Below are 57671 nucleotides of genomic sequence, written 5' to 3'. Positions count from 1 at the left end.
CTTGTTGGCTAGCTTGAACTTTCTGTTTTTTGACAGTTACTTAAGTGCGCCTTATTACAACGTCATTCTCACCTGTATATCTTACTTTTTGTTGATAAAAGTATCATCTCAATATACGGAGAATAAGTTCTTATCTGCAGCATTTGCGTTAGGTGTGACCTTGTTTCCTGGCTATGTCGACGAAGTATTAAGTGGCAGAAGTATTCCATTGAGTATGGTGCTGTTTTTGTCATTTATTGTGTTATTTCAAAGTCGAAAGTTTAGTTTTGCCGCTTTGTTGTTGGGACTATGCTGTCTAGTTAGGTTTGATATGTTGGCGTTAGGGCTATTTGTTTCGCTGTATTTTTCATATCAATCTAGAAGTGCTTTGCCGACATTGTGCTTTGTTTTAGGACTAACGCCCTGGATGGCATACAGCCTCACGTATTTCGATAGTATCTGGGTATCTGATAACTCATGGGTTGTAAAGTCCTCGGTGCATGCCTATGTAACTGATTTTCCTGCTAGCGCAACATACACAGTGTTTAATGACACGATGACTTGGTTGCAAAAGGTCACGCTAAATTACTTGAAAGGTAACTTGTACTTTTTACGTGCTTTTTTGGGTAACTTTGTTTTGCTGTACCTGTTGGTTTTATTTATTAAGCATAAGCAATATTCGAGGCTCAGTACCAAAGAGGGCATATTTTACTTCCTGCTAATTAACGCCTCTTTAGCGCCATTTTTTCTGTCTGGATATTTCGACAGCAGATACTTTTACCTACCAATATTAATGCTTGGGTTGTTATTTTTGCACAAGGGTATTGATCAAAAAGTGACTAAATCAACGGTTGCCTTGATGGTGGTGTTAGTGATGGTGCTACCACTTTCCAAGATCACTAAAGGGCTGGGTAATTATGCAGAAAATACCACTAAGCTGGAGCTGAGATTAAGCGATATAGCGCATGTTAGCGCGATGCATCAAGGTGAACTAGATGTCACTTATTTTATCAAAGAGCGAGACGATGGTTTGACCGTTGCACCTATGTACGGTGCACTGACCGGTAACAAGGTTGCGTTAATCCCAGGGAATCTTGAGACGGTTAATCGACAACAACTCGATAGTTATCTTGGTAAAAATAAGCATGTTAGTTTAGAGGATTTGAATCACTAAGCGCATTATTGAAGCTTTATATAGTCAATACGGTTCGATTTGAACTTAACAAAAGCAGCTCTTATTAGGAGCTGCTTTTTTGTACCAGAGTAGTTGGCCTAGGGTGTTGTGGTAGTGATTTTGCTGAATTTTTAATCTAGCTCAAAGACTTGATATGTTTATATTGTTAATTTCATCTGATAACGCTAGTTTAGCTATATCTAATTGATTTGATGGTAATTAGGCTTGCGTGACCGTCAGCTTGTTACATGAGTCTATTCTAAGAGTCATGGTCGTTGTCACTGTGTTGAAAAGGAAGTTGGTATGTACAAAACAATCTTATGTGCTGTAGAAGTTGGCGAAGAAGGCGATGCGGTGATTGCAAAAGCGAAACAGCTTGCCGAAAAATTTGATAGCGAGCTTATTTTGATCAGCGTACTGCCTTACAGTTTTTTGCCCAAGGACTACCAAAAAGAACTTGAAGATAAAGCAATCCCTGAGTTTGAAGCATTCGCGTTAAAGCATGATGTTGTGAGTAAGAAAAGCATATTGAAAGTGGGTAAGCCTTACGTGGTGATTTGCGATCAAGCTAACTACATTAATGCTGATCTAATTGTCTTAGGTACACATTCCAAGTCAGGCATTAGCTCATTATTAGGCTCAACGGCTACAGGTGTCAGCAATCAAGCCCATTGTGATGTGTCATTGGTTAGGATCTAAGGTTGTTCGCTATCTGCTTCTCACGATGATATCTCGTTGAAGCAGTCATTCGTTAAGGGAACTAATGAAGTTATTTAAATCAACCGCTAAATATCAGCAGGCGTTTACATCAAAGCATAATGATGTCACAGCGTTTCACGCCGCGCCTGGTGACATCAGCTTGATGGATTATGCTGGGATGCTTTGGTTTAAATTACCTGCGCTGGTGTTTGGCAGAACTTATTACCGCTTGCAGCGCCATTTTGATAAAGGACCGTCGAAAGATCTTGATGCTGAAAGCTTATATCAGTTGATCGCAACTACAGGGCTTGCAAGATATGTGAGAGGTGATGCGTTAGATCTCGCTTATTTTGCCAATATCAACATGCCCAGCGCACTGATAAAACTTGATCATAAGTCCCATAGGGCTATTCCTGTCGCAGCTGATGGTGAGAGTGAGGCGCAAACTATGGATAGGGCTCAGCGGGCGTGTTTTTTAGCTGTGCCAATTCACTATCATTCGTTTGTCCATTTTCACGCTCCTACAGCTATGGCGGTTTATGCTGCAACCCTGCCTAAAAGTCACTTTAAACACTTCTTGCAACGCCATAGCCGTTACACCTTGATTTACAACAATGGTGGTATTGATTTGGCTAGCTCTAGCTATATGTGTCAAACCTTGTTGCCTGATTATGCCAATCACAGGGCGAGTGATTCGATTTTGGCTCGGGTGCAGCAATATTGGAATATTACAAAACAAACCAAGCCAGAATTACCTTTGGCAAGGGAGATTGCTAACCCTGAAAACTTTGTAATGGACTGGCATGTTGAAGCGAAAGGTGGATTGCCATTTGAGCAAAAAATTCGCCGTTTTTACGGACCTATTCGAGACTATGTGCTTAAACAAAACTTCAGTGAGCAAGAGTTACAAGCTTTTTCTGATTGGTTTAGCGAGCATATTTATCCTATTCCTGAAGAGTTAAGAGCTACAGCTGTGCCGCTAACTTATCTAATTTGGAGTAATTCAGTGGTGCACTCACTCGAGCATGCTGAATATTACAAATGGAAAGCCTATGCACGTTATGGCCCGCAAACCCATGATGAGTCTTGGTATCGTTATTTTATGAATGCGTTTACTAAGCCCTATGGTTCGTATTTTCGCGATGAGAAGTTACAGCGATATGTACCTGAGATTAAGGGCATCGAAGGCGCTGGTGACTGCTACGTCTCAATTCAGTTTTGATTTGTAAGTAGCTTGCATTAACTCGCTCGTACTCAGCGAGCAACGCCATAAACACTCCTATTTATCTGCATTATCTCTACACACTCCTTGCACAATTAGTCGATAACCTAGCTCTTAGTGAATAGTCAGTTTGAGTTAAAGCGGGAGTAGGGCATGACACGAATTATCCCTTTGAGTGGTTTAGCCTTTGTTGTAGCCAGTTTAATGTTGTCAGGCTGTGGACTGGATGAGATTTATGCCAGCTCAGATGATGACGGCAGCAGTGATGACACCATTACCAGTGCAAATTATGCCATCGTCGATACTGAGCAAATCGCTTGTTACGACAACCTCGTCGATATTATCTGCCCAAGCGCTGGCAACAACTTTTACGGTCAAGATGCGCAGTTAAGCCGAAATAGCCAAAGTTATACTGACAACGGCGATAGCACTGTGACAGATGATGTGACCAATATTATGTGGACCCAAAGCACTGACACCAATGGCGATGGCAGCATTGATATTTACGATAAGTTATCATCAGATGACGCCACAAGTTACTGTAGTAATCTGACCTTAGCTGGCTATTCAGACTGGCAACTACCTAACATCAAACAGCTGTATTCGTTGATGAATTTTCAGGGCACAGACCCAACCTCGGATGATCAAACCTACCTTAAAGCCTTTATTGACCAAACCGTATTTGATTTCTCCTATGGTGACACCGCCAATTCAGAGCGCTTGATTGATGCTCAGTACGCTAGCACGACCAGCTACGTGAGTGCTGAGGCAGGGGACTTGTTATTTGGGGTTAACTTTGCCGATGGACGTATCAAAGGCTATGAGCAGCTTATGTTTGGGCAAGTGAAGACTTATTACGTGATGTGCATGCGTGCTAACACTGGCTATGGCGAAAATGATTTTATTGATAACGGTGACGGCACGGTGACTGACAATTCGACCCATTTGATGTGGATGCAAGCCGACAGTGGCAATGGCTATACCAGTGGTTTCAATTACAAAACAGGTTTGGATTTTGTGCAATCAGATAGCGGTGATTTTATTGCGCTTGCTGATGATGCTGAGCTTAAAGGTGCAATGACTTGGCAAGATGCCTTGGATTACGCTGAGCAAATGAATAATGAAGGGCACCTAGGCTATAACGACTGGCGCTTGCCTAATGTGAAAGAACTGCACAGTTTGGTTGATTACTCGCGCTCGCCTGCCACCGATTCCAGCGCAGCCATTGACCCTGTTTTTACTAGTACCATGATATTCAACGAAAATGGTGAAGCCGATTACGGCTTTTATTGGAGCAATACTACACACGCAACCAATGGCAGTTTTTATGACGACGGCTTTTACGGCAGAGCCGGGGCATATATCGCATTTGGTCGAGCGCTGGGTTATAACGCAAATCAAGCTGAATGGGTGGATGTTCATGGCGCGGGAGCGCAGCGGAGTGATTTAAAGCAATGGGATGGTGAGGATTATAGTTTAGGTTTTGGCCCGCAAAATGACGCAATTCGAATTTATCATTATGTCAGGCTAGTGAGAGATGCTAGCTAGCGGTCGGCCCAGTGGATTTTGATAGACCCTAATGGTGATAATCAATAGGGTCTATATGGCTAAGTGCAAAGCGTATTGGTTAGCTGTTCACTTGTTCCTTTAGCTTTGGCGCAGGTTTGAAGCTTGGTTGGTTAAAACCATCAATTTCGATGCTCTCGCCAGTTTGCGGGTTACGTCCTTGCTTGGCAAGGTGATATCTCAATTCAAAGGTGCCAAACTGAGGTACATATACTTTTTCGCCTTCGGTTAAGGCTTGATGAATAGTCGCTAGGATCTGTTCTAACTGAGGTTTTGTTTGGGCATGGGAGATTGCCATCTTGGCTGCCATACGCTCAATGAGCTGTTTCTTTTTCATTCGCGGCTACTTCAACATCTGTGCTTAAAACATGAGGTTGGTCTTTATAGCAGCCATTGCGAATCAAACCTAGTTAATTAGCGTTTATTAACCTGACAACTGGCGCGTGTGCTGTTTTTTGCGGCGAATCGACTATATAAAAAAATTTTTTTGGCCTCATCTCCCTAAAAGGTATGAAGTTTTTCGCGAGTAAACGAACTGTCATAATATTCGCCAAAATCTTTGCCATACTTTAAGTATGAAGAGATTTGTTGTTTCATTATTTACAGCGTTTTCGTTCGGCCTTACGTCCTTTTGTGTCAGGTTATACCCCCGCTCAAATCTTCAAAGTCAATTGGTTGCTAATAGGTTGATTGCTCAAGTGAATGCTAGGGCATCTGGGCTAAAATGCGCCTTAACGGTTTTGTTCGCGGCCTTAGCGATTGGCTTAGGTTTCGCTTCGTCAGTTAATGCGCAGTCATTAAGCGAGCGTAGTTTGACGCAACATGTGCAATTACTGCAGCTAGCATACCCAAGCGCCAGGCGCGCGCATTATCTTGATATACTTCAAGGTCAGTCCTATGCCGATAAGCTTGAGTTTCAAGATGAGATTATTAACGACATAGTGAGTTTTTGGTCTGAGCGTCAGGTGAGCCTGCCTTATCATCAGCTTAATTTTCATCATGTGCCGTCAACTCAGGTTATCGCCATGGCAGTTGAGCCGCAGGTAGAAGATTATCTCGCCGTGCAAAACGCTATTCGTAAACTATTGTGGCTACAACAACAGTCTAGTTGGGCAGCAATTGAGCCAGGTGGATTGCTTAGGCAAGGAGATAGCCATAAAACCATCAAGGCGATTACTCAAAGGCTGCAATTGTTGGGTGACTTAGTTACTGAGATAGAAGCTGAGTCTGTTTACAGCACAGAGTTGATGCTTGGCGTGCAGCAATTTCAAGCGCGCCACGGTTTGAAAACAGATGGGGTGATTGGCCCTAAAACCTTGTACTGGCTCAATCGCACGCCTTATCAAAAGGCGCAGCTTCTTGCACAAAGCTTTATAGAAAAAACTATTTACCTTGCCAGCATTGGTGATAGATATTTACTGGTCAATATTCCTGCTTATAAGCTACACCTAGTTGATAACAACCAGCTAGTGCTAACTTCAAGAGTCATTGTGGGTAAAGCCTACCGACAAACGCCTGTATTTCAGGGTGAGATTTCTAATATAGTCATTAATCCGACCTGGACAGTGCCGCGAAAACTACTGCGCCGTGATTTATTGCCAAAAATCAGAAAAGACGGCAATTATGTGGTTGATGAGCAGTTCGATGTTTACGATTACTCAGGCAACCGAGTTGCTAAAGAAGCTGAGCAGTGGCAACAGGAGGCCTCTGGGCGTTTTCCGTATCGATTAGTGCAGCGCCCCGGTAAACACAATGCGCTGGGACGTTATAAAATCCACTTTCAAAATGATCTAAACGTGTATCTACATGATACGCCAACACCTGAGTTATTTAATGAGCCTCAACGCGCGTTATCATCAGGTTGTGTGCGGGTTGAGTCGATACAAGAGCTTGCCAATTGGTTTGCTGATAACCTGGTTGAAGACCAACGCACCTGGCAGCGGTTACAGTCAGATTATGAGACTACTCAATGGTTCTCGCTCAAACAAAAACTACCAGTTCATTTTGTTTATTGGCCAGCCTGGGTTAATGATCAGCATGTGGTGCAATATCGTGACGACATCTACCGTAAGCTGGTGACGCCTGTACCCACAAAAATTGCTCAAAATAGCCTTGCGCGCTAATACTGGCGTCAATTTTAACCTCAGCACTGCGATTACCCCCATCTAACACCTCACATCTAGCATCTAGTTTTGGGAATGTGTACTTAGATGTGCAACCACAGTTTTCTTGTTTCTTTCAAAAATTGTGTTTTACCTAACAGCGTTCACACATGGCTGTAATTAAAAGGTTGCAGGTTTGTGATCTTGATTGTGATTTAGTTCCTAAAGTGAAAATGAGCTAAAAATTAACCAAATTAGCTATTGGTGATAAATGGCTAATTCTTATGATGATAATGGTAAAACCTGCATTTTTACTGGTTTTAAAAGCTTAATGAGCACTTGCAATAGTTTTCACTTCCGTATAATTTGCCCGTGATTCGAATAAAAAAACAGCAATTATATGGTGCGTTAATGTCTTTAGAGTGTGTTGCCCGCAGGCAAGTTTTGTTTGGGTTAGGTGGGGCTGCCCTGGTAAGTATGTTACCTAAAACCGCTAACGCGAGTCGTTCGACTCAAGGTGTTAAACAGTTAAGCTTTTATAATCGTCACACTGGTGAGCGTATCCAAGGTGATTTTTGGGTAGACGGCCAGTATCAAGCCAATATTATTACCGAGTTCAATCATCTATTGCGCGACCACCGTCAAAACGTGGCAGCGCCAATGGATAAGCGGTTGTTTGAGTATCTGTATAAGCTTCAATCAACGCTAGATACCGATGGTGAGATCCATGTGATTTCTGGCTACCGTTCACCAAAAACCAATAACATGCTGGCAGCTAAGAGCAATGGCGTGGCTAAAAAGAGTTATCACATGAAAGGCATGGCAATGGATATTGCTATTCCTGGCGTGAGCACTAAGAATTTGCGTGATGCAGCTATGTCGTTAAAGCTCGGTGGGGTTGGCTATTACCCTAAATCTGGTTTTGTGCATGTAGATTGTGGGCCTGTTCGCGCCTGGGGTTAACTGTTCGATTGCTGGCTCGCGATACTGATGATAATTAACTCATATAATTGCTTGTGAGGGCTCTGGGGCTATGTTAGTATTCGCGCCTCAATTTGTCTGAAGCAGATTGGTTTAGAGTCATACACATATGCGTTATTGGTCGAAAATGACGTTTATCCCTGATGACATCTCAAATTTTTTATATAAGTGAGTTAATCATGTCTTACACTATCAATGCTGAAATCCGCACTGAAATCGGGAAAGGTTCGAGCCGCCGCCTACGTCACGAAGGTAAAGTACCAGCAGTTATCTATGGCCCAGGTAAAGAGCCTGTAGCTATTACTCTTCTTCACAAAGATATCATCAACATCCAAGTGAACGAAGACTTCTACACTACTGACCTAACTATCGTTTTAGATGGTAAAGAAGTGAAAGTTCGCGCTCAAGCTATGCAACGTCACGCGTTCAAGCCAATGGTTGAACACATTGACTTCAAATACGCTTAATAGCTGTTTGCGAAAAAAAGCGCCTTAATGGCGCTTTTTTTGTGCCTGAAATTTACCTCAGGGGCTAGGTTTGTTTATTAAAAGTATGTTTATAAAAACTGTTCGACATCAACGCTATTTAATGTCAAAGCTACTCAATGTCGAAACTATAGTAGATATCCAGCGACTGACTTAGAGTACTCGACACACTTTCGAGGTAAAGCTGAGACAATAAATAGTAACGCACTGTCATTTCGTAGCCTGGGTTAAATACACCTATACCGTACTTAACCATTAGGCTGTCACCAATATAACCGCTTACCGCGACGCGGCCGTCATCATTCGCATCCAGTTGTACGTTAGAGAAACCAAATTTTTCGATGAGGTTGGTGGCTGTGCTACCAATATTGTCAATCGCGCCGCCACCTAGTTGAGTCCCTAAACTAAGTGCAGTATTAAGCATGAGTGCATTGTTGGCATCTGAGTTAGAGGTACTAAAGCCTTTGCCAGTGAGAATGTATGACAACACTTCTGCTTGCTCTTTCGCTGGATTTGAGAAAATGTCTACCACTGGCTTCATGGTGGTACCTGTTACGCGCACACCCGCCACCAAATCTTCATCTTTAATTTCTTTGGTGGCTTCAATGTTCAAGTTTGCCACACTCGGCGGGCCGGAGAATTGTACTTCACCAGTGTCGATGGTCAGTGTTTGCCCCATAAACTTGTAGCTGCCCTGGTTAATTTTTACATCACCAAATAGTTGTGCTGGTTTAGTCGTTTCTTGTTTTAGTAACAAGGTGCCCGATAGCTTCCCCTGTAGCCCCATGCCATCTACTGAGACTTGATCGCCAACATTAATATTGAGATTGCTACTGAGCAAGTAAGGTTGTGACTTTTTCTCCAATTCGGAAATTGAGTCTTGGTAAACCACGTCATCTGAAACCGCAATACCGTCATCTGACAGCTGTACTATGGTGATTTGTCCGCTTGGTATGGAAATATCACCTTTTACATCGAGCTGTTTGGTGTCAAATACAATTTGGACATCAGGTGACACATCTAAAATCGCTAGCGGTGGCTGAATGATAGCCAGTTTGTCGCCTTTGATATGAATATCGCCTTTAATATCACCATCACCCCAGGCTAAATCGCCTTTGCTGGTCACTTTACCTTCACCCATCTGCCAAGCTGCTTGAAGTTGGCCTTGCTGACCACTTAGTTGCAACGTGGCGTCGAGATGATTAATCAGTGTGGGGTTGGCGGTTAAGGCGAGGGCACCGTCATTAATTCTCACTTCCCCTTGGCTAACAGGTGACTCCAGCGTGCCGCTGATATCAAGGTCTGCTGAGACTGTACCTTCAAGGGTGGCAAAGTGCGGGAATAACGTTACAAGTGGCAGCAGATTCAATTGATTGATCGTGAAACTGCCGCTTAGTGCCTTGTTATTAGCGATATCAATGCTGAGATTACTTTGGGCGCTGGCGAAGTCTTGCGATAGCAAGTTAAGCGAGCTATTCAGTAGGTCGTTGGCAAGACTCGCGTCGACTTTTAACTGTTGATAGTCAAAGTCAAGGCTACGGCTTTCATTACCTTCAAGCTGAATGCTACCTGGAGTAAGTATCAGCGTCAGGTCAGCATTTGGCTTTTGCTCGGCAAACCAATTGGCGCTTAGGTTTATTGCCGCATGACCTTGCCAGTTAAGGTTGCGCGGTAAATAAGGCTGTAGCAATTTGCCCGGCTCGCCTGCAAACTGTAAATTTGCCGAGCCTGTAGGCGCAATATCAATATCAGTTGACGAGCAGATTAAATGCTCTGATTGGCCTAGACAGAATTTAGTGACTGAGCCTTGCTGGGCAAGGTTGTCCCAATTGATAACAATGTCGTTCTGTAATCGCCAAAAGCCAATTGGACTGTCGATATCCAGGTTATCTAAATGTCCTTCAAACTGTTGCTTTTCAAGGTCTGAGTGGCTAATGAGCTTGACGTTGAGGCCAAGGTCACCGTCGCTGGTGAGCTGAGTATCTTGATTGTGCTGATCGCCTTTTGTAGTGAGCTGCGCTTTCGCTAGGTGCACGCCAGCAAGCATCGCATGCTCGATATCAAGTTGTGCATTAAATAGATGACTTGCCAATGGTTGATACTGACCTTTAACGAGTAAGCTTTGTAGGCGATACCCCATTAGATCAGCATTATCTATTGAGGCATTGATATCAACCACAGGATTATCTTGTGCGCCATTAACATCAATACTGGCTTGAATGGTACCTTGCGTATCGGCAACCCAAAGGCTTAAATCTGGCACAGTTAGCTCGGCGTTTATATCCCAAACTTCATCAGCCTGACCATTGACTCTAAGGTTGCTTCCGAGCATTTGCGCTTCAAGGTGATTGGCGTTGATAGCCAGTTTATGATTGATGTCGATATCGCCTTTCAAGGTGAAAGGGTTAGCATTTAGCTCGCCATCAAGGTCGGCATTAAATAGTGATACTTGCCAAGTGTTCTGTTCTTTTCCCGCTTCGGTTATGGAGCCGACATTGCCGCTAGTGGTAAGTTGCCCATTCAGATTACCCGACAAAATATCGTAGTCGACGAGCTGTTCAATGTGCTCAATAATCAAGTGATCTGCAATAACATCAGCGCGCCAGCTAAAGGCCGTCAAGTCAGTGCTTAACTGCTCGTCGCTACTGTGTCCTTCTTTGGATTGCTTATCAGTTCCTGCGTGCTCGTTACTGACTGACTGACCAAAACTCAATTCACCATCCAGCAATAAATGGCCTGCTTTAGAGCGTAAATCAACATCTGTTAATTTTAGCTGTTTGGCTTGATGTGAAACTGTTCCTTCAATTTGCGTTGCGCTGTGAAATGGGCTTTGAAATAACGTCTTAATGGTCGCGTTTTGTTTGGTCAAATTGCCATCGGTCACCAGTGTATCAATATCAGCTTGATACTCTCGCTCTCCAGCAAGCGGCCAATAAACTCGGCTATCGCTTAATTTAGCTGCATAGGGTAGCTCTGGCGTTGTGAGATCGATTTTCCCTTCAAGGTTGACTTGAGTTTCGCCAGTAACCACAGTATTGGCTTGTAGTTGGCTAAAGTCGCCTGAAAGTTGTAGCTCAACTTGTTGGTCGGTGAACCCGGGCAGCTCATCAACTTGATTAAAGTTGAAGTTACCTATTACATCCATAGGGTAGTGGCGGGTAAAGTGCATTTCGCCTTTAATTTCGGCGTCGCCATAATCATGGGTAAATGCTAACTCGTCAACGGTTAGGTGGTAGGCGATAAAGCTACCGCGTAAAGCGATATGTGCAAAGTTATCTGTGCGCGAGCCAAGGGTTAGTTGATTTTGTTGTATATCGAGTTGCTTAACGAAAATCGCAAACGGCATGCGAACTAAAGGTAAATCGGCCATTGCCCAAGTGTCTGAATCGTTAGTTTGCTCATCAGCTTGTGTCTTTACAACTGAGTTAGCTTTGACACTTGCATTAGCGTCCGCTTCATCACTGCCAAGTGGAATATTGACGTTAAGCCCTTGACTTGTAAGCCAATCAACCTGAAGTCCTGGCTCATTCCAAATCGCTTGCCCGCGCAATTGATCTGAAGAATAGGTCATGTCGTTGACGCGAACATGAACATCATTGAGCTCAAGTAAACTAAGACTAATATCAATAGGGAGTCTTAAATCTTGCTCAGTGACTTGAGCGAGCTCTTGCTCATTTTCGCTGTCGCTTGAGTATTGGTTTTGGCCGTTGGTTGGCTGCTGGCTCGAGTCGGTTTCTGGTATAGTTAAACTTTGCTCTGAGGTCTGTTTTAAAATTTCAGTATCGACATTTTCCGTATCAGCGCCGATTCGGTCGGTGTCAATGTTGACCACAACGCCGCTAGCGGTGAGGCTTTTTGCACAAATTTGTTTGTAGAATAAACAGGCTGGATTCCACTGTAAGCTAAGTGCATCTACCTCTACTTCAATTCCTGACATACGCCAGCTAGCATTGGTGACGCTCAATTCACGATTGATCACGCCGCCTTGGTATTCAAGACTTAACCCTGGAACAAACTTGTCGGCTAAAAACACCGTTAAATGACTGCCAAATGGCGTGCTTAAAAGTACTGCAAGCGCAATGATTAAGAATAGTGGCACATAAAACACTGTGCGCATACACAGTTTAAAGGTGCCAAATAGGCGCTTTAAGCTTTTACTTAAGCCACTTTGAGGTTGTGTTGCTTGTTTTTTACCTGGCTGTTGGCCTGCTTGTTTATGGGAGGTGTCGGACATTAAAGGTCTGCCCCCATGGTTAAGTGCAGGCGCCATGAGCGAGCAACGGTTTCAGTTTCTTTTAGGCCGACACCTAAATCGAGTTTGATCGGGCCAATCGGGGAAATCCAGTGTATGCCTCCACCCACTGACACCACGGGTTCAAATTGACCTCTATCAAAGGCATTACCTGCATCGACAAAGGTGCCCACACGCCAGGTAGGAGTAACATAATATTGATACTCGGCACTGGCAACAGCTAAATAGCGGCCACCGACTACCTGACGCGCAGGAATGCCATCATTATTGATGTAGTCAATATAGGGACCAAGCTCTTGATAGCTATAACCACGAATAGACTGATCGCCCCCGGCAAAATATCTTAGTGATGGCGGTACAAAATCAAAGTCTTGCTCGCTGACGATATTCGCACCTAAATCCAGGCGGGTAACAAATCGGTGTTTGTCAAAAAAGGTGTCTATCCACTTCCATTTGGCTTGCAAGCGAGTTAATTCAATGGTTGAACCAAGATTAGGATTAGCATATTCAATACTGTAGGTTTGGCGAAAGCCTGATTTTGGATCCAGCGAGTTGTCACCGCGCTGGGTTCGCGAAATACCCCAACCAAATAGATATAGTACGGGGTCGTAATCGACGTCTGATTGATTATAGAACTCGCGCACAGCCTCTACTGAGTAGCCAATCAGCCAATTGCCACCAGTACGGGTCTGGCGGATAACAGCTAGCTGATACTTGGTTGCTTCTAGCTGCCCTGTATTGCTGTATGTGAGGTTATCTTCATCATAAACCTGAGTGACACCGTATTTGTCACGCAGTAAACCAACACGGATTTTTAATTGGTCGTCCAGCGGATGTGACAATGGAATTGTGTAGGTGGTTAACAGCTTGGGGCGATCTGGTGACCATTCTGCCGTGGTGTCTTGAAAGTGGCCATAACGGTTAATTTGTGGGGTACGCCAGGTGACCTTAACTCTAGGGTCAACGCCAGACTCTGAACTATTACCAATATCAACACCCAAACCTACTTCGATTGAGTGGCTTGGTTTTGATGCTAGTGCAACGCGAATTGGCACTTGCTGATTTTGTAGGTTATCTACCTGAGGTAGTACCCTGATACTAGCGAAATAACCTGTGTCGAGTAGGTTACGATTGAGTGCACTTAACGGCGTAGTTGCGTAGTGTGCACCATCATCAAAAGGTACCAGCGCTTCAAGTATATTGTCGTTTAGCTCGTGCCCCTCAAAGGTCACATCGCCAAATAAGTAGCGCTCACCAGAGTCAAAGTGCAGGTTGAGTTTTGCGGTTTTGTCGTCACGATTGATATTGATTTCAGACAAGGTAAATTTGCCATCAAAATAGCCTCGCGCCAAGGCAAGGGTGATCAGTTGTGTTTTGATGGTGTTATAAATACCGTGATTCAGCCTATCGCCAGGCTTGACGGTTAAAGTATCTAGCCAGCTATCAAATGCCTCATCTTCAAGCATTTCACCTGAGAACAAAATATCGACCCATTTGATAGTAACAGGGTCGCCAGGATTGATGTCTAACGTTAGCTGCCAAGGCTGCTGACTATTATCAATTTGTGTATTCACCTCGGCATGGTAATACCCCATGCTTTGCAGGGCATTGGTGACGTTATCTTCAACATTGAATAAAAACGCACGGCGTTGTACATCGTTTTCTGGTGTTTTACCAAGGTGAGCCTGAATGTTACTTGCTAGCGCTTCACTTGTGCCTTTAACTGTCACTTTAAGCACTGACTCCGCGTGCGCAAGCGGGGCACTCAAGGCACATAATGCGATGACTAGAAAACAAAATAATTTGGCGCAGTGAGTCAGCAAGGTGAACAGAGCTCAATATTTGAGGGATACATGTGTCTATTGTCGCTAGAAAGCGGTAAAGTCGCAAGGACACCTTCGTTTAAAAATAATTAAACAAACAATTTAATCAAGGACTTGCAAAGAATGAAGAAATTAATTTTTACACTTGCACTGACAGGGATGGTTTTTTCGCCACAATTGCTTGCAACAGATGCTAAACCGTACGCGATTGCTATTCATGGCGGTGCAGGCACTATCAAGCCAAGCAGTATGACCGATGAACAGCAAAAGGCTTATCGTGCCAAGTTAAAGCAAGCCGTAGATGCCGGGTATGACATTCTTGAGCAAGGAGGCACTAGCCTTGATGCAGTAAAAACAGCTATCAATGTGCTTGAAAACACGCCTTATTTTAATGCCGGTGTTGGCAGCGTTTATACCTTTGACGGTGGCCATGAACTTGATGCATCAATCATGGACGGTAAATCCATGAATGCAGGCGCAGTATCTGGTGTAAAACATATTAAAAATCCAATTGATTTAGCAATCTCTGTGATGCACAAATCGCCACATGTGATGCTTTATGGTCAAGGCGCTGAAGAGTTTGCCTTAACTCAGGGCTACCAACTTGTGCCAAATACTCACTTTGATACGCCGCATCGCTACGCCCAGTTACTTGATGCCAAACAAAAAATCATTCAGCGTGAGCAGAAAAATGGCGATTATCAAGCTTCGGTTAACAGCTTAAAGGATGAGTATAAATTCGGCACAGTAGGCGCTGTAGCGCTTGATAAATCGGGCAACCTTGTTGCTGGTACTTCAACTGGTGGAATGACAGCTAAGCGATTTAATCGCATTGGCGACTCGCCTGTGATTGGCGCAGGTACTTATGCAGAGAATGGCGTGTGTGCAGTGTCAGCAACGGGTCATGGTGAGTACTTTATTCGTTATCAAGTAGCAGGGGATATCTGCGCAAAAGTGAAGTATCAACAAAAGTCGATTGCTAAAGCGGCTGATGAAGTGATTAATCAAACCTTGGTCGAAGCAGGTGGTACAGGCGGGGTGATCACTGTTGACCATAAGGGTAACATCGCTATGCCATTTAACACCGGTGGTATGTACCGTGCTTCTCGTGCTCATGGTGAGCAAGCTAAAGTGATGATTTGGAAAGATAAGTAATCTAAAAATGCTCTGCTGCTAAATTACAAGCAGCAGAGCATCGTTTTAATCAGTATACGCGCTAATACATGAATGAATACATACGCTTATACAAGAGCTAAGCATCACCCGCGCGTTTATTGCCCTCGGCAACCGTTATCTTATTAAACAGTACGTCCATTAAGATATTGAGTCGATCTTCTGCATCGCCAAACTTACCAAACGCGCCATACTCAGTTGCATCAAACTTAAGTGAGCCAACAGCCACGCCATCTTTTAGCACCTTCATTTCCGCTTTTTTCATGTAAGATGCGACATCCCAACCCCACCATACACGGTAGGTTAGCGTGTATTCATTGCGCTCCGCCATGACATAGTTGTCGATAGTTTTTACGTCGTAACCATTTTCGAAAGCCCACTTTTCCAAAATTGGCAGCACCGACTTACGGGTTTTGCTGTCTTTGGCAATCGTGAGTTGGCTAGGATTTGAGGTGACTTGAGTGACCTCGTAAATCCCTAGGTTGGAACAACCAGCCATCAATACAGTAAATAGAACAATCAGTTTGCTTTTAATTGCATTGCGCATATTGGTCTCTCATCTCTTTGTGCTAATCGCCTAGTCGTTAATGTTTATCAAGCTAGTCGCGTGGTTTTTGTGAGGCTAATTTAGATTCTGTGTATACATGTGTAAATGCGCATGATGTTAGTTATTCATATAACGTACAAAATTGAGAGCCTAATCACAGGGCAAGTTAAGTGGCTTGCTCACTTGTTAGCTTGATGTGAGCGATAGATTGATTATTTGTATTGGCGTTATCGATTAAATCTATGGTTGCTTTATTGTTTTTTTGACTAAACTGAATATGAGACACAATGAATATTAATAAAGCTGTTGCCGTTTCATGTCGTTAGAGGATAGTTATTTAATGCTAGTGGTTTAACGGTCTGCCGTTTAACTGTTAGTTTTTACAGTAGCTGCTTAAGGCATGACGCTTAAGGGGAATATATGGATTCAATTAAAATTCAAGATCATATGGACAGACAACCTGTATTGCTAAAGCCTGATATGTCATTAGCGGTGGCGGTAGAACTACTGCTAGACAGTAAGAAGAATGGCGCACCTGTTATTGGTGAAAATGGCGAGTTGGTTGGCTTTTTATCACAGCAGGATTGTTTAGCCGTGATGCTTAAAAGTAGCTACCACTGTGATTTAACCAGCACGGTTGAAGATTGCATGAAAACCGAGGTGTTGTCAGTGTCACCTGAAGGCAGCATGTTACAACTTGCAGAGCAAATGCTGGGGGCAAAACCCAAAATCTACCCAGTGGTAAATAATGGCAAAGTGGTCGGTACTATCAATCGAACTAATGTGCTGAGCGCCATGAACACTTATATGCAGCAATGTTATCTCACCCCAGCCTAATGGGCGTTTTTAAGGGGCTGTTTATCTTTCAAGATTACTTTTGCAGCTAGGTGTTGGAAATTTATACAAGGCAACGACTTTGACGTGTGGTGGCTCCACATGATAAGTCGTTAGCGCAGTAGAAATGACAACAAGTGCTGCCGGAACGGTTCGTTTAAAAGCACCATGCCCTTAACAAAAAGTTCTGTTTCGCGAGCCACTTGAATAGTCGATTAGGCTGTATAGGTCGCGGTTTGACTAAAGTGCTTTTAACTCGAACAAATTTTTATCGGTAAAGATAAACAGGCCCTAGGCATATCAATGTTTGATGTTCCTTGCTAGGATCGCTGTTTTTGATTATCGGCAAGGGACACAGCTTTGACTTCTGGTCTTCATCCTCTTTCTAAAACTTTCCTCAACCAATGTTTCCAGCTTGATGCCGCTAACATCAGGCGTCGTTTGTTTCGTCTGAAAAAGCAGCAAGAAAAACAACCAGACGAGCAAAAAAAGGTACAAGAAACAGCTAAGTTAGAAGAGCTAGCGCAAAAGGCATTTGAAAAGGCTAAGCTGCGTTTAGAAAACCGTCCGCAAATTAGTTACCCAGACGCGCTGCCTGTCTCGCAAAAGCGTGATGAAATTGCCGAGGCCATTGCCAATAATCAGGTCACCATTGTCGCGGGTGAAACTGGCTCGGGTAAAACTACTCAACTACCTAAAATCTGTTTAGAGCTAGGTTTAGGCTCGCGCGGTATGATTGGTCATACTCAGCCGCGTCGCCTTGCCGCGAGAAGCGTAGCTAACCGCGTTGCTGAAGAGCTAAACAGTCCGCTTGGTGAAGTGGTTGGCTTTAAAGTTCGTTTTGCCGACGCACTTAATGAAGACAGCTACATCAAGTTGATGACTGATGGTATTTTGCTGGCCGAGCTAACCTCAGATAAATACCTGAACCAATACGACACTATTATCATCGATGAGGCCCACGAGCGTAGCCTTAACATCGACTTTATTCTTGGTTATTTAAAACAGGTACTGAAAAAACGCCCAGATTTAAAGGTTATCATTACCTCGGCGACCATTGATGTTGAAAGGTTCTCAAAGCACTTTAACAATGCGCCAGTGATTGAAGTATCAGGCCGTACCTTCCCCGTTGAAACCCGTTATCGCCCATTGGTAAAAGATAACGAAGCCGACCTTGATGTAACCGACGGCATTTTTGCTGCGGTTGATGAACTAATGGCTGAAGGTCCTGGTGATATTCTTATCTTTATGAATGGTGAGCGCGAAATTCGCGACACCGCCGATATGCTGCGTAAACAGCAGTATCGTGATACTGAAATTCTGCCACTTTATGCACGTTTATCTTATGGCGAGCAGTCCAAGGTGTTTAAGTCTCATGTTGGTCGGCGCATTGTACTTGCGACCAACGTCGCTGAAACCTCGTTAACTGTGCCGGGTATTCGCTACGTAATTGACCCAGGTACCGCGCGCATTAGTCGTTATAGCTACCGGACTAAAGTGCAGCGCCTGCCAATTGAGCCAGTTTCACAAGCCAGTGCTAATCAGCGTCAAGGTCGTTGTGGTCGTGTTGGCCCAGGTATTTGTATTCGCCTATATGACGAGCAAGATTTTCTAAGCCGCCCTCAATTTACCGACCCAGAAATTCTGCGTACCAATCTCGCGTCCGTTATCTTGCAGATGTTGGCGATTGGGCTGGGCGATATTGGCGCATTCCCATTTATTCAGCCGCCAGAACAAAAGCATATTCGTGACGGTTTTTTGTTGCTTGAAGAACTGCAAGCGGTGAAAAAGCGTAAAGCCGATTTAGTGCTCACGCCACTTGGCCGTAATTTATCTAAAATCCCGCTTGACCCACGCCTTGCGCGCATGGTGATTGAGGCGAATGAGCTTGGCTGTTTGCACGAAGCCTTAGTTGTGACCTCGGGTTTGTCGATTCAAGATCCACGTGAGCGACCCATTGATAAAAAACAAGCTGCTGACGAATGCCATCGCCGCTTCAATGACAAAGACTCTGATTTTAGCAGTTGGTTATTGCTGTGGGATCATATTAAAGACTCTAAGCGTGAGTTATCAGCAAGCCAATTTAGAAAGCGTTGCCGCGATGAATACTTAGCCTATTTGCGCGTACGTGAATGGCAAGACTTATATACTCAAACGCGCCAAGCAGTGCATGACTTAAAGTGGAAGTTAAACGACAACGCCGCAGATTATGAGTCGCTGCATAAAGCGATTTTGTCTGGCCTGCTCAGCCACATCGGTTTTAAAGACAATAACAACGAATACCTTGGGGCGCGTAATCGCCGCTTCTTTGTGTTCCCAGGCTCGCCGCTAGCCAAAAAAGGCCCTAAGTGGATTATGGCCGCCGAGCTTACCGAAACCTCGCGCTTATTTGCTCGCTGCTGCGCCAAAATTCAGCCAGAGTGGCTTGAAGAGCTTGCGCCGCATCTAGTGAAAAAGAGTTACGCAGAGCCGCATTATGAGGCAAAACCTGCCAGTGTGGTCGCCTTTGAGTCTCAAGTGCTTTATGGTCTGAGAATAGTGAATCGTCGTAAGGTGCAATATGGCCCAATTGAGCCAGTTGAAGCCCGTGAAATCTTTATTCGCTGTGCGCTAGCTGAGGGTGAACTACAAACCAAAGAAGCATTTTTCGTTAAAAACCAAAAGCTGCGCAGCGATATTGAAGACTTAGAGCACAAGTCGCGCCGCCGTGATATTTTGGTCGACGAGCAAGTGCTGGTGGACTTTTATGAGCCGCTAGTTCCCCAAGGTATTTACAATGCGCCACTGTTCTTTAAGTGGTGGAAACAAGCCAAGCGTAAAACCCCAGAGTTGCTTGATTTTAATATCGAGCTGCTGATGAAGCGCGATGCCGACCATATCTCAGCGCTGGACTTCCCAGACGTGTGGCACAAGGGCAACCTTGGGCTTAAAGTGAGCTATAACTTTGAGCCAGGCCACGAAGATGATGGCGTGTCGGTGCACATTCCCGTTGGTTTGCTCAATCAGGTTGATACCGATGATTTTGATTGGTTGGTGCCGGGACTGCGGGAAGAGAAACTCACCGCATTAATTAAGTCGCTGCCAAAGAATCTACGCCGTAATTTTGTGCCTGCACCAGACTACGCTAAAGCGTGTTTTCAGGCGATGAAACCATTTGAACTGCCCATGCTTGAGTCTATGTGTAAGCAACTTTTACGCATGTCGGGCACCCGCATCAATGTGGAAGATTTTGATTTAACTCAGCTGCCAACCCACTTAACCATTAACTTTAAGGTTGAAGATGACCGCGGCCGCTTGGTTAAACAAAGTCGTGACTTAGACACCTTAAAAGATACGCTGCAAGGCGTGGTGGCAAAGGCTATTCGTAAGGTGGCAGATAGCGGTATTGAGCAGCAAAATATCAAAGAATGGAGCTTTGGCAACCTGCCTAGCCAGTACCAAAAGCGCAAAGGCAACTATGAAGTGAAGGCCTTCCCAGCGCTGGTAGATAATAAAGAAGATGTCAGCATTAAACTGTTTGACGATGAGCACGAAGCTATGCGCCATCACCGCGTGGGTTTGCGCCGCCTACTGCTGATTAATATTCCATCTCCAGTGAAGCACCTGCAGCAAGCACTGCCGAATAAAGCCAAGCTGGCGATGTACTTTAACCCGTTTGGTCAGGTGCAGTTTTTAATTGAAGACATTATTAACGCCGCAGTACAGCAATTGCTGGATGAAAAACAGCTTGATGTGCGTGATGCTGAGCAGTTCGATAAAGCCAAAGATTGGGTGAGGGCAGAGCTTAACCCAACCGCAGAGAAAATTGCCTTGAATGTTGAGCAAGTGCTCACGGTATACAACCGCATTAAAAAGCGCTTAAAGGGCAAAATCAGCTTTGAAATCGCCTTTGCCATGAGCGACATTCAAACCCAACTAGATAAGTTGGTGTACAAAGGTTTTGTGGCTGATTGTGGCTGGCAGCGAGTGGCAGATATTCATCGCTACCTCCAAGCGATTGAAAACCGCCTTGATAAGCTACCGGTTGATCCAACTCGCGATCGCCTGCACGCTCAAAGTGTTGCCAAAGTGCAAGATGCTCTGGAGGCTACACTGGCAAAAGTACCCAAGTCGCAACCTGTGCCGCAGGCATTAGTTGAAGCACGCTGGATGATTGAAGAATACCGTGTATCTTGCTTTGCCCAAGTTTTAGGTACGGCTTATCCAATATCAGAAAAGCGGGTGATGAATCATATTAATTCTATTTAAAACATAGAATTAATGATTTAAAGCATTTGAAAGCAAAAAGGGAGTCGCTATCAGCGACTCCCTTTTGTGTATTTGATTAGCCTGATTTATCTATATAAGTGCAGTTCGCGGCGGCGCTTTTGAAAGCCTGAGCAGCAGTAAGCGGCAAATAACGTAAAGATAATAACAGTTGCCATAATAAGTGCGAGGCGCTGCCATGGGGTGTCCATCGCCATGCGCATATTAATGAACTCAAAGGTTGATACCCCCCAAACCAATACGCTGCTGGCAATAAGACCAAGTTGCATGATCAGGTTACTTAACCTGTGCCTAAAGGCGATAAATAGTGGCATTGCAGCAGACAAAGCGGCAATTTCAACTTCGCCGTAACGCAAAAAATGTGCGCCAATGAGTAAGTAGGCTAATGTAACTATGATGACTCGCCACCACATAATGAGTTCCTCGCAGTAATTATTGTCGTTGTTATCCTGCGCTCCCGAAGTACCTCAGCAGCTGAGATTAGTTTTGGTTAATCGCAGCGCTACAATCAGAGCTAGAACAAAACAGCCAACACCATAAAAGGTTTGAGGTGGCTATTCTGTATATCTGTTCACACTTTGATACACCTTGTGTAAATAAGTTCCATAAAATGTGCAAATTTTGAACTTGATCGCCAGAGGATCGCAATTCAGTTGTTATTGAGGAACATGCCCAGATGCAAATCTACTTTCAATGACACGCGCACATGGTTATCATCGCAACCATTAAAGTTTAAGAGTCACAAGAGTGTTATGAAATTCAGTCCATTAGTTGATGAGCTAATCCATGCGTTAAAAATGCTACCGGGCGTAGGCCCTAAATCTGCGCAGCGTATGGCTTTTCAACTACTAGAGCGTGAGCGCAAAGGTGGGTTACAACTGGCTGAGGCGCTGCAACGAGCCATGTCAGATGTGGGGCATTGCAGTAGTTGCCGCACCTTTACCGAAGAAGACCAATGCAGCATTTGCACTAGTGCTAAGCGTGGTATGTCAGGGCAAATTTGTGTGGTAGAAACACCCGCTGACGTACTTGCCATTGAAACTGGCGGCCACTTCACCGGGCGTTATTTTGTATTGCATGGCCATTTGTCACCACTTGATGGTATTGGCCCAGACGAGCTTGGACTGTCGTTACTTGAGCAGCAATTGGCAAGTGAAGATGTTAGCGAGCTTATTCTGGCTACCAACCCTACAGTTGAAGGGGATGCTACGGCGAACTTTATTGCCGATATCGCCCGCAAGCATGAGGTGAAAGTCAGCCGTATTGCTCACGGCGTGCCTGTTGGCGGCGAGCTTGAGTATGTTGATAGCACCACACTTGCGTTATCGTTCAATGGGCGCTTACCGCTGTAGCTTTCGCCTTTGTTGTAAGTCCTTGTTCATCACATCAACAAACATCATTAGCTCAAGCTTCAACCTAATTGCAGGTTAATGATGTTTTTTTATGCAAAAGAAAAATTTTCCCTTGAAAAGTGATTTTGCGCACCCATCTCTGGTTTAACTTAAAAATTTTGTCGCGTTGTCTGTTCTCTGAATATGTCTCTGAGCATATCGCTGAACTTTTCAATGAATAAGGCTGCGCAAGTACAACCTAACATGTAAACCAAGGGATAATTTCATGTCACAGCAAGAAACTCATGGCTTTCAAACCGAAGTAAAGCAACTCCTACATTTGATGATCCACTCTTTATATTCAAATAAAGAGATTTTCTTACGTGAGCTTGTGTCTAACGCGGCCGATGCTGCAGACAAATTACGTTACCTTGCACTTAGCAATGACAGCTTATATGAAGGTGATGGTGAACTGCGCGTTCGCATCAGTGCGGACAAAGAAAAAGGCACAGTGACCATTAGCGATAATGGTATTGGTATGACTCGTGACGGCGTGATTGAGCACCTAGGTACCATTGCCAAATCTGGCACTAAAGAGTTCTTTAACAACCTATCTGGCGAAGCGTCAAAAGACTCTCAGCTAATTGGTCAGTTCGGTGTGGGCTTCTACTCAGCATTCATCGTTGCTAAAAAGGTGACTGTACGTACTCGTGCGGCAGGTACTGATGTTGCACACGGCGTATTGTGGGAGTCAGAAGGTGAAGGTTCATTCAATGTTGAAACCATCACTAAGAACGAGCGCGGTACTGAAATTACTCTTCACCTACGTGATGAAGAAACCGAATTTGCTGACGACTTCCGTCTGCGCTCTATCATTACTAAGTATTCAGATCATATCTCAGTACCGGTAGAAATGTTCGAAGAGGGTACACCTGAGTCTGAAGGTCCTGACGGCGAGAAAATCGAAGCGACTGAAGGCGCTTGGAAAGCGATGAACAAAGCTACCGCGCTTTGGACTCGTAGCAAGTCAGACATTAGCGATGAAGAATACCAAGAATTCTACAAACACATTTCACACGACTACAGCGATGCGCTGAAGTGGAGCCACAACCGCGTTGAAGGTAAGCAAGAGTACACAAGCTTGCTATATATTCCGAAAAAAGCGCCATTTGATATGTGGAACCGCGACAGCAAGCATGGTCTAAAACTGTTTGTTCAACGCGTGTTCATCATGGATGACGCCGAGCAGTTTATGCCAACTTACCTGCGTTTTGTGAAAGGTCTTATCGACTCAAACGACTTACCACTAAACGTGTCGCGTGAAATTTTACAAGACAACCAAATTACTAAAGCATTGCGTCAAGGTATGACTAAGCGCGTACTTGGCATGCTTGAGAAAATGGCTAAAAATGAACCAGAGCAATATCAAGAGTTCTGGGCTGAGTTTGGTCAAGTGTTAAAAGAAGGTCCAGCGGAAGACTTTGCTAACAAAGAAAAGATTGCTGGCCTACTGCGTTTTGCATCTACTAACGACAACAGCGCAGCAACGACTGTATCGCTAGATGACTACATTGAGCGCATGAAAGAAGGTCAAGATAAGATCTACTACATTGTTGCCGACAGTCACGATGCTGCTGTAAACAGTCCGCACCTTGAGCTTCTACGCAAGAAGGGCATTGAAGTGCTACTAATGTCAGAGCGTATCGATGAGTGGTTAATCAACCACTTAACTGAATACAAAGACAAGAAGATGCACTCTGTGACTCGCGGCGACCTAGAACTTGGTGAGCTAGAGGACGAAGCAGACAAGCAAGAGCAAGAAAAGGTTGCTGAAGAAGCTAAGCCACTGGTTGAACGTGTTAAAGAAGCGCTGAAAGACAAGGTAACTGAGGTTAAAGTTACTACTCGCCTAACCGACACGCCTGCGTGTGTGGTTGCTGGTGAAGGTGAAATGTCGACTCAGATGATCAAGCTAATGCAAGCTGCTGGTCAGCCTGTACCTGAGTCTAAGCCAACGTTTGAGATCAACCCAACTCACCCATTGGTTGAGCGCTTAAACAACGAGCCAGACGAAGAGCTATTTGCAGATTGGGCGAACTTGCTACTGCAACAAGCGCTACTGTCTGAAAAAGGTAGCCTGGCTGATCCATCAGCATTCATTAAGCTAATGAACCAAATGCTAATGGCTGGCCTAAAATAAACTAGCGTTGAAAGATAAAAGCGGACTATGTTCCGCTTTTGTTTTTTTAGAATTAGTGCTTTTGTTTATTTAGAATAAGCGCTTTTTTTATCTAGCATTAGTGCTTTTGTTTATCTGAACATCAGATTCTCTATAATTAACCTATGTGAACAACAATCATAAGGATTGAAATGGAACACATACTGCACCTGACTAAAGAAAACATTCAGCAAGTTGTTGATGCCTCAATGGAAAAAATGGTCGTAATGACCTTTTGGGCGCAGCAGCATGATGAAAGTGTGCAACTACAAAGTCTGCTAGAGCAAATTGCGCTAGAGCAGCAAGGTCGCTTTATTCTGGCAAAAGTCAATTGCGAGAGCGAACCTGAAATCGCCCAATACTTCCAAATTCAAAGCCTGCCAACTACGCTGCTACTTGATAAAGGTCGCCCTGTTGATGGTTTTGCTGGTAGCCAAAGCAGCGATGAAATTAAAACGCTACTTGATAAACACTTGCCTGCTGTTTGGGAAGGCCCATTTAATGACATTAAAACTAAACTTGCTGATGGTAATCTGCCACCAGAAGAGCTAAGCGATGCCATTACAGCGCTTAAGCAAGTCCATGTGGAGTCAGGTGAGCGAGCAGATGTAGCACTGGTGCTAGCAGATGTTTACCTAATGAATGGCTCACTTGAAGAGGCTAAGGCACTGCTAGATGCGATTGGTTTAGCCGATCAAGACAGCTACTACCAAAACCTTATGGCAAAGCTTGCTCTGGCTGAAGAGGCGGCAGACACGCCTGAAATTCGTAATTTAGCTGCGCAATACCAACAAAGTGGTGATGCACAAGTCGCGATCGCCTTAGGTAAAGCGCTACACGCCGCGCAGCGAAATGACGAAGCACTAGAAGTATTATTCGCTATCTTGAAAAAAGATCTCAGCGCAGAAGATGGTCAAGTTAAACAAGCCTTTATGGAAATTTTAACCGCCATAGGTCAGGGCAACGCCTTGGCTAATCAATATCGCCGCCAGTTATATACCTTGCTGTATTAAACACTCGCTTAATTGATTCAGATCATCAGCCATTAGATATAGGTCTAATGGCTTTATGAAACTGCTATGATCGCTGCGAGAAATGTGCGAAAATCGCCGCCCTAAAAACGTGGGAAGAGTAACAACAGAGAATCAATAAAGAGGACTTTGAAGATGCGCATTATTTTATTAGGTGCTCCAGGAGCAGGTAAGGGTACCCAGGCCCAATTTATTATGGAGCAGTACGGTATTCCACAAATCTCTACTGGTGATATGTTACGCGCTGCAATCAAAGCTGGTACACCACTAGGTTTAGAAGCTAAAAAAGTGATGGATGCGGGTCAGTTAGTATCTGACGACCTAATCATCGGTCTAGTTAAAGAGCGTATTGCTCAAGACGACTGTGCTAAAGGTTTCCTATTAGACGGTTTCCCACGCACTATTCCACAAGCTGACGCTATGGTAGAAAACGGTATCGACATCGACCACGTAATCGAAATCGACGTACCAGACGAAGAAATCGTTAAGCGTATGAGCGGTCGTCGCGTACACCCAGGTTCAGGCCGTGTTTACCACATCGTTTACAATCCACCAAAAGAGGAAGGTAAAGACGATGTAACCGGTGAAGAGCTTCAAATCCGTGCTGACGATGAAGAGGCAACGGTACGTAAGCGTCTTGGTATTTACCACGAGCAAACTAAGCCGCTAGTAGACTACTACGGTAAGTTCGCTGCTGAAGGTAAAACCAAATACAGCAAGTTCGACGGTACGCAAACTGTTTCTGCAGTGAGCGAGCAACTATCAGCTGCACTTAAGTAATTAGCGTAAACGCTTAAATTACTGACTAAAAAGCCTGCATCATGCAGGCTTTTTTGCGTTTGGTGGTTTTAGTTTAATTAGGTTTGGTTGATTTACTTGTTTGAACAGCAACAGCAACAGCAACAGCAACAGCAACAGCAACAGCAACAGCAACAGCAACAGCAACAGCAACAGCAACAAGCTTAAGTTGGTTATTGTTGATCTATTAGCACTCCTTTTGAAAGATGCGGTGAATACTTCCCCTCTTAGTTTCACAAGAGTGCTTTACGCTGGCATCCATGTCAGCAAAGATTTCGCCAGGATAAGCGATAGCTCGTAGTAGCTGTTGTTTAAACAATCCATCAATCGATGACAGTGTTGTTGCTGTTTTTTTATACAGGTTTAATTTTAAAGCAGGAAACAGCGCTAATCGCTTCTCGTTATGTAAGTGACAAAATTCTCGGTTTACAAAATGAAATACTGTTAAATTACTGATTCTTATAGTGTTACTCAGTTGTCATTATTTGCATAACGAGACCTGATAATTCTCGGTTAAGTAAATTCTCGGTTTCTCCTGTAGCTAGCTGCTATTGCTGTTAGTTGATGATGCTGGTAAGTTATTGGAATTATTAATTAAAAAGTTTGTATCGGTTTGAGTTTCGGCTAAATGTTAATGGATTAAATCGGAATTCCCGTTAATACGCTGTTATATTTCAAGGAGAGTAAATTGCGTCATAATACGTCAATGGATGCATGGTTGTTCATTACACTTTTAATCGCGAGCATTGTTGGTGTTTTTATTGTTGGGCTATTAGCGGTAAAGCTTTATCGAAAATTTAGACCATTTGAAGAATTACCAACAGACAATACTAGTATATCTGTTTCCCATGAAGTCCAATCAGACGGCTTCTTCAAAATATTATTTGTTGGCATAATCTTAAGCTCACCTATTTTGTATTTCTTTTACTCTACTTTGTAGATTTGAAATATAACAAGCTGTTCAAGCGGGACTGCTAAAGTTTGGCTCGATTCCGCTTCGCTACACATTTTAGCCAAACATTATCAGCCCCTTAACAGGGCGTTAGGTGTACTAAGTTGAGCTACGAGAAAGCACATACACTATCCCTAGTGTTTTTCATCGTGATAATTGCTATTTCTGCAATTGTAACTCCGCAGTTGGAAGGTTATGGCGATACTGTCGCAAGAACTGCGATACTAGCTATTTCAGGCCATTGGCTAATGCATAATGTTATTGCGTTAAAATATGGCCAAATCGATATTAAAGGGTTTCTTATCAATCGAGAAAGCAAACCAAATACTTTTGCCGCGACTATCGTTTTAAAGAGTTTATGCGCACTTGTTTTTATATTTTTGATATTGAAGTAACGTACACCTAACAAGTTAATTAAGCGAGGGACTGCTAATACTTGGCTCAGTTCCGCTTCGCTACACGATTTTAGCCAAGTATTATCCGCCCCTTATTTTGGGCGTTAGCAATTTAATTTAGCATGTGGAAAATCTTTTAACCCGTTTTGCTCTGGTTGAGCGTTATAGGAAGCAACAATTAAAATTTCAGGAAGAATATGAAGAATAAAGTTTTTAAATCCCTCATCGTTAGCTCACTCGTTCTATGCAATTATGTCAGCGCTGCAGAGTGTCGTGATGTGTCACAAATTATTTCCAAACAACTTGAAGATAACTATGTCATTGAATGTACAGCAACAACGTTAGCTCAGTTAATGCGTTCGCAAGCATTTTTATCTGGCTGTGAACGTCAAAAGTCATCTGAAGATATCGCTGAATTTATGACTTTGGAATTAAACAAGATTGCAAATGATAAACACCTCTCTGTGGTCTATGACCCACAATGGGTTAGTGAATTGAAAGTATATCGTTCTTCAGAACAATCGGTGGCCTTTGCAGATAGTCGTGAAATGGAGACTCCGACAGATAACTATGGTTTTAAAAAGGTTGAAATGCTTGATGGTAACATTGGTTATCTTGACATTAGAGTGTTCTCTGATAGTCATTTGGGGGGTGAAATACTTGAAAATTCGATGAAATTTTTACAACATGCTGATGGTATTATTATTGATTTAAGAAACAACTTTGGTGGTAGTCCATTTATGGTAACTTCATTAGCAAGTTACTTTTTTGACCTAGATACTGTTCACTTATTAACTTTTGAAAGTCGTACAAATGGCGTGTTAACCCGAACACAAGATTGGACTTCGCCATATGTTCCGGGTCCCAGATTTAAAGATACGCCCCTCTACATTCTTACCAGCAGTAATTCTGCATCGGCAGCAGAAAGCTTTAGTTATGCCATGAAAAATCTAGCAAGAGCTACAATTGTTGGAGAGGTTACCGCTGGCGCAGCTCATGCAAGAAGTGCTGAAATAGTTAATGAAAATTATATCCTCACATTGCCATCTTCACGACCTGTAGATCCGAGAACAAATGACAACTGGGAAAGAAAAGGTGTAAAGCCGAATATTGAAACAAGCAGTGACAATGCTTTTTATGTTGCTTATGCAGAGGTTCTGAACACTTTAATAAAAAGTAAACATAGTAACCTAGGTATACATCAATGGGTCTATCCGCTAGTAAAAGCTAAATCCAACCAATACCAGACAAGTCAGAATGACATCGACCAAATTATAGGTACGTATGGTAAGCACAAAGTTTTTCAAGAAAATGGCAAACTTTTTTATCAATATTTAGATGACCCAGCTTTTGAAATAGAGCTACTTGATAAAGAAACTATTGTTTTTAAAGCGTTTACTGAAGCACGGTTGCAAGCAATATATAAAGATAAACAAGCAATAGCATTGAAAATGCTCTCTTTTGGCGAGGATGCAAGAGAGTTTCAGAGAACGTTGTAAAAAATTGCTAACAAGCGCTTCAACAAGGACAAATACTGGTTGGCACCTACGCTGCGCTTCGGATTATAGCTAATCAGTATTTGCCTGTAAAGCGGGCGTTATATTTTTAGAGGACTCAAATGTATTTGGAACCGTGGTCAGATATTAATGAATATCCCGAATCTCATAAAAATAAATTGTCATTCGAAGCTAAAACAGAAATCGATATTGGTCATATTCTATTTGGCAAAGAGTTATCTGTAATTACTAAGCGTGAAGATTGCGATGAAATCCTTATTTTATCTGGTAGCAATAAATATATAGTTCATCTTACTTGGTCTAGTAATAAAGAGTCACCTCCTTATCCAAATACAGTAAAGTTTGATTCTGAAGAAGAATTAGAAAGAAGGCTTCAACAAGATTTTAAATTTTATTCATAGTACCAAAATATAACAAAGTTTGTTAAAACCGACGCAACATACTCCGCCAACTTGATATTGCACTTCGCGAATTTTATACCAAGCTAGCTCCGCATGTTGTGCGGTTTGTAAAGGCGTTGAAAACCAATAATAGTAGGTGCAACAATCTCAGATTATGGAAGACAAGATTATTTCAGCAGTGAGAACATTTGCTAGCTCGATAAGCTCAGGCAGCAAAGTAGTCGTTGATATGTCTGAACTAATTGAAGTTACGTCTCAGTTGCCTCTTTCGAGTTTTGACTACTGGGAGCGAATCATTCGTTCGGAATTTTCTTCAGCTATACGGGAATCTAATCCCCCAAGGTGGAAGGTATGGTCAAAGCCCAAGGAATTAGTAACTTGGCTTGATCTTATTAGTTGGGATGGCTACAAACGTGAAAAAGCAGTTCGGGCCTTATCTGGGGCTGCACCGAACACTTTCTTTTTTTCTCTTGCAGTTCGTAGACTCAATGATTGGGTGCCCCAGGTTCGTAAAGCCGCGAGGGAAAAGCTCCTTGAAATAGCAAGGTCGACTGATCCTGAATATGTAGTTGAGGCATTATGCGTCGCGCTTTCCAATTGGAACTCGTGGGGTAGGATAGAAGAAGCAGATAAAGAGGTTCTACAGGAAATTATCTGTGAAAAAGAGATAGCAAAGTCCCTTCGGTCCAAGTTAATTATGTCTGCTTCAGGGCCTATGCCATCACTCTATTCTCAGCTAGGTCGCACTACGATACTTGATGGGCAAATTGAAGAAATAGCTAAATCCGCTATTCAGCCTTCGGTTCGAGCAAAGGCATACCGCAGCTTATTTGAAGGGCGAGTTGTATGGATGGAAGGACGAAAATGGGTGTGGACTGATATAAGGTACTGCGAAGGCAGGCTAAAGCCTATCGTTGGCGAGCGAAAGTTAGAAATTGATACCCCACTAATATACTTACTAAAAAGATCATCTGAAGATTGTTCATCCATCGTTAGGCGTGTTTCAGCAGAAATTCTAATACGAGAATTGGGCAATCTAGGTATAAAGGCCAGAGGTTTTGCCGAACGCTTTGCTTCAGACTGCTCACACGCTGTATCTGAAAGGGGGAAGTTTGCCTTAAGGAAATTAGATGAGGCAGAGCGTGCCAATGCCTCTTAACAAGCGCTTGTTGTCGCACTCGTTCTCTGTTGTTCTCCAAATTGGCTGCAAACGGGGGCGTTAGAGCTTAAACAATCATGCATAAATATCTGCTACTGCTAGCTCTTCTTTACTTTAACGTTCATGCTGCAGATGAAGTTATAGCTTCATTTGATGAAAAGCGGACTTGTGTTCCTGAAACAGATGATTGCCAATCCACTTTAACGATTTCGACTAACCGAAACGTTTATGTGTTTGAAAACCTATTAGGCAGCTTTCATCACTCTACTACCAACAACCAGATTTTTGATTGTGGTGGCGACACATTAAGTTATGCGCCTAATGCCAATTTGATAAATGCAAACGGGTCAATGCTCAGAATCGCGCATAACAATGGTATTGCTGAGTGTGGCTTAACTCCAGACCAAAGGTACTATTTCATCATTGATGAAACACCGGTTTTGAGTGTCTATGATAATACCGCACGATTGCTTCTATCTAAGCCCGTTTCATTTCAATCTACGGTTAAGTATAAAATCAATAACTTAGTCTATGAGGTTTGGGTTCCGGGTATTCCGTAGTCATAACAAACTCAATCATAGGAAAGTGCTCATGGGCATGAATAAAACGTTTTTGTTGTGTTCTCTGATTAAAGCACTGCGCCTCTAATGACAATTGTCACATACGACTGATGACTTTTGTCTGCAGTCCTATTTGGGTTTTGTATCAATAATATATTCATACATCACCCAATGGACGAACACACTATGCCCCTACAGACCAAATCTCTTGAACAATATCGTGAAGAATATAAGCAGAAAAAACTAATCACTATGCCGATTGCTGGTGCCATTGTTTGGTTGGCATTAGGAATTACCGCATTATTTGTACCGGCCAAGAATATGGTGTTGCCAGTTTACATAGGTACGGGCTGTATCTTTTACCTAGCACTTTTCATCTCACGCTTTACGGGTGAAAAACTGCTTGTGAAAAAGGAAGAACGCAACCCTTTTGATACATTGTTTCTGTATACCTTAGGTATGTCTTGGTGCGCGTTTGCAGTCGCTATTCCGTTTGGATTAGAAAACTATACCGCAGTGCCAATGGCTATTGGCATTGTATCAGGGCTAATGTGGTTACCTATATCATGGTCGTTAGAGCATAACGTTGGCATTATTCATACTTTGCTGCGAACCGCACTTATCGTTATCGCTTGGTATGTGTTTCCTGAGCAACGTTTTGTTGTGATCCCATTTGTTATCGTGCTGGTTTATGCCATTAGCTTGTATCAATTGCTAAGCCGTTATCAGCAAGTAAAGGCTCACTATGTTGCAGTGACTCTTTAAGGCTGAGGCTATTGATTTCCCAAAATAGTGAATGGGCTGTAACAATAAGAAAATAAAGACGTTTCTGTAAATTTCTAGGCCGTTGCTCGTAGGGCTGATGATGTAGTATGTTTGTAGGCTCTCACGTGGTGTAGGATTTAGTTTCCTTGGCGAGATTTATTAGGCCAGAACGCACCATGTATGTCTAAATATTGATTCCAAGTGAGTTGAGCTTGGGACTCCCGATACGCGGGCGTTAGCTATATACTGATATGGGGCGAAAATTGGTCAGGAAGTTAAAGAATAAAGCGTTCTCAAAGTTAAGGAAGAAAAGGCTTGGCTATCGATTTATAGGTTGGTGGTTCGTAGTCCTTGGTGGGTTTATGTCTTATTCATTTGGACGGATAATGTTAGACCCAAATGGTGTACTAAATTACAACGGAGTTGATACTACAGACTTCGGCATTAAATTGAGTGCTTTTTTATTTACATTAATATTTCCTGTGATCGGTTTTATATTTATTATTATTCCAAAGCGTTGGGTTACAAAACTATTACTGCTGCAAGCAAGGATGAATCCTTTTTCGCCCAGGTAAAATAAAATATACCTAAAGGATAGGACTCCTGCGAACACTATTGGTGGTTCAAGCTCTAGCGTTATAGCTCAGAATACCTATCTCAAATACGCAATCAATCGGCTAAACCTGTTTTTGGTTTAGCCGTTTTTGTTGTTAGCTTAAGTTCTTTCATGAAGCCGGTATCTAGTTCCGACTCTTCAATTTACCTTTGGGTCAATCTAGGCTCACAGTTTTGTGTCGTTATTTTTTCACTTCAAATTATCAATGGCTAATGTTATTTGCGTTACAACCGCAACCCCAATTATTGGAGATAATGACCCAGTAAACACAGTTGTATTCGGTGTGGTGTAGTGCGCAGTTAACTCAAGCTAGCAACACCTGCTCAATCAGGCTGGCATTTTTAGGGTTCAGTTGAGGGTTTAGATTTGATAGAAGCGACAACAGTAAAATTTATTAAGCTCGGGCGTTCTGGCGACTGGGAGGCGCGTTGTATCGAAGGTGATAAGCCAATGATCAGACTTGGCTTTGATAATCCTCATCATCAGAAATGCTTAGAAGGTGATTGGGACTTTATCAATCGCTATTGGCAAGAGTGGAAAAAGAAAGGCAAAGCCACAGAAACCACCAACCAGATTAAGGATTTTTACACGCAACCTGCAACTACCATGTGGATTACGGTTTATAAGCGCAAACTGTATTGGTGTTTTGCCAGCGAAGAAGTCATTGAGCTTGAAGATGGCAGCAGGGTTAGGAATGTCATCGGCCAGTGGCAGTCTTGTAACGTTAATTCTGAGCCTTTATATGTTGAGAACCTAAGCGGGAAATTAACTAAAGTGCAGATGTTTAGAGGCACGATTTGCTCGGTAAAAGAGTCGGATTACCTGCTTAAACGAATTAATGCCATTGAACTTGCTGAAGTTAAAGCTGCCAAGGATTCGCTTATGCAACTTGAGTCCAGCATAAAGCCACTAATTAGTAACTTAGGCTGGCAAGACTTTGAGTTACTGGTCGATCTGGTGTTTGCCAATGCTGGCTGGCAACGCGTCGCCACTTTAGGCAAAGTTGAAAAATCGATTGACCTTGATGTTATGTCGCCTGTTACTGGTCGTAGAGCGTTTATCCAAGTGAAGTCTCAGTCATCGAAGGAAGAACTCAAAAGCTACATTGAGCAATTTGAAGGGATGCCACAATACGATGAAATGTATTATATCTGCCATACAGGTACTGTAGCGTTGGCTGATATTAAACTTCCGCATAATGTGCAACTTATTGGTTTAGATCATATGGCCGAGCTGACAATTAATGCCGGACTTGTTACCTGGCTGATCACTAAGGCGTCTTGATTGAAAATAGTTAAGTGGTTGGAGTAAGCGGTTGTCATGTTCACCGTAGTTTAATTTTGCTCACAAAGTGGTAATTTTAGGTCGCTCTTGTCTTGTTGAAATGGCTGAGACAGGTTAAAAACGAGTTTTGCAGTATAGGCTAATGAGTTTTTCGAGGGGCTGTTTTGACGGGCTTTTTTAATGGACTTTGTTGGCGAGCGTTTTTGGTGTAGCAAGATGATGAAAACTGAATTAGAGAAGATGATAGCAGGGGAAATGTATGACCCTGCAGACGCTGAATTGGCCTCAATGCGGATCAACGCCCGAGAGCAAAGTGCCAAATACAATAACACTGCAGCGACAGATAACGCTAAGCGTACGCAGTTATTAAAAGCGCTATTTGGCGCGGTAAAAGGTGCCATCACCATAGAGCCACATTTTAACTGCGACTATGGCAGTAACATATTTGTCGGCGACAACTTTTACGCCAATTTTGGTTGTGTAATTCTTGATTGCGCAAAGGTCGTCATTGGCGATAACTGTATGATAGGCCCGCAGGTTGGTATTTACACCGCAAGCCATCCGTTAGATGCAACTGAGCGCAATAGCGGTTTAGAGTTCGCGAAAGCCATAACTATCGGCGACAACTGCTGGATTGGTGGTAATGCAACGATTAACCCTGGTGTGACTTTGGGTGATAACGTGGTTGTGGCATCTGGCGCAGTTGTCACCAAAAGCTTTGGCGACAACGTGGTGATTGGCGGTAACCCTGCCAAAGTGATAAAACAGATTTAAGTGATTGCGCATAACAGCTAACGCTTAACAATAATGACCAACGCTGGGTTAACTATTATGCTCGGCAGTGGTTTGTACAAACTCAATAAACTTTTTAACAGCTGGTTTGATTGGCTTGCCTTTCATCGTTACGATCCCATAAGCCACATCTATTTGAGGCATATTGTTAATATTCAGCAATACCAGTCGGCCAGCTTCTAGCTCTTGCTTGACGATGACATCGGGTAATAAACAAATCATGTCACTGTTGTACAAAGAGTGCTTGATGGTGTGGATTTCTTCAAAACGAACTAAGCCGCTGAAATATTCTCGTTCGGTGTCAAACAAGTCATCAAATGCACTGGTTATTTCTACTGGTGTGCCTCGAGGTAAGGCTATTTGGTAGTCTTTTAGTCTTGGGGTAAATAGGTATTTCTCTTTTAATAGTGGATGTCCAGGGCGACAGCAAAAGACGCCTTTTGATTCACAATAAGGGATGATGTCAATGTCTGGCATCTTGTCTAATTGAGTGATTCTGGTTTCTGCGAGAAAAACATCCAATTCTCCCTTGAGCATTAAGCCATACAACTCTTCGACATAGCGATAGCAAAGCTCGACATTAAAGTTAGGGTACTTTCTTGTGAATTCAACCAAAATACTGTCATAGACATGGGATGCTACTAAGTTACCTCCACCTAGCACGATATCATTGAATGAATCGTCTCTTGGCAGTTTAACTTCTGCTTCGAGGTCACTGACTGACGATAAGATTTTCTCACTGTGTTTTAGCACGATATTGCCAAAGTAGGTGAGTTTTACAAATCGAGAGTTGCGCTCCATTAGTTTGGCTTCAAGTAAGCTCTCTAAACGCTGGATACTTCTTGTTAATGATGGCTGGGAGATATTGAGCTCACTAGCAGCAAGGCTATAGCTTTTATATTCAGCCAAAGTAACAAAGTGCTTTAGATGCCTTAGCTCCATTATCACCTCTTAAATTTAACTAGGTAACAAGCATAAATAACCCGAGTTAAATCCAGCTTAATCTATGCAGTTTTAGTGACTATTCTTGCGAGTTGGCCCGCACTATGGTTATCGCAATCAATAATTTTTGCACAAGCTACCGAATAAAAAATTAGTGAGCAAGCTAAGGGGTGTTAGGTTGTTACAATTTGTATCAAGCTGTCGCGAATTTGATGAAGCTGATGCTTGTGAATAATCAGCAATATTAGCTGAACCTAGATTGTGCGACTGTTTTCGCGTTAAAAACCTGCCGATGTAAAAACTCTTTATTTCGAATATACCTTCCGCGCATCAAGCTATAGGTGCTTTCTATTGGATTGAAATTAAACAAAAAGATAACAATTTGATAGCGAGCTGATTACCAGTTTGCGGATTTTTCAACACTACCACTGGTGGCTTTTTTCGCGTGGTAGAAAAACAGGAAGGTTTTAATGAAAATAAAAAAGATAAGCCTAATGACCATTGCGGCTATGTATGCAGCAGGTGCAGGAGCTGCTGCCAGTCAGCAGCCTGTATCACTTTCTTTGGCTAGCATGGACGTTCAGGGCGTCGACATTTCAAATGAAGAATATCAACGTATGCATGAGTTTAAAAATGCTAGGTTGAATCGTCCCACTCAAACTGTCGCGCCTAATCAACATATTCGAAAGGTGGGGTTAGATAAGGTTCCATTTCAAATGGAAACCGATTTAGCTCCGGGTGAGCATACTTACATTGTGCAGCTTTCAGATGCGCCAATTGCAACTTATCAAGGTGGCATTTCTGGACTACAGGCAACTGCTGCAAGTGTTGCTCAAGGGCCTTTGCAATTTGGCAAGCAGCCTAGGGTTAAACTTAACCTGCAGTCGGCGGCCAGTGTTAGTTATCTTGGCTACCTTGAAAATCAACAAGCTAAAGTGCTTTCTGATATTAGTGCCAAAGCGGGAGCTAATAACAACGTTCGCCAATCCTACAAATATGCTTTCAATGGTATGAGTTTAATGATGACTCAAGCGCAAGCTGCCCGTGTGGCCAAGCTTGATGGGGTTCGCGCTGTTACCCGCTCTATAGTGCAAGAACTGCATACCGATGTGGGGCCTGAGCATATTGGCGCTGATAAAGTATGGTCGGGTGCTGCAACTGGCACCGAATTTACCGGAGCCGGTATTACCGTAGGTATTCTCGATACGGGGATTAATAGTCAGCACCCGTCTTTTGCTCCAATGGGTGATGATGGCGTAGCTATTATAAACCCTCTTGGTACGGGCAATTACCTAGGTGACTGCGAGCAAGTCGATTTTTCCCATATGTGTAACGACAAATTAATCGGTATTCGCTCGTATACGGAAATTACCGATAGCTATGGTGATCCGGTATTTAGAGGGTTAGGTTGGAACGCTCCATGGGAACATGTTCGCCCAGCAAATGGCGAAGACTATAACGGTCATGGCTCGCATACTGCTTCGACCGTTGCTGGTAACGTGTTGCTTGATGTTGCCTACCAGGTTGCTGAGAGTGGCTATGGTGAACAAATTACAGGGCGAGATACTGACTTAGTCTTCCCGCGAGTGTCTGGTGTGGCACCTCATGCGAACATTGTTTCATACCAAGTTTGTTGGGCGGGTGGTCAAGGGGCACCTTATGCAGGCTGCCCACAAGAAACGACTCTAAAAGCTATCGACGATGCTATTGCTGATGGTGTAGATGTAATTAACTACTCCATTGGTGGTGCAGAGCAATATCCGTGGCAAGCCCCTACAGAACTTGCTTTTCTAGCCGCACGTGAGGCAGGAATATCTGTTGCTGCATCTGCGGGTAACGCCGGTTCCTTTTGGATGGACCATGTCTCCCCTTGGGTAACGACAGTTGCTGCTAGTACTCATGGGCGCGTAATTACCTCTAAAGAAAAAACCATTGATGGTTTTACGGGTGGTGAAGAAAGCCCTAGTCCTTGGGGGCCAATGCGCGCGGCATCAATAACAGGTGGCTACACAGGCCCTGTGGTTTTAGCTGCAGATTATGACAGCGCTAACGCGAGTTGTGATGCCCCTTTTACAGAGGGGACATTCAGTTTCTACCCCGATGGTTCTACGCTAGCCACTTCGCCAATTGTTGTGTGCCAGCGTAGCGACCAAGCTAGGGTTGCCAAAGCTGACAATATTCGCTCTGGTGGTGCAGGGGCGATGATCCTATATAACCTTCAACAAGACTGGGAATATGAGTCGCCAGATGCTGTGAAAGTTGCAGATTATTATTCATTGCCGACGGCACACATCGGCGCATACGACGGTAGTAAAGTGGTCGAATGGCTAGCAGCTGGTATTGGCCATACTGCTACCATCAGTGACGGCTCACTATATACAGAAATGGGCGAGGCTGATGAGCTGGCTGATTTCTCCTCTCGCGGTCCGAGTAAGACCAATCCACATATCATGACGCCGACGTTGGCAGCTCCTGGTGTAGATGTATTTGCTGCTTACGCTAATGACAGAATTTTTACCATGACAGGCTATGGTATGAATTGGGCTGCAATTAGCGGTACCTCGATGGCTTCACCGCACGTAGCAGGTGCGATGGCGTTGATTAAAAATGCCCGCCCAGATTGGAGTCCTGCGGAAATTCAATCTGCTTTAACGACTACTGCGACTCAAGCTTCATTTGCGTTTGACGACGGTGGTGCTGGTGTTGTCAATGTCGCGAATGCAATCAATGCGACATTAACTTTGGATGAAACCATTGAGAATTATCAAAATGCAGATCCATTAGTGGGCGGTGACATTAAAATGCTCAACATGCCGTATTTGGTTAACCGTGAATGCGAAGGGAGTTGTAGTTGGTTTAGAGTGGTTACAGCAACAGAAGACGGTAGTTGGAATGTTAGTGCTGAAGAAATCGGTTATACGGGCGCGTCGCTTATGAATATTAGCGTTACGCCAACAAACTTTTCGCTAAGTGCCGGCGAAAGCCAGCGTATTATGGTGACGGCGAAGTTGCCTGATATCGATTTTCAATCTGACTCGCCTTTAGGGCAAGGTAATACTAACGGCTACACCTTCCAGGGGCAGCTGCAGCTAACCCCAATGGACTCTGGCAAGCCTCAGCAAGTATTACCAATTATCACCACTTATAAGAAGGCTGATCTTCCAGTGATCATTGAGGCTAATATAGGTCGTGAGCAAGGTGAATTTTTGTCTCCAGAGCTTGTTGCTTCAGCTACTGATAATTTGTCAGCTGTGGTTTATGGAATGGCGAAAGGCGAACAGCAAGAGTATCACCTTAAAATGAATACTGAGTGGCCATTTGATATGGAAGATTCAGTGCCGAGTGAGGACTCGCAAATTGGTTATCGATTCTTCGAGGTTCCAGAGGGAACTAAGCGACTCATAGTTGAGATCGCTGAGGAAGATAACTTTGCTAAATTTGTAAGCCATTTGAGTATTGGTCGTGATGTAAATAATGATGGCAAGATCCACTGGGATAACGAAGCGATTTGTGTCTCAGATTGGCGAATGCGTGATTACTGCGCCATCAATAACCCTGAGCCAGGGCAATATTGGTACATGCTAACCAATATGAAGTGGGGACTATATTGGGAAGATCCTTATGACATGGCTAATCGCTTTGTGACCAATGTAGTTCTAGTTAGTGATCAGGCTTCTGGTGAAGTGAGTGTGTCACCGACTTCTAGCGATGGGTTTACACCACAGTCTTTGAATATCAACTGGGATTTACCTAGCGCTGTAGAAGGTGACGTATATCATGGTGCAATTGCCCTTGGAACTGATACGAGTAACACAGAAGATATCGGTTTAATACCGCTGCGTTTAACCCGTACGAGTGATGACGTTCAGCTCACAAGTTCTCATACTGGCGCAAACGTAGGCGATATTGTCGATTTTGAACTGGTTCATCAAGCTAACTTAAATGGCTTAGAGCGTGAGCTAAACCTGACAGTTGAGCTACCAGCGGGGATGACGCTAATTGAAGATAGCGTGCGTGGTAACGAGTTCTTCAATTCAATGACAACTGAGACACAGGCACAGCAACTGATGATAAATGGTACTCAACCTTCATCTAAAGATGATGAGCCACGTTATGAGTTCACTACAAGTCTTGAGGATGAAATGTGTCGCTTACCGTTTAGCGATCAGACTCACTTCTTAGATCTTGAAGCGCTTGGCGTTCCTCAGCTTCCTGGGTTTGACAGCACTTGGAATCAAATGTTTGAAATTCCGGATTTCGTCGGTGCTGACAAGTATTTCCCACATATTCCTTTGTACGGTGTCTCTCGTGATGACACAACCAATATCATCACCATTATGGGTAATGGACTGCTTAAGTTTGATGCCCATGTGATTGAGTCTCTACCTGGCTATACCCTGGAATTTGACGGGATTAAAGATCTAGTGGTTGCTCCTTACTGGCGCAAAGATGGGGTGACAATTAATGAGTCTGGTATCGACTTTGATACATTTACACCGTATAGCAACGGGCTGTTTGCTGCCGCACTAAACGACAGTAAATATCTTGGCGTGCAATGGAAGAAAATGTATGGCTCTATTCCTGGTTGGTTTGGCGCAGAGATAGACTATGAAACTCACTATAACTTCTCAATACTGGCTTCTACCGAAATCGACTTTACCCCTAACGTTTATGAGTTGATCTTCACTTATGAAGAAATGAATGACGATAAAGGTGAACATACGATTGGTTTGAAGGGGTACCAAGGTGTGCGTGGATTCTACTACCCAGTTAACGGTTTCCATGTAGATGACTATGCAGTGAACGAGCCAGAGAAGTTTGGCAGTAATATGGTGATTTGTGCTAACTACCAAGGGCCTGAAAGTACACGATTAGTGACTCGTTTCTCAGCAAAAGTAACTAGTGCAGCAGTTGCAAGTGACAATGACGTAATGGTTAGTGCAACATTGAGCACCGGAAACACGGTCAATAAGTCTGTTGCTGTTCCTGTTGCCGGCAATATAACTGTGTTTGATATGGCTGATCATCAAATAGATGAGAACACAGTACTTGAAGGTATTGCTGTTGAGTACATGCATAGTCAAAACCGTGCGGTCTCTGTTAGTGCATCTGGTGATAATGTTACCGTAACCGCTGACGGCGCTATGTTAACCATTACGCCTGCTGCTGACTGGCATGGTGAAACCGAAGTGACGGTGACAGTGATGGATAGCACTAACCAACAAGATCAGGCATCAACAAGCTTTATGCTTACAGTAATGTCAGATGGCGTTGAGCCTTCTACACCAGTGACACCTGAACCAGAGCCTGAAACTGATTCATCAGGCAGTAGTTTAGGTTGGTTGGCATTAATGATGTTAGCTTTGGTTGGATTTGGCCGCCGTAAACACTAATTGAATGGTTAAAATAACAAAGGGCTCTCTGTTGAGAGCCCTTATCACACTTATAAAGTGAGAGGGATGTCTACTGAGCCTTAGCCGTTAAGTGCGATACAGCACCTTAACCACATGCCAGCCAAACTTAGTTTTTACTAGGTGTGGTTTAATCAATTCGCCAGTAAAGCAAATTTTGTCAAATGCTGGCACCATTTGTCCTTTTTTGAACTCACCTAAACTGCCGCCTTTTTTACCTGATGGACAAGTAGAGTGCTTTTTTGCAAGCACATCGAATTTGGCGCCTTTATTGAGTTTATCCATGATCTCTTCAGCGAGTACTTTGTGTTTAACTAGAATGTGAAGTGCAGATGCCGTTTTTGCCATGGTAAAGCCCGTTTGAAGGATGAAAAATAAGTGGCGGCTATTATACGAGACTCGGCATTGATCAGCGAGTGATAGTTACAATATGGCTTTGCTAAACAATCAAAGGTATGTGTGTTGGTAAAGCGCTATAAACAAGCGCAAAAAAGTTAACTAACAAGCAATTGACGAAATGTGATCCCTGATTAATATATAACCATAGGTTCAGATAGTTATAGCCGTTACAGTGTTAATTATTTCAGTGTTCAGGTAAGATCTGCCGCCATTATGCCTATATGGCGGTTTATAGATTAAATTGCACGGATGCTAATCAACGAGAGTACAATATGAAGTTTCCCGGACAGCGTAAATCTAAACATTACTTTCCAGTAAATCATCGCGATCCCCTGTTAGCTCAACTCACTCATCAACCTCAAGCACAAGCAAGTTATGTCTGTGGTATTGACCAAACTTTGGTCGACATTGAGGCGAAAGTTGAAGCGGAATTGTTAGAGCGTTACGGCCTACCAAAAGGAAACTCTACTCTTATTAACGACGAGCAAGCGCACGCTTTATATACCGAGCTTAAGTCGAACAATATGATCAGCGACGAGTTTGCTGGTGGCACCATTGGTAACACGGTACATAACTACTCGATTTTGGCCGATGACCGCTCGGTGCTGTTTGGCGTAATGAGCCAAAATATTATGGTTGGCAGCTACGCATACCGTTATTTATGCAACACCTCATCTAAAGTTGACCTTAACTACCTACAACCTGTTGATGGCCCGATTGGTCGTTGTTTCACGCTGATTTCTGACGATGGTGAGCGTACGTTCGCCATTAGCAAAGGTTCGATGGACAAGCTAACGCCTGAGTTCATCAATAAAGATGTGGTACAAAACAGTGCGGCGTTAGTACTTACTGCGTACCTAATGCGCGCCGCTGAAGGCGATGGCATGACTAGCGCGGCAATGAAGGCAATTGAATACGCCAAAGAAGCCGATGTACCAGTGGTACTAACCCTAGGAACACGCTTCTTAATTCAGGAAGACCCTAAGTGGTGGCAAAAGTTCATTAAAGAACATGTGACTATTCTTGCGATGAATGAAGATGAAGGTGAGGCATTAACAGGTCAAGTTGACCCACTGCTTGCGAGTGAAGCAGCGCTTGAGTGGTGCGACATGGTATTAACCACAGCTGGCCCAATTGGTCTTTACACTGCAGGTTATGTTGATGACAGCGCTAAGCGCCAAACGAGTCATCCACTGCTGCCTGGCGCTATTCCTGAGTTTAACCGTTATGAGTTCTCGCGCCCGATGTTAAAAGCTGATTGTGATGAGCCAATTAAGGTTTATGCGCATATTTCACCTTATATGGGCGGTCCAGAGCTTATCCGTAACACCAATGGCGCGGGCGATGGAGCTTTATCAGCATTGTTACACGACTTATCTGCTAACGTGTTCCACAAGGTAAACGTGCCTGGTTCGAGCAAGCATAAGCGTGAGGGATTATGCTATTCGTCATTCTCGCAAATTTGTAAGTATGCTAACCGCGTTGCTTACGAAGTGTTAGCTCAGCATAGCCCGCGTTTGTCTCGCGCCTTACCCGAGCGAGAAGACAGCCTAGAAGAGTCATACTGGGAGCGATAGTAAACGCTTACATCGACTTTGGTTTCAATCAGTTGGCTAGAAATACCTATTTTTAGATAAAAAAACGCTAGTGAATTCCACATTAGCGTTTTTTTTATGGCTGAATTTTATAGAATGGTTCTAGTTTAACCTGAACTCGGGATAATAAATCGGTTTCTAACGGCTATTTTTGTCTATTTCTGTGTTGAAGCTACTTGCAATAGGCTAGCTATTGACGCGTAGCTTCGCCTTGAACTAAACAAAACTATCTCGCTAGAAACTTAGTGCTAGATCTAGCTCTGAACAAGAGAGTCATTGGCACTTCCTTATCCCAAGTTCAGGCTAGTTTAATTTGATGTAATGGAGCCTGACGTGAAAGGACAAATCTTAAGGGAAATGAAAGTGCTCAAAGCAATTGAGCCTGAGTTTGAAGTGCAGCGCCGCGTTGCCTTTATTAAAGCCAAGCTAAAGGAGTCACATACCACTAGCCTGGTACTTGGGATCAGTGGTGGTGTGGACTCTTCAGTCACTGGGCGTTTATGCCAGTTAGCGGTGAACGAGTTAAATGCCGAGCAAAGCGACAAGGCTTATCAATTTATTGCGGTGCGTTTGCCGTATCACGTGCAAAAAGATGAAGACGAAGCCCAGCTAGCTTGTCAGTTCATTGAGCCAAGTAAACAAGTCACAGTAAACATTGCTGATGGCGTTGAAGGCGTGCATGCATCTACATTAGCAGGTCTTGCAGGCGCGGGTATTGAGCTGCCTGAGGCGAGTAAAGTTGATTTTGTTAAAGGTAACGTTAAAGCGCGTATGCGGATGATTGCCCAGTATGAAATCGCTGGTATGGTTGGCGGTTTAGTAGTGGGCACTGATCATAGCGCTGAGAACATTACTGGCTTTTACACCAAATACGGTGATGGTGCGTGTGATTTAGCACCAATTTTTGGTTTGAACAAACGTCAAGTTCGCCAGCTAGCAAGCTACCTTGGTGCGCCAGATGTATTAGTCACTAAAGCGCCAACGGCTGATTTGGAAGAAGATCAACCGCAGCTTGAAGATGAAGTGGCATTAGGCATGACTTACGATCAAATCGATGATTTCCTAGAAGGCAAAGATGTGGATGACAGCGTTGAAGCCAAGCTAATTGGCATTTACAAGCGTACTCAACACAAGCGCGAGCCAATTCCAACGATTTACGATTAGTCGTTAGATAACATTGTAAAAGCTGCCAATTAAAATCGCCGCCAATGAGTAAATCTTGGGCGGCGTTTTTGTACCGTTAATTTCTCAATTGGTGGATTCTTTGTTAATCAATGCCCTAGCTGCGTCTTCTTGCTAATGATGCAGCTTGGGATGACTCAGTCATAGTCGTGAATAACCTTGCGAATTTCAGTAATCAGTTTATTGGGAAATTGTCGGTAATCCAGGTAGGGCGTTAATAGTTGCCTGTTAACTGTTTTGCTTGGCAGTTTATCTGGTGAGTCAGCATCGGATTTTTCAATTTGTTTAGCTAAATCGAGATTAAAATGTTGCTGAACTTGTTGCCCTGCAAAAATATGCCACACGGTTTGATTGTTGATGAGTGAATCAACTTTCACTTGTGGCTCTTGCTGTCGGTGAAGAGTTTTCTCTGGCTGCAATTCTTTGTCACAGCAGATAATCAAGGCACAGCTTTTACACTTAGTAATAGTTCCACTGCTAGAGAACAGGCTATCTTTGATATCTCGCCACTGGCTTTCATCATGGGCGCATAGCTTCGCCGCTATGGTGAGGATTTTACGCCAATGGTTACCATTTAAAGCAATTAACTGTTGGCAAAATTTTGGGTTATCAGGCGCTATGGGTTTATTCTCAGCGCTTGATACTCCATCTTCATAGCTCGGCATGATAGGCACATTGGGCAGGTAAATGAGTATTTCAGCATTGATATCACCAATTATCTGGTAATGGGGCACAAGTAGCTATCCTTATAATATTAGTGATAAATAAGCGTTAACGGCGTGGTTATATTTCATCGCTACAATCGGTAAACTGAAACAAAATCAGGTTACTTCACTCGCTATAGAAAGGAAACCCATGCGCGCGATTGTTATTGGTTCAACTAAACATATTCTATTTGCTTTGTGCTATGCCCTTATTGGCATTATTGTCGCAGGGTTGTTTGGGCTGGTGTGGGTGTTAAATAATCGTGCGGATTTGGACTTATGGCACAAGACTGAGCTCACCCATCAATATCGCGGTCAAAAGGGCATTGAAACGCTTGATGATTATTTAGCGCTTGAAGATAAGCTGTTTGCAGAGGTCGACACCAAGATTTACCAACGCTACTCGCCAACCGTCGCTTCCGCAATCAATCGTTTTGAAACTGACTCGCTTGCTGATCCAAGGCAATGGCAAGTTAATTGGAATCGCACTTTTGTGTCGCGCAGTGAATCGGCACAATTTGGCGTGTTGTTTATTCACGGTATGTCTGACTCGCCATATTCGATGCGTCATCTGGCTGAAAATTTTATAGACCGTGCAGATGTGGTATCGCTGCGTTTACCTGGGCATGGCACCATTCCTAGCGCGTTAACCGACTTGCACTGGCAAGATATGGCTAAAGCGGTTGCTCTGGTGACCAAGGATCTAAAACAGCAGCTCAACGGTAAGCCGTTATATGTGGTGGGGTTTTCAACTGGCGCCGCGCTTGCGCTTAACCATGAGCTTGAAAAAATAGCTAAAGGTAAGCAGGGAAGTTATGAGCGTATGGTGTTTGTGTCACCCGCTATTGGCCTGCCTACCATTGCTGCAGGTGCTTATTGGCAGGCAAGGTTAGGTGAACTGCTAGGGCTAGAAAAGCTTGCCTGGAATAGCATCAAAATTGAGTACGATCCGTTTAAGTATTTGTCGTTTGCGGTTAATGCGGCCGATGTGGTTTATGGTGTGGCGCAGCGCAATCTTGAGTTAATTAGTCAGTTTAATCCTGAGCAACAACAAAAAATAGCGCCGATTTTAACCTTTCAATCAGCTGTCGATGCTACGGTTTCAACCAGCGCGATTCTTAATAATTTATACCGTTATTTACCAGTGGGTGAGCATCAAATCGTGATGTTTGATGTGAATCGAAACCTGGTGAATCGTAATTTAATGACCAATGAGCCGCTTGCTGAGCTAGCGACATTAGGTTTGGATATAAACAAGAATTTTGATGTAACGCTAGTGGAAAATATCTCAGTAAACTCAGCACAAGTGCAAGCGAGAACCGTTAGTCATGAGTTAAAGGGCGATCAGTTCAAAACACTTAACTACATTTGGCCACAAGATGTGTTTTCACTCTCTCATGTAGCGCTGCCGTTTCCTGCAAATGACCCACTGTATGGCGTTGATGTTGCTGATGACTACCCGTTTATCCGCATTGGGCAGGCGATTTACAGTGGTGAGCGCGGATTATTCAGTGTGCCGCCATCGGATATGCTGAGACAAAAATGGAACCCGTTTTATCCGTATGTGGTAGAGCGGATGCAAGGCTTTATTGAGCATTAACCTTTGCTGCTGAGCAATAGTTTGTATTAGTGTAATAGCGTAAAAGTGGACTATTCGGGTTGTTCTAGTTTCTGTTTTACTTCTTTTTCTTCAATTGGCGAATTCTCATCGAATAGGGTGGTGTCATCAATGATGTTAATAATCACCTTATTGCGACCTACATCTTTAGCCTGATAAAGGTTGTTATCCGCAATGCGGATCCAGTCGTCTAAGTCTTTCGAGTAGCTGGCATTGGCGGTAATCGCGCCAATACTGGCAGTCACGTTAAAGCGCTTACCGGTTTCATGCATAACGATTTCATTGGCTTCAATGGCTTTGCGGAAGGTGTTGAGGTGTTGCTCAATTTTAAGCGCATTCGAGATAGGTAAGATAAGAATAAACTCTTCACCGCCATAGCGAGCAATAATGTCAGTATCACGTTTAAAGTGCGTTTTTAGCAGTTTAGCGACTTGTCTTAAGCACTCATCACCGGCCAGATGACCGTATGAGTCGTTAATGGTTTTAAAGAAATCTAAATCTAGCACTGCGACAGTAATGGCCTGTTCACTGCGCAAACAGAAATCCAATACATCATTAAATCGATTTTCGGCATAACGGCGGTTGTACAATCCAGTTAATGTGTCTTTATCAACTAGGTCTTTTAGTTTTTTGTTGGCGCTTTCTAGCTCTTTAGTGCGCTTACTGACAATGCCTTCTAACGCCATTTGGTGTGACAGCAATTGCTGCTTACTGGCAGATAGTCTTTGGTACAGGTTGTAGACCTCGCGAGGAAATGACTCGTCAAGTTGTAAACTTTGCAACTGTTTAGCGTCCATTTTACTAAAGTGGTTGGCGACTAAATCAAGCGGACCATTAAGCAAGCGGCTAATCTTGGTTGATATCAGATAAGAGAAGAGCAGTGACACCAATAACATGATAAAACTGTTGAGCATTTGGCTTTCTGCTAACTTTAGTAGTGGCGAGAACTCCTCAACAACATATAGCGTCCAGCCGTTATTAAGTTGCTTTTTAGCGTAGAAATACTCAGGAGTAATGGATTCTATGTCATGAATATTGAGTAGGTCTAAACTGGTACGGTAAAACTTATTTCCTTGGTTGTATTGAAATTGAGTGATGGGTTTAAGGCCTAATTCATCGCTGGCATAGACTATTTGGTTTTGCTCATCAAGTAGGATGATTGATTGCTCGCGCGCTTCTTTAGCAATATCTTCTACTTTACTGATATGGTTCAAATCTAGCGAACCTTCAATGATACCAGTAGGTATCCCTTTATCGAATAGCGGGGCGCTGATGGCGATAATGGCCTCATTACCTAAGCCTCTGCCTAAGAAAACTGAAGAGATAAACAACTTACGGTTGTAAAAAGCCTCAATAAAATAGTCGCGATCTTTAATCGATATCTGCTGAATATCTCCCTTTATATTTAAAAACCGAGAACTAGGTGACGCGTTAATAACATGAGCATCTTGGTTAGCTATTAACATGGTAATGAAGCCTGGATAAGATTGATGCAGGGTATTTAAATACTGCTGGCGCTGCTCTGTTGAGGATTGCATTAAGTTAAATTGCTTAGCAGCGTTGTCGATGACTTGTTTATGGTTGTTCAAGTAGTTTTCAGTCGCAGAGCCAATGTAAGACGCATTACTTTCCAACTTGCTCTGCAGCAAATCTTGCTGGCGGCTTAAATAAAAGTAATTGAACACGATTGCCGAAATCAATAGTGAAACTGTCACCATCAGCGTCATAAAGTAGGTTAGCTGGGCGCTGAATTGGCGGCGTTTTTTGTCCTGAACTTTACCTTCGAAGTTCCATAATCTTGGGACAAACAGTATAAGCAGTGAAGCAATGCTGACGTAGATTAATCCATTAATACCTTGTTTCAGCACCGTGAAGGGGACGTGTTCACTTGGTATATCAAAAAACACTCGAGAGTATAGGTAAAAAATTGGTGAGCCGATGAACACCCAATAAATTGCGCTGCCATATAACGAGTAAATGTCTCGCTTACGGCAATAACCTAAAAAAAGTGCTTCAAGACAAAAGATAACGTAGACGTGCGGGCTGTCCCAGGCTAAAAGCAACCCTGTAGCTGCAATCGTAGCGGTAATTAGTGCATACCAGGGGCCAAATAACACCGCTGAAATGACGTAAAAGGTATTGCCTAATACTAATTGTACGTTAGCAAAAAATGGGATCGGGTAGCTGTTGATGGCGAATCCAAGTAAGCCAAAAACAATTGCAAACGTTAAATGTTGTTGGTTTATCTTCTTGCTTGTCAGCAATTCACAGTCCTATTAAGCCGCTACAACTTTTGTGTCATCCTTTGTTAAAAAATTGTAACTGCTAGAGGCGCTTATCTCAAGTTAACTGCAAAATAAAGCTCAGATTACAGTTATTAACATGCACAATGCTTTCCTTTACTTAGATTCCCCATCAACCAGAAGGCTTACTCCGTTTTCGCCCTGCGTACTGTTAGACCATAGTCTAGCATGCTCGATCTGGACGAAATCGTTTTAGATTGGCTTAAGTTGTTGATTTAGCTGTTATTAATTGAGGGTTTTAATGGCGATTATAAGTTGAGCTTAGACTAAGGTCTTGATTGTCCCTCCCTTTAGACTTGCTAGATTTGCTAAGACTTTACAATAAATAGCACAAGGGAGTCGCTATGGCTTTTGAAAATAACGATAAGGCAGCAGGCTACTGGAAAGAGAACCTACGTCTCGTTCTTAGTTTGTTGGCAATATGGGCAGCAGTGTCTTTTGGATGCGGTATTTTATTGGTGGATGTGCTCAATGAAATTACCTTCATGGGATTCAAATTAGGCTTCTGGTTCGCGCAGCAAGGCGCAATGTATGTGTTCGTGGCATTGATTTTTGTCTATGTGGCAAAAGCTAATGCATTGGACAAAAAATACAACGTGCAAGAAGACTAAGGAGATAGGGCAATGGACGTTCAAACACTGACCTACCTAATTGTTGGCGCAACGTTTGCGCTGTACATAGGTATCGCGATTTGGTCTCGCGCAGGTTCTACTAAAGAGTTCTACGTTGCTGGTGGTGGGGTGCCTCCAGTGATGAACGGTATGGCAACTGCCGCTGACTGGATGTCGGCCGCATCGTTTATTTCATTAGCAGGTATTGTGTCGTTTGTGGGTTATGACGGCTCGGTTTACCTTATGGGCTGGACTGGTGGCTATGTATTACTAGCACTGTGTATGGCGCCGTACTTACGTAAGTTTGGTAAGTTTACTGTGCCAGACTTTATTGGCGACCGTTACTACTCACAAGCGGCGCGTACGGTAGCGGTTGTGTGTGCCATCTTCATTTGTTTTACCTATATTGCAGGCCAAATGCGTGGTGTTGGCGTGGTATTCTCGCGCTTCCTAGAGGTTGAAGTTGAAACTGGCGTGTACATTGGTATGGCTGTGGTGTTCTTCTATGCGGTGCTCGGCGGCATGAAAGGTATTACCTATACTCAGGTTGCTCAATACTGTGTGCTTATCTTTGCATTCATGGTGCCAGCGATTTTCATCTCAGTGATGATGACAGGTCACGTATTACCACAAATTGGCTTTGGTGCTGAATTGATTGATGCAGCCGGTAATGGTACTGGCACATACTTGCTCGATAAGCTCGATGGATTATCCTCCGAGCTAGGCTTCTCCCAATATACCGAAGGCTCTAAGGGCATGATTGACGTGTTCTTTATTACTGGTGCTCTGATGTTTGGTACTGCGGGTCTGCCACATGTAATTGTACGTTTCTTCACTGTACCTAAAGTTAAAGATGCACGTGTATCGGCTGGTTGGGCACTTGTGTTCATCGCGATTATGTACACTACGGTTCCTGCATTAGCGGCATTCTCTCGTGTAAACATGATTGAAACCATCAATGGCCCTGAATCAACAGGTGTTGCTTATGAAACTGCACCAGATTGGATTAAAAACTGGGAGAAAACAGGCCTAATTAAGTGGGACGATAAAAACAACGACGGCAACATCTACTATTCGAACGGTGATGCCAATGAGATGAAGATTGACCGAGACATCATGGTACTGGCGACGCCTGAAATTGCAGATTTACCAGCATGGGTTATCGCGCTAGTTGCAGCTGGTGGTTTAGCTGCGGCGCTATCAACATCTGCCGGTCTGCTGTTAGTTATCTCTACCTCGGTGTCCCATGATTTACTTAAGAAGAGCTTTATGCCAGATATCTCCGATAAGCAAGAGTTGTTGTATGCTCGGATTGCGGCGGCGGCAGGTATTGTAATGGCCGGTTACTTCGGTATTAATCCGCCAGGCTTTGTTGCCGCAGTGGTTGCAATTGCATTTGGTTTAGCTGCTGCGTCACTATTCCCAGCGATTGTAATGGGCATCTTCTCTCGCACTATCAATAAAGAGGGCGCGATTGCAGGTATGGTTGTGGGTCTAACCTTTACCGCAGCGTACATTATCTACTTCAAGTTTGTGAATGTAGGTGCTAACAATGCAGATAACTGGTTCTTAGGTATTTCGCCTGAGGGTATCGGTATGTTGGGTATGTTCATCAACTTCGCTGTCGCATTTGCGGTGAGCAAAGTAACCGCAGCGGTACCTGATCATGTTGTTGAAATGGTTGAGTCTATTCGTTTCCCTAAAGGTGCAGGCGAAGCACACGACCACTAAAATTTGATGAAATTAGTTTGATTTTAAAAAGAGCTCTTCGGAGCTCTTTTTTGTTATTGCGTATAGGGTGCACCTCAAAGTTTCGTGAGTGCTAAAGCTTATAGGCTTTAGTCGAATAGCCTAGCCATGCTGCGCCCTTATATAGTTGAATGATGGCAATTCATGACAATTCAACTTGGATATGGTCGTAAACGATGGATGAAAGCGAAATCCTACCGATTGTTCAGTTCTTACAATCTCTAGTTCCCTTTGACGCTTTGACCGAGGCAGATTTGCGTCAGGCGAGCTTGTCACTCACTGTTGGCTATTATGGCAAAGCAAGTCGTTATGTGCCGTTAAAGCCTGATAATAAGCAGCTTTTTATTGTGAGAAGCGGCGCGTTTGAGGTAAGGGACGGCCAAGGCGAACTGATTGATAGGCTAGGCGAGGGCGACTATTTTGGTTTCCCTTCACTGCTTACGGGTGAAGAAGTCACTAACAAAGTAGCGATTTTAGAAGACAGTTTGGTGTATCACCTTTCTGAACAAACCTTTGATTTTTTGCGCGCAAATTACCGCAGTTTTGATCAGTTTTTCAATCGAGCATACGCCAGGCGCATGCGCCATCAAGGCAGGTTTACCGCAAAAGACCTCACTACAACAAGTAAAGTTAACGTACTGATGGCCAAATCACCTATAACGATTTCGGGCAATGAATCAGTGCAATCTGCGGCAAAGTTAATGCAGAGTCAAAGGGTAAGCTCGCTGTTAGTGGTCGATAATCAAAAGCTGGTGGGAATTTTAACCGATCGCGATCTACGAAATAGGGTATTGGCGCAGGGATTCGATGGCAGTTTAAAGGTATTCCAGGCTATGACGCGAGAGCCAGTATCCCTTGGCCCCAATAGCTTAACTTTCGAGGCGATGCTTGCGCTGAGTGAGCACAATATTCATCACTTACCTATAGTTGATGCGGGTGTGCCGGTCGGCATGATCACCAGTAGTGATATATTACGCGCGCAGAGCTCACAGCCACTGCTGTTAATCAAAGAAATAGATAAGCAAGATAGCGTTGAATCATTGGTTCAGGTGAGTAAACAAATCCCGGTATTGCTGCAAAACTTAGTGAGCGCAGATGCACGAGCGGAAGAAATCGGCCGCGTGCTCACTTCTGTAACGGATGCGCTCACAAGGCGTTTAATTGACATCAATCAAACGCTTTTAGGCAAAGCGCCAATGCCATTTTGTTGGTTAGCCTTTGGCTCACAGGGCAGGCAAGATCAAGTGGCTTGCTCAGATCAAGATAACGGTTTATTGCTGGCTCATGAACCTGATGAATTTGCAGCATCTTACTTTGAGCAATTATCTAAAGCCGTGTGCAAAGGGCTCAATGACTGTGGTTATGTGTTTTGCCCCGGCGACATTATGGCGCAGAACCCTAAGTGGCGTATGGGTTTAAGCCAGTGGCAGCAGTGTTTTAGTAAGTGGGTGAACAACCCTGATCCCAAAGCGCTAATGCATGCCAGTATTTTCTTTGATATGCGCGCAGTTTATGGGCCGCAATCTTTGTTTGATGAGCTGCAAATCAGTGTGCTAAATGCCACCAAAGACAATGACATCTTTTTGGCAGGCATGACCAATAATGCCCTTAACGAAAACCCGCCGCTCGGATTCTTTAGAAAGTTTGTTTTAGAGCGTGATGGCAGCGAGCTTAAGGGGATGGATTTAAAGCACAAAGGCAGCGCAATTATCAATGATATTGCCAGAGTCTATGCGCTGAGTGCGGGGATTACGGAGGTGAATACCGCTAAGCGGATACGTTTGCTGATGGAGCAGAAAATCATTAACCGTAAAGATGCGCTCAATCTTGCCGATGCTCATGAGTTTATCGCTCACATGCGCCTTTCGAACCAAGGTTACCAAGCGACTCACCAATTGCCGCTGAGTAATTATCTTAAGCCGCAACATTTATCTTCGTTAATGCGTCACCAATTGCGTGATGCTTTTAAAGTGGTCCATGATGCTCAGGCCGGGTTGAAGCTTAAATTCACTCGGAGCTTTTAGTGAGTATTACTAAGTGTGTCTGGTATCGCTTTTGGTTGAGCCGCTATGCAACCAAGATAGATATGAACGAGTTGAGTCAATATCAACTGGCAATGGCAGGTGGTTTTGGCGATACAGCTGCGCAGGCTGAGTTAGTTGCCATTGACCTTGAAATGACAGGGCTAGATCCGATAAATGATCAAATCGTTAGCATTGGTTTAGTGCCGATTAAACAAGCTCAAATCCCTTTAGTTGGGGCGCGGCAAAAGTTTATTGAAATCAAAGGCAGTGTTGGCGACAGCGCTGCAGTGCATGGTGTAGTCGATGACACGCTAGCCTCTGCGCTTTCGTTAAATGAAGCTTTACTTTGGTTTATTGAGCAAACTCGCGGCAAAGTATTGGTAGCCCATCATGCTCAGTTAGATGTTCAGTTTCTACAGGCAAAAATATCGCAGCAGTTTGGGGTAAACCTTGCTTTTGTGGCTATTGATACCTTACAAATTGAGAAGCAACGCTGGCTTAAACAGCATGAAGTAATAAAAGAGGGTTGTTTACGTTTGGGTGCGAGTCGTGAGCGATATCAGCTCCCCGTTTACAGTGCTCACGATGCTTTGGTTGATGCTTTGGCATGCGCCGAGCTGTTAATTGCTCAATTAAATGCAATGGGAGATAGCGAGACGACCAAGCTAGTGGAGCTGGCTCAGCTATATCGATAGTTTGCTGTTACATTCTTCGCTGCATCGGTAGTTGGCACATATAAAAACGCCCATAGTGTTGCTATGGGCGTTTTAGGCTTAAATTCAATTTTTGCTATCGTTACTTAGCGTTATTTTGTTCACGGCCTAAGAAGTAGTCAACAGCTGGCTTGATGATTTCTAGCGCTCCTTGAGTGCATTCAGGCAGCTCAGCATCTGACTGTTTAATCGGCGTTGTACGCTCGCCCCATTTGAGTAAAACGGCCGCAGAAGTTAAACCAGCACCAAATGCGCAAGATAGTATCGTTTGTCCTGGCTGAATACGGCCTTGATCTAGTGCATCACAAATCGCAATCGGGATAGTTGCCGCAGATGTGTTACCGTATTCTGCAATATTGACGAAGGCTTTTTCTTTATCGATTTTCATGCGGCTGATTAAGGTATCGATAATGCGCTCGTTTGCTTGGTGCGGGATAACTAAATCCACGTCTTCTTTAGTTAGCTCACACTTTTCTAGCACCTTCTTACTCAGTGTGCCCATGCCGTGAATCGCGCGCTTAAACACTTCCTGGCCGTTTAAGTTGATGTAAAAGTCCAGCGAGTCAGCTTCAAATCGATCCATTTGTGTACCAAAGCCCGATGCTAAAATGTCGCGACCAGCAGGGTCGTTATTTAGCTCGTAACCCATGATGCCACCTTGCTGCTCAGATGCTTCCAGTACAACTGCGCCCGCACCATCACCAAATAACACTGCGGTTTCACGGCGAGACCAGTCTAGGTAGAAAGACAGTCGCTCAGCACCGACTACAAGTACGCGCTTGTATTGACCACTTTGGATCATTGAGTTGCCCAAACCAAGGCCATAAAGGAAGCCACTACATGCTGCGTTGATATCAAATGCACCACATGTTGCACCCACTTCAGCTTGAACGGTTGATGCAATATTTGGAATTAGCGTGTCAGGGCTGGCCGTTGCCAAAATGATAAGATCTAAGTCTTTACCTTCAATACCCGCGCAGTCTAGCGCTCGTTTAGCTGCAACTGTGGCTAGCTCTGATGTGTTCACATGGCTAATATGGCGCTTACTAATACCGGTACGCGGCTTAATCCATTCATCAGACGTGTCCATGAAGGTAGATAGATCATGGTTCGTTAAGGTTGCTGGTGGTACACATTTTCCCCAGCCTGTAATATGTGCGTACTGCATAGTGGTTCTCACAAATCTAAAATTAAATTCTAATTGCGGCTAATAGCGATGGAGTTAGTTATCTAACTGTTGTTTTACCAAGGCTTTAATGGCGGTGGCCGCACCTAATATATGTTCGCGTAATAACTGGGTTGCTGCTTCCACATCCATTTGCTGGCATAGCGTTAGTAGCGTTCGATGCTCGCGCTCAGCAGTGGGAATTCCACCAGTTAATAACAGTTGTAAGCGTATGTAGCGGTCGCAGTTTGTGTTTAAGCCATGAACAACCTCTAGCGTGTGCGGTCTATTTGCCGCCTGATAAAGTTGCGTGTGAAATTGAGTATTTAGCTCACTCCAGCTGGCAACGGCATTGGGTTGTTTAAATGCTGATTCTAATTGGTTTAACACACCCTCTGCATGGGCGATATCTTTAGCCGTTAGGTTAGGTATCGCTCTAGCGAGTAAATCTGCTTCGATTAATGCGCGCAGTTCAAAGAGTTCAGTCACTTGCTCAACAGAAAGTGATGTTGCGGTTGCTCCCTTGTGAGGCTCAAAGTTAACTAAGCCCTCCGCTTCGAGCTGCACTAAGGCTTCTCTAACTGGGATGCGGCTAACGTTAAGCTGGGTTGCAATCGCTGACTGTCGTAGAGGCTCGCCACCTTTAATTTCCCCCGACAAAATTCGCTCTCTGAGCGCCTCAACAACGAGTTGGGTGCGGGTTTTGTGCATAATAGGGGCTATTGTACTCATCGACTCTTATATTTATCTGGCACTACATATCCGAGCAAGATTAACTTTTTGTGATCTTTTTATAAAGCGAAACATCAAATAAAAATGCAGACCTAGTAACGGAAAACCGCAAAATTTGGCAAATCTGGTTAATCTTGGCATGTTTGACTAGCCCAAATAGCTTGACGGTGTGATAATAGCGCGCAGTTTATATCCTAGGAGCAGTTTAGTGGCTAAAGCAGTATTTCTTGATCGTGATGGTGTGATTAATGTTGATCATGGTTATGTCCATAAAGTCGATGACTTTGAATACATTGAAGGCGTATTCGAGGCTTGCTTAGCTTTTAAAAAACTAGGGTACAAGATTGTCGTTGTAACTAACCAGTCAGGCATTGCGCGCGGCAAGTACACAGAAGATGATTTCCATACCTTAACTGAATGGATGGATTGGAACTTTGCTGATAAAGGTGTTGACCTTGATGGTATCTATTATTGTCCGCATCATCCTGAAAAAGGAATTGGTGAGTACAAACAAGATTGTGACTGCCGTAAACCTAAACCAGGTATGCTTAATACCGCAGCGAGATTTTTAAAGATTGATATGAGTCAATCGGTCATGGTTGGCGATAAAGCTGATGATATGCGTGCGGGTAAAGCTGCTGGTGTGCCAACGAACATTCTGGTTCGCACAGGTAAAGAAGTAAAACAAGATGGTATTGATGAAGCGAGTGTAGTAGTCGATTCAATTGCTGATGTACCGAAAGTACTTGAAGCACTGTAAGTAATGGTTAGTGGTTGAAGCTAGTGAGTCACTTGTAATAAATAGTAAGTGATAAACGTTAACCGCATAGTAATTACAAAAGAGGGTAACCCAATTGGTTTACCCTCTTTTGTTTTGTATACCACTGCCATCTGCCTCTTTATTACCTCACAGCTTATCAAATCCGTTACCTTACTGTTGTTTCTGCTACTTCAATGGCTTTGAAAGTACGTCTATCCAGCCATATCGATACGCGTGATGAACATTTTGTTGAAAATATGCGCGCTTGGTTTTGGTTTTATCAAAAACTACAATTTAGGGGTTGCGCAATTAAATCTGCTCCCTATAATGCGCACCCACTGACCTACAGGACGTAGGGAATGCCAAAGCTTGTCTGGAACAAGCTTGGTAGAGACGGCGCAGCAGCAAACATTAAGCGATAAGCTTAGTAAGTCCAGCTAGCCTGACAGCTTGGTTTGAGCGGTAACTAACCACTTAAATCAAGAGCGAAAAGAAAGTTTGAAAAAACGCTTGACGCTCACATGGGAATGCGTAAAATACGCAGCCCTGACCACTTAAACGGTCAACGCTCTTTAACAATTTATCAAGTAATCTGTGTGGACATTCACAGAGCGTTAAATTCGACAGATTCATCTTTTGATGAGTCACAAAATTTAAAACTCAAAGATGTTCATACGACACAAGTTAATTTGAATTGATGATTCGATTTAAATTGACGCATGACAGTAGAATTCATTGAGTCAGTTCTTTCTATTTTATAGAGAGTGACTGTAAAAACTTTTAATTGAAGAGTTTGATCATGGCTCAGATTGAACGCTGGCGGCAGGCCTAACACATGCAA

At 43.6% G+C, this 57671-nt stretch carries 42 protein-coding genes (1 of these 42 running past the window's edge); 31 read left to right on the top strand and 11 right to left on the bottom strand.

The features are described from left to right. The 4 genes from G3R49_RS19115 to G3R49_RS19100 all read left to right on the top strand — a co-directional run. Positions 1–1153, top strand: the 3' portion of a protein-coding gene (locus G3R49_RS19115; protein ID WP_130602249.1) for a hypothetical protein. The gene continues 257 nt to the left of window position 1, outside the view; only the last 1153 of its 1410 coding nucleotides appear in the window; its start codon lies beyond the left edge, outside the window; its stop codon occupies positions 1151–1153. Between the two features lie 303 nt (positions 1154–1456). Next, positions 1457–1852 carry a universal stress protein gene (locus tag G3R49_RS19110; RefSeq protein ID WP_130602251.1) on the top strand — a complete coding sequence of 132 codons (396 nt, stop codon included), beginning with the start codon at positions 1457–1459 and terminating at the stop codon, positions 1850–1852. 64 nt (positions 1853–1916) lie between these two features. Then, positions 1917–3074, top strand: a complete 1158-nt coding sequence (locus G3R49_RS19105; RefSeq protein WP_167870716.1) for a hypothetical protein — start codon at positions 1917–1919, stop codon at positions 3072–3074. Between the two features lie 153 nt (positions 3075–3227). Next, positions 3228–4622 carry a DUF1566 domain-containing protein gene (locus G3R49_RS19100; RefSeq protein WP_210147290.1) on the top strand — a complete coding sequence of 465 codons (1395 nt, stop codon included), beginning with the start codon at positions 3228–3230 and terminating at the stop codon, positions 4620–4622. Between the two features lie 79 nt (positions 4623–4701). Here the strand turns inward: G3R49_RS19100 and G3R49_RS19095 are convergent, their stop codons facing one another. Next, positions 4702–4977 carry an HU family DNA-binding protein gene (locus G3R49_RS19095; RefSeq protein ID WP_167870715.1) on the bottom strand — a complete coding sequence of 92 codons (276 nt, stop codon included), beginning with the start codon at positions 4975–4977 and terminating at the stop codon, positions 4702–4704. Between the two features lie 475 nt (positions 4978–5452). Between G3R49_RS19095 and G3R49_RS19090 the strand changes: the two genes are divergently transcribed. The 3 genes from G3R49_RS19090 to rplY all read left to right on the top strand — a co-directional run bounded on the left by G3R49_RS19090 (position 5453) and on the right by rplY (position 8190). Continuing rightward, a complete protein-coding gene (locus G3R49_RS19090; RefSeq protein ID WP_167870714.1) occupies positions 5453–6763 on the top strand; it encodes a murein L,D-transpeptidase in 1311 nt (436 codons plus the stop codon). Between the two features lie 390 nt (positions 6764–7153). Then, entirely contained in the window at positions 7154–7705 is a 552-nt protein-coding gene (locus G3R49_RS19085; protein ID WP_130602259.1) for a DUF882 domain-containing protein, read from the top strand. A gap of 197 nt (positions 7706–7902) precedes the next feature. Beyond that, positions 7903–8190, top strand: a complete 288-nt coding sequence (gene rplY / locus G3R49_RS19080; RefSeq protein ID WP_130602261.1) for a 50S ribosomal protein L25 — start codon at positions 7903–7905, stop codon at positions 8188–8190. A 130-nt stretch (positions 8191–8320) separates the two neighbouring features. Here the strand turns inward: rplY and G3R49_RS19075 are convergent, their stop codons facing one another. Continuing rightward, complete coding sequence (locus G3R49_RS19075; protein WP_167870713.1) at positions 8321–12442, bottom strand: translocation/assembly module TamB domain-containing protein; 4122 nt, start codon at positions 12440–12442, stop codon at positions 8321–8323. Continuing rightward, a complete protein-coding gene (locus tag G3R49_RS19070) occupies positions 12442–14244 on the bottom strand; it encodes an autotransporter assembly complex family protein (RefSeq protein ID WP_242620425.1) in 1803 nt (600 codons plus the stop codon). Before G3R49_RS19070 ends, G3R49_RS19075 begins: the two co-directional genes overlap by 1 nt. Before the next feature lie 198 nt (positions 14245–14442). Between G3R49_RS19070 and G3R49_RS19065 the strand changes: the two genes are divergently transcribed. Further along, on the top strand, positions 14443–15438 hold the full coding sequence (locus G3R49_RS19065) for an isoaspartyl peptidase/L-asparaginase family protein (protein ID WP_245335415.1): 996 nt from the start codon (positions 14443–14445) through the stop codon (positions 15436–15438). Between the two features lie 97 nt (positions 15439–15535). Here G3R49_RS19065 and G3R49_RS19060 read toward each other — a convergent pair whose 3' ends face one another. Next, complete coding sequence (locus G3R49_RS19060; protein WP_130602271.1) at positions 15536–16003, bottom strand: Sbal_3080 family lipoprotein; 468 nt, start codon at positions 16001–16003, stop codon at positions 15536–15538. Between the two features lie 420 nt (positions 16004–16423). Between G3R49_RS19060 and G3R49_RS19055 the strand changes: the two genes are divergently transcribed. Both G3R49_RS19055 and hrpA read left to right on the top strand, forming a co-directional pair. Further along, a complete protein-coding gene (locus G3R49_RS19055; RefSeq protein WP_130602273.1) occupies positions 16424–16840 on the top strand; it encodes a CBS domain-containing protein in 417 nt (138 codons plus the stop codon). Between the two features lie 357 nt (positions 16841–17197). Continuing rightward, complete coding sequence (gene hrpA / locus G3R49_RS19050; protein WP_167870711.1) at positions 17198–21085, top strand: ATP-dependent RNA helicase HrpA; 3888 nt, start codon at positions 17198–17200, stop codon at positions 21083–21085. Positions 21086–21171: 86 nt separating this feature from the next. On the opposite strand, the gene G3R49_RS19045 is transcribed toward hrpA, so the two are convergent. After that, on the bottom strand, positions 21172–21516 hold the full coding sequence (locus G3R49_RS19045; protein WP_167870710.1) for a hypothetical protein: 345 nt from the start codon (positions 21514–21516) through the stop codon (positions 21172–21174). Between the two features lie 339 nt (positions 21517–21855). Here G3R49_RS19045 and recR point away from each other — a divergent pair, with 339 nt between their 5' ends. From recR to G3R49_RS18985, 12 genes are all read left to right on the top strand, one after another. After that, a complete protein-coding gene (recR, locus tag G3R49_RS19040) occupies positions 21856–22455 on the top strand; it encodes a recombination mediator RecR (RefSeq protein ID WP_130602277.1) in 600 nt (199 codons plus the stop codon). Positions 22456–22720: 265 nt separating this feature from the next. After that, entirely contained in the window at positions 22721–24634 is a 1914-nt protein-coding gene (htpG, locus tag G3R49_RS19035) for a molecular chaperone HtpG (RefSeq protein WP_167870709.1), read from the top strand. 170 nt (positions 24635–24804) lie between these two features. Beyond that, on the top strand, positions 24805–25665 hold the full coding sequence (locus tag G3R49_RS19030; RefSeq protein ID WP_130602281.1) for a tetratricopeptide repeat protein: 861 nt from the start codon (positions 24805–24807) through the stop codon (positions 25663–25665). 153 nt (positions 25666–25818) lie between these two features. Then, positions 25819–26463, top strand: coding sequence for an adenylate kinase (gene adk / locus G3R49_RS19025; protein WP_130602283.1), 645 nt, complete (start codon positions 25819–25821; stop codon positions 26461–26463). Positions 26464–27537: 1074 nt separating this feature from the next. Then, the gene (locus G3R49_RS19020) at positions 27538–27828 is read left to right on the top strand and encodes a hypothetical protein (protein WP_210147289.1); all 291 of its coding nucleotides are present in this window, start codon (positions 27538–27540) and stop codon (positions 27826–27828) included. Positions 27829–28025: 197 nt separating this feature from the next. Continuing rightward, a complete protein-coding gene (locus G3R49_RS19015) occupies positions 28026–29327 on the top strand; it encodes a S41 family peptidase (RefSeq protein ID WP_167870708.1) in 1302 nt (433 codons plus the stop codon). Positions 29328–29446: 119 nt separating this feature from the next. Continuing rightward, positions 29447–29746, top strand: coding sequence for a hypothetical protein (locus G3R49_RS19010; RefSeq protein WP_167870707.1), 300 nt, complete (start codon positions 29447–29449; stop codon positions 29744–29746). A gap of 154 nt (positions 29747–29900) precedes the next feature. After that, a complete protein-coding gene (locus G3R49_RS19005; protein WP_210147288.1) occupies positions 29901–30905 on the top strand; it encodes a hypothetical protein in 1005 nt (334 codons plus the stop codon). A 77-nt stretch (positions 30906–30982) separates the two neighbouring features. Next, positions 30983–31465 carry a hypothetical protein gene (locus tag G3R49_RS19000; protein WP_167870705.1) on the top strand — a complete coding sequence of 161 codons (483 nt, stop codon included), beginning with the start codon at positions 30983–30985 and terminating at the stop codon, positions 31463–31465. 186 nt (positions 31466–31651) lie between these two features. After that, positions 31652–32230, top strand: coding sequence for a hypothetical protein (locus G3R49_RS18995; RefSeq protein ID WP_167870704.1), 579 nt, complete (start codon positions 31652–31654; stop codon positions 32228–32230). A gap of 982 nt (positions 32231–33212) precedes the next feature. After that, positions 33213–34130: a hypothetical protein gene (locus G3R49_RS18990; protein WP_167870703.1), complete on the top strand. Its 918-nt coding sequence runs from the start codon at positions 33213–33215 to the stop codon at positions 34128–34130. Positions 34131–34310: 180 nt separating this feature from the next. Continuing rightward, entirely contained in the window at positions 34311–34904 is a 594-nt protein-coding gene (locus G3R49_RS18985) for a sugar O-acetyltransferase (RefSeq protein WP_278044720.1), read from the top strand. 48 nt (positions 34905–34952) lie between these two features. On the opposite strand, the gene G3R49_RS18980 is transcribed toward G3R49_RS18985, so the two are convergent. After that, the gene (locus G3R49_RS18980; protein WP_130602307.1) at positions 34953–35864 is read right to left on the bottom strand and encodes a LysR family transcriptional regulator; all 912 of its coding nucleotides are present in this window, start codon (positions 35862–35864) and stop codon (positions 34953–34955) included. A gap of 470 nt (positions 35865–36334) precedes the next feature. Between G3R49_RS18980 and G3R49_RS18975 the strand changes: the two genes are divergently transcribed. Next, positions 36335–41257, top strand: a complete 4923-nt coding sequence (locus G3R49_RS18975) for a S8 family serine peptidase (protein WP_167870702.1) — start codon at positions 36335–36337, stop codon at positions 41255–41257. An 87-nt stretch (positions 41258–41344) separates the two neighbouring features. On the opposite strand, the gene ppiC is transcribed toward G3R49_RS18975, so the two are convergent. After that, the gene (ppiC, locus tag G3R49_RS18970) at positions 41345–41623 is read right to left on the bottom strand and encodes a peptidylprolyl isomerase PpiC (protein WP_130602311.1); all 279 of its coding nucleotides are present in this window, start codon (positions 41621–41623) and stop codon (positions 41345–41347) included. A 323-nt stretch (positions 41624–41946) separates the two neighbouring features. Here ppiC and G3R49_RS18965 point away from each other — a divergent pair, with 323 nt between their 5' ends. After that, positions 41947–43251 (top strand): inosine/guanosine kinase, encoded by a 1305-nt coding sequence (locus G3R49_RS18965; protein ID WP_130602313.1) that lies wholly within the window; start codon positions 41947–41949, stop codon positions 43249–43251. 351 nt (positions 43252–43602) lie between these two features. Continuing rightward, positions 43603–44433, top strand: a complete 831-nt coding sequence (gene nadE / locus G3R49_RS18960; protein ID WP_130602315.1) for an ammonia-dependent NAD(+) synthetase — start codon at positions 43603–43605, stop codon at positions 44431–44433. Positions 44434–44588: 155 nt separating this feature from the next. Here nadE and G3R49_RS18955 read toward each other — a convergent pair whose 3' ends face one another. Next, positions 44589–45185 (bottom strand): hypothetical protein, encoded by a 597-nt coding sequence (locus G3R49_RS18955; RefSeq protein WP_130602317.1) that lies wholly within the window; start codon positions 45183–45185, stop codon positions 44589–44591. Between the two features lie 121 nt (positions 45186–45306). On the opposite strand from G3R49_RS18955, the gene G3R49_RS18950 reads away from it, so the two are divergent. Then, complete coding sequence (locus tag G3R49_RS18950; protein ID WP_130602319.1) at positions 45307–46755, top strand: carboxylesterase; 1449 nt, start codon at positions 45307–45309, stop codon at positions 46753–46755. Between the two features lie 50 nt (positions 46756–46805). Here G3R49_RS18950 and G3R49_RS18945 read toward each other — a convergent pair whose 3' ends face one another. Then, on the bottom strand, positions 46806–49037 hold the full coding sequence (locus G3R49_RS18945) for a diguanylate cyclase (protein WP_242620257.1): 2232 nt from the start codon (positions 49035–49037) through the stop codon (positions 46806–46808). 383 nt (positions 49038–49420) lie between these two features. Between G3R49_RS18945 and G3R49_RS18940 the strand changes: the two genes are divergently transcribed. The 4 genes from G3R49_RS18940 to G3R49_RS18925 all read left to right on the top strand — a co-directional run bounded on the left by G3R49_RS18940 (position 49421) and on the right by G3R49_RS18925 (position 54155). After that, entirely contained in the window at positions 49421–49687 is a 267-nt protein-coding gene (locus G3R49_RS18940; RefSeq protein ID WP_130602321.1) for a DUF4212 domain-containing protein, read from the top strand. A gap of 12 nt (positions 49688–49699) precedes the next feature. Beyond that, complete coding sequence (locus G3R49_RS18935) at positions 49700–51418, top strand: sodium:solute symporter family protein (protein WP_130602323.1); 1719 nt, start codon at positions 49700–49702, stop codon at positions 51416–51418. A 194-nt stretch (positions 51419–51612) separates the two neighbouring features. After that, the gene (locus G3R49_RS18930) at positions 51613–53460 is read left to right on the top strand and encodes a DUF294 nucleotidyltransferase-like domain-containing protein (protein ID WP_130602325.1); all 1848 of its coding nucleotides are present in this window, start codon (positions 51613–51615) and stop codon (positions 53458–53460) included. After that, complete coding sequence (locus G3R49_RS18925; RefSeq protein WP_242620258.1) at positions 53460–54155, top strand: exonuclease domain-containing protein; 696 nt, start codon at positions 53460–53462, stop codon at positions 54153–54155. The genes G3R49_RS18930 and G3R49_RS18925 overlap by 1 nt, the downstream gene beginning before the upstream one ends. Before the next feature lie 100 nt (positions 54156–54255). On the opposite strand, the gene G3R49_RS18920 is transcribed toward G3R49_RS18925, so the two are convergent. Together G3R49_RS18920 and G3R49_RS18915 are read right to left on the bottom strand one after the other, a co-directional pair. Continuing rightward, entirely contained in the window at positions 54256–55341 is a 1086-nt protein-coding gene (locus G3R49_RS18920; protein WP_130602327.1) for a ketoacyl-ACP synthase III, read from the bottom strand. Between the two features lie 54 nt (positions 55342–55395). Next, entirely contained in the window at positions 55396–56070 is a 675-nt protein-coding gene (locus tag G3R49_RS18915) for a GntR family transcriptional regulator (protein WP_130602329.1), read from the bottom strand. A gap of 208 nt (positions 56071–56278) precedes the next feature. On the opposite strand from G3R49_RS18915, the gene gmhB reads away from it, so the two are divergent. Further along, positions 56279–56830: a D-glycero-beta-D-manno-heptose 1,7-bisphosphate 7-phosphatase gene (gene gmhB / locus G3R49_RS18910; protein WP_130602331.1), complete on the top strand. Its 552-nt coding sequence runs from the start codon at positions 56279–56281 to the stop codon at positions 56828–56830. Positions 56831–57671: the final 841 nt, after the last annotated feature.

Source organism: Shewanella sp. WXL01 (assembly GCF_012263345.1).
GTDB lineage: Bacteria > Pseudomonadota > Gammaproteobacteria > Enterobacterales > Shewanellaceae > Shewanella > Shewanella maritima.
This window is presented reverse-complemented; position numbering and strand designations above follow the sequence as displayed.

Coding starts and splice junctions, on each gene's coding strand:
- G3R49_RS19110 (WP_130602251.1), top strand. CDS start 1,457: ATGTACAAAACAATCTTATGTGCTGTAGAAGTTGGCGAAGAAGGCGAT.
- G3R49_RS19105 (WP_167870716.1), top strand. CDS start 1,917: ATGAAGTTATTTAAATCAACCGCTAAATATCAGCAGGCGTTTACATCA.
- G3R49_RS19100 (WP_210147290.1), top strand. CDS start 3,228: ATGACACGAATTATCCCTTTGAGTGGTTTAGCCTTTGTTGTAGCCAGT.
- G3R49_RS19095 (WP_167870715.1), bottom strand. CDS start 4,977: ATGAAAAAGAAACAGCTCATTGAGCGTATGGCAGCCAAGATGGCAATC.
- G3R49_RS19085 (WP_130602259.1), top strand. CDS start 7,154: ATGTCTTTAGAGTGTGTTGCCCGCAGGCAAGTTTTGTTTGGGTTAGGT.
- rplY (WP_130602261.1), top strand. CDS start 7,903: ATGTCTTACACTATCAATGCTGAAATCCGCACTGAAATCGGGAAAGGT.
- G3R49_RS19075 (WP_167870713.1), bottom strand. CDS start 12,442: ATGTCCGACACCTCCCATAAACAAGCAGGCCAACAGCCAGGTAAAAAA.
- G3R49_RS19065 (WP_245335415.1), top strand. CDS start 14,443: ATGGTTTTTTCGCCACAATTGCTTGCAACAGATGCTAAACCGTACGCG.
- G3R49_RS19060 (WP_130602271.1), bottom strand. CDS start 16,003: ATGCGCAATGCAATTAAAAGCAAACTGATTGTTCTATTTACTGTATTG.
- G3R49_RS19055 (WP_130602273.1), top strand. CDS start 16,424: ATGGATTCAATTAAAATTCAAGATCATATGGACAGACAACCTGTATTG.
- G3R49_RS19045 (WP_167870710.1), bottom strand. CDS start 21,516: ATGTGGTGGCGAGTCATCATAGTTACATTAGCCTACTTACTCATTGGC.
- recR (WP_130602277.1), top strand. CDS start 21,856: ATGAAATTCAGTCCATTAGTTGATGAGCTAATCCATGCGTTAAAAATG.
- htpG (WP_167870709.1), top strand. CDS start 22,721: ATGTCACAGCAAGAAACTCATGGCTTTCAAACCGAAGTAAAGCAACTC.
- G3R49_RS19030 (WP_130602281.1), top strand. CDS start 24,805: ATGGAACACATACTGCACCTGACTAAAGAAAACATTCAGCAAGTTGTT.
- adk (WP_130602283.1), top strand. CDS start 25,819: ATGCGCATTATTTTATTAGGTGCTCCAGGAGCAGGTAAGGGTACCCAG.
- G3R49_RS19015 (WP_167870708.1), top strand. CDS start 28,026: ATGAAGAATAAAGTTTTTAAATCCCTCATCGTTAGCTCACTCGTTCTA.
- G3R49_RS19010 (WP_167870707.1), top strand. CDS start 29,447: ATGTATTTGGAACCGTGGTCAGATATTAATGAATATCCCGAATCTCAT.
- G3R49_RS19005 (WP_210147288.1), top strand. CDS start 29,901: ATGGAAGACAAGATTATTTCAGCAGTGAGAACATTTGCTAGCTCGATA.
- G3R49_RS19000 (WP_167870705.1), top strand. CDS start 30,983: ATGCATAAATATCTGCTACTGCTAGCTCTTCTTTACTTTAACGTTCAT.
- G3R49_RS18995 (WP_167870704.1), top strand. CDS start 31,652: ATGCCCCTACAGACCAAATCTCTTGAACAATATCGTGAAGAATATAAG.
- G3R49_RS18985 (WP_278044720.1), top strand. CDS start 34,311: ATGGACTTTGTTGGCGAGCGTTTTTGGTGTAGCAAGATGATGAAAACT.
- G3R49_RS18980 (WP_130602307.1), bottom strand. CDS start 35,864: ATGGAGCTAAGGCATCTAAAGCACTTTGTTACTTTGGCTGAATATAAA.
- G3R49_RS18975 (WP_167870702.1), top strand. CDS start 36,335: ATGAAAATAAAAAAGATAAGCCTAATGACCATTGCGGCTATGTATGCA.
- ppiC (WP_130602311.1), bottom strand. CDS start 41,623: ATGGCAAAAACGGCATCTGCACTTCACATTCTAGTTAAACACAAAGTA.
- G3R49_RS18965 (WP_130602313.1), top strand. CDS start 41,947: ATGAAGTTTCCCGGACAGCGTAAATCTAAACATTACTTTCCAGTAAAT.
- G3R49_RS18950 (WP_130602319.1), top strand. CDS start 45,307: ATGCGCGCGATTGTTATTGGTTCAACTAAACATATTCTATTTGCTTTG.
- G3R49_RS18940 (WP_130602321.1), top strand. CDS start 49,421: ATGGCTTTTGAAAATAACGATAAGGCAGCAGGCTACTGGAAAGAGAAC.
- G3R49_RS18935 (WP_130602323.1), top strand. CDS start 49,700: ATGGACGTTCAAACACTGACCTACCTAATTGTTGGCGCAACGTTTGCG.
- G3R49_RS18930 (WP_130602325.1), top strand. CDS start 51,613: ATGGATGAAAGCGAAATCCTACCGATTGTTCAGTTCTTACAATCTCTA.
- G3R49_RS18920 (WP_130602327.1), bottom strand. CDS start 55,341: ATGCAGTACGCACATATTACAGGCTGGGGAAAATGTGTACCACCAGCA.
- G3R49_RS18915 (WP_130602329.1), bottom strand. CDS start 56,070: ATGAGTACAATAGCCCCTATTATGCACAAAACCCGCACCCAACTCGTT.